General features: G+C 45.7%; 46 protein-coding genes (1 of these 46 cut by a window edge). 16 read left to right on the plus strand and 30 right to left on the minus strand.

What is annotated here, in order from left to right:
• The 8 genes from ATB78_RS02070 to ATB78_RS02105 all read right to left on the minus strand — a co-directional run.
• Positions 1-124: the 5' end (the start) of an HsdR family type I site-specific deoxyribonuclease gene (locus tag ATB78_RS02070; RefSeq protein ID WP_061007687.1), read on the minus strand. The gene continues 3,182 nt to the left of window position 1, outside the view; the window shows 124 of its 3,306 coding nt (coding positions 1-124); it begins with the start codon at positions 122-124; the stop codon falls past the left edge of the window.
• A gap of 42 nt (positions 125-166) precedes the next feature.
• Positions 167-1,003: a hypothetical protein gene (locus ATB78_RS02075; RefSeq protein ID WP_061007688.1), complete on the minus strand. Its 837-nt coding sequence runs from the start codon at positions 1,001-1,003 to the stop codon at positions 167-169.
• Between the two features lie 65 nt (positions 1,004-1,068).
• Entirely contained in the window at positions 1,069-2,220 is a 1,152-nt protein-coding gene (locus tag ATB78_RS02080) for a restriction endonuclease subunit S (RefSeq protein WP_061007689.1), read from the minus strand.
• A complete protein-coding gene (locus ATB78_RS02085) occupies positions 2,210-3,727 on the minus strand; it encodes a type I restriction-modification system subunit M (RefSeq protein WP_061007690.1) in 1,518 nt (505 codons plus the stop codon). Before ATB78_RS02085 ends, ATB78_RS02080 begins: the two co-directional genes overlap by 11 nt.
• A gap of 19 nt (positions 3,728-3,746) precedes the next feature.
• Positions 3,747-4,688, minus strand: a complete 942-nt coding sequence (locus tag ATB78_RS02090) for a nucleotidyl transferase AbiEii/AbiGii toxin family protein (RefSeq protein WP_061007691.1) — start codon at positions 4,686-4,688, stop codon at positions 3,747-3,749.
• 1 nt (position 4,689) lies between these two features.
• Entirely contained in the window at positions 4,690-5,094 is a 405-nt protein-coding gene (locus ATB78_RS02095; RefSeq protein ID WP_061007692.1) for a DUF6088 family protein, read from the minus strand.
• 188 nt (positions 5,095-5,282) lie between these two features.
• Positions 5,283-5,876, minus strand: coding sequence for a tyrosine-type recombinase/integrase (locus ATB78_RS02100; protein WP_061007693.1), 594 nt, complete (start codon positions 5,874-5,876; stop codon positions 5,283-5,285).
• A 279-nt stretch (positions 5,877-6,155) separates the two neighbouring features.
• Positions 6,156-6,398, minus strand: coding sequence for a helix-turn-helix domain-containing protein (locus ATB78_RS02105; protein WP_061007694.1), 243 nt, complete (start codon positions 6,396-6,398; stop codon positions 6,156-6,158).
• A 580-nt stretch (positions 6,399-6,978) separates the two neighbouring features.
• Between ATB78_RS02105 and ATB78_RS02110 the strand changes: the two genes are divergently transcribed.
• The 9 genes from ATB78_RS02110 to sstT all read left to right on the plus strand — a co-directional run bounded on the left by ATB78_RS02110 (position 6,979) and on the right by sstT (position 20,424).
• A complete protein-coding gene (locus tag ATB78_RS02110; RefSeq protein WP_021018079.1) occupies positions 6,979-7,431 on the plus strand; it encodes a hypothetical protein in 453 nt (150 codons plus the stop codon).
• A gap of 17 nt (positions 7,432-7,448) precedes the next feature.
• The gene (locus tag ATB78_RS02115) at positions 7,449-11,834 is read left to right on the plus strand and encodes a PAAR-like domain-containing protein (protein ID WP_061007695.1); all 4,386 of its coding nucleotides are present in this window, start codon (positions 7,449-7,451) and stop codon (positions 11,832-11,834) included.
• A complete protein-coding gene (locus tag ATB78_RS02120) occupies positions 11,835-12,845 on the plus strand; it encodes a hypothetical protein (RefSeq protein ID WP_061007696.1) in 1,011 nt (336 codons plus the stop codon). It begins immediately after the preceding gene.
• A 347-nt stretch (positions 12,846-13,192) separates the two neighbouring features.
• On the plus strand, positions 13,193-14,866 hold the full coding sequence (locus ATB78_RS02125) for a hypothetical protein (protein WP_240537357.1): 1,674 nt from the start codon (positions 13,193-13,195) through the stop codon (positions 14,864-14,866).
• Positions 14,863-16,809 (plus strand): hypothetical protein, encoded by a 1,947-nt coding sequence (locus tag ATB78_RS02130; RefSeq protein ID WP_061007697.1) that lies wholly within the window; start codon positions 14,863-14,865, stop codon positions 16,807-16,809. Before ATB78_RS02125 ends, ATB78_RS02130 begins: the two co-directional genes overlap by 4 nt.
• Before the next feature lie 29 nt (positions 16,810-16,838).
• On the plus strand, positions 16,839-17,063 hold the full coding sequence (locus ATB78_RS02135) for a hypothetical protein (protein ID WP_045410191.1): 225 nt from the start codon (positions 16,839-16,841) through the stop codon (positions 17,061-17,063).
• A complete protein-coding gene (locus tag ATB78_RS02140) occupies positions 17,047-17,448 on the plus strand; it encodes a hypothetical protein (protein WP_045410188.1) in 402 nt (133 codons plus the stop codon). The genes ATB78_RS02135 and ATB78_RS02140 overlap by 17 nt, the downstream gene beginning before the upstream one ends.
• 318 nt (positions 17,449-17,766) lie before the next feature.
• Positions 17,767-18,843 carry a ribosome small subunit-dependent GTPase A gene (rsgA, locus tag ATB78_RS02145; protein WP_061007698.1) on the plus strand — a complete coding sequence of 359 codons (1,077 nt, stop codon included), beginning with the start codon at positions 17,767-17,769 and terminating at the stop codon, positions 18,841-18,843.
• A 363-nt stretch (positions 18,844-19,206) separates the two neighbouring features.
• Positions 19,207-20,424 carry a serine/threonine transporter SstT gene (gene sstT / locus ATB78_RS02150; protein WP_038894685.1) on the plus strand — a complete coding sequence of 406 codons (1,218 nt, stop codon included), beginning with the start codon at positions 19,207-19,209 and terminating at the stop codon, positions 20,422-20,424.
• Between the two features lie 94 nt (positions 20,425-20,518).
• Here the strand turns inward: sstT and iolG are convergent, their stop codons facing one another.
• The 9 genes from iolG to iolE form a co-directional block, all read right to left on the minus strand.
• Positions 20,519-21,505, minus strand: coding sequence for an inositol 2-dehydrogenase (gene iolG, locus ATB78_RS02155; RefSeq protein ID WP_061007699.1), 987 nt, complete (start codon positions 21,503-21,505; stop codon positions 20,519-20,521).
• Between the two features lie 20 nt (positions 21,506-21,525).
• A complete protein-coding gene (locus ATB78_RS02160; protein WP_061007700.1) occupies positions 21,526-22,353 on the minus strand; it encodes a sugar phosphate isomerase/epimerase family protein in 828 nt (275 codons plus the stop codon).
• Between the two features lie 185 nt (positions 22,354-22,538).
• Positions 22,539-23,372 (minus strand): MurR/RpiR family transcriptional regulator, encoded by an 834-nt coding sequence (locus tag ATB78_RS02165; RefSeq protein ID WP_005437844.1) that lies wholly within the window; start codon positions 23,370-23,372, stop codon positions 22,539-22,541.
• Positions 23,373-23,444: 72 nt separating this feature from the next.
• Positions 23,445-24,272 (minus strand): class II fructose-bisphosphate aldolase, encoded by an 828-nt coding sequence (locus tag ATB78_RS02170; protein ID WP_005437843.1) that lies wholly within the window; start codon positions 24,270-24,272, stop codon positions 23,445-23,447.
• 10 nt (positions 24,273-24,282) lie between these two features.
• Entirely contained in the window at positions 24,283-25,152 is an 870-nt protein-coding gene (locus tag ATB78_RS02175) for a 5-deoxy-glucuronate isomerase (protein ID WP_038868950.1), read from the minus strand.
• Positions 25,153-25,332: 180 nt separating this feature from the next.
• Positions 25,333-26,319 (minus strand): 5-dehydro-2-deoxygluconokinase, encoded by a 987-nt coding sequence (gene iolC / locus ATB78_RS02180; protein ID WP_061007701.1) that lies wholly within the window; start codon positions 26,317-26,319, stop codon positions 25,333-25,335.
• Between the two features lie 12 nt (positions 26,320-26,331).
• On the minus strand, positions 26,332-27,507 hold the full coding sequence (locus ATB78_RS02185; protein ID WP_005437837.1) for a Gfo/Idh/MocA family oxidoreductase: 1,176 nt from the start codon (positions 27,505-27,507) through the stop codon (positions 26,332-26,334).
• Between the two features lie 99 nt (positions 27,508-27,606).
• Entirely contained in the window at positions 27,607-29,478 is a 1,872-nt protein-coding gene (gene iolD, locus ATB78_RS02190) for a 3D-(3,5/4)-trihydroxycyclohexane-1,2-dione acylhydrolase (decyclizing) (RefSeq protein WP_061007702.1), read from the minus strand.
• A 93-nt stretch (positions 29,479-29,571) separates the two neighbouring features.
• On the minus strand, positions 29,572-30,465 hold the full coding sequence (gene iolE, locus ATB78_RS02195; protein ID WP_005437833.1) for a myo-inosose-2 dehydratase: 894 nt from the start codon (positions 30,463-30,465) through the stop codon (positions 29,572-29,574).
• A gap of 538 nt (positions 30,466-31,003) precedes the next feature.
• Between iolE and ATB78_RS02200 the strand changes: the two genes are divergently transcribed.
• Together ATB78_RS02200 and ATB78_RS02205 are read left to right on the plus strand one after the other, a co-directional pair.
• On the plus strand, positions 31,004-32,446 hold the full coding sequence (locus ATB78_RS02200) for a sugar porter family MFS transporter (protein WP_005437831.1): 1,443 nt from the start codon (positions 31,004-31,006) through the stop codon (positions 32,444-32,446).
• A 70-nt stretch (positions 32,447-32,516) separates the two neighbouring features.
• Positions 32,517-33,407: a LysR family transcriptional regulator gene (locus ATB78_RS02205; RefSeq protein ID WP_061007703.1), complete on the plus strand. Its 891-nt coding sequence runs from the start codon at positions 32,517-32,519 to the stop codon at positions 33,405-33,407.
• 12 nt (positions 33,408-33,419) lie between these two features.
• Here ATB78_RS02205 and ATB78_RS02210 read toward each other — a convergent pair whose 3' ends face one another.
• Both ATB78_RS02210 and ATB78_RS02215 read right to left on the minus strand, forming a co-directional pair.
• Complete coding sequence (locus tag ATB78_RS02210; protein ID WP_061007704.1) at positions 33,420-34,169, minus strand: sulfite exporter TauE/SafE family protein; 750 nt, start codon at positions 34,167-34,169, stop codon at positions 33,420-33,422.
• Positions 34,170-34,200: 31 nt separating this feature from the next.
• The gene (locus ATB78_RS02215; RefSeq protein WP_061007705.1) at positions 34,201-35,088 is read right to left on the minus strand and encodes a TIM barrel protein; all 888 of its coding nucleotides are present in this window, start codon (positions 35,086-35,088) and stop codon (positions 34,201-34,203) included.
• 180 nt (positions 35,089-35,268) lie between these two features.
• On the opposite strand from ATB78_RS02215, the gene ATB78_RS02220 reads away from it, so the two are divergent.
• The 4 genes from ATB78_RS02220 to ATB78_RS02235 all read left to right on the plus strand — a co-directional run bounded on the left by ATB78_RS02220 (position 35,269) and on the right by ATB78_RS02235 (position 38,496).
• Entirely contained in the window at positions 35,269-36,474 is a 1,206-nt protein-coding gene (locus ATB78_RS02220; RefSeq protein WP_061007706.1) for an acetyl-CoA C-acetyltransferase, read from the plus strand.
• Positions 36,475-36,501: 27 nt separating this feature from the next.
• Positions 36,502-37,155: a CoA transferase subunit A gene (locus tag ATB78_RS02225; RefSeq protein ID WP_061007732.1), complete on the plus strand. Its 654-nt coding sequence runs from the start codon at positions 36,502-36,504 to the stop codon at positions 37,153-37,155.
• Entirely contained in the window at positions 37,155-37,832 is a 678-nt protein-coding gene (locus ATB78_RS02230; RefSeq protein ID WP_061007707.1) for a 3-oxoacid CoA-transferase subunit B, read from the plus strand. The genes ATB78_RS02225 and ATB78_RS02230 overlap by 1 nt, the downstream gene beginning before the upstream one ends.
• A 169-nt stretch (positions 37,833-38,001) precedes the next feature.
• A complete protein-coding gene (locus ATB78_RS02235) occupies positions 38,002-38,496 on the plus strand; it encodes a hypothetical protein (RefSeq protein WP_033005659.1) in 495 nt (164 codons plus the stop codon).
• An 83-nt stretch (positions 38,497-38,579) separates the two neighbouring features.
• Here ATB78_RS02235 and pdxY read toward each other — a convergent pair whose 3' ends face one another.
• From pdxY to ATB78_RS02265, 6 genes are all read right to left on the minus strand, one after another.
• A complete protein-coding gene (gene pdxY / locus ATB78_RS02240; protein ID WP_061007708.1) occupies positions 38,580-39,449 on the minus strand; it encodes a pyridoxal kinase PdxY in 870 nt (289 codons plus the stop codon).
• A 107-nt stretch (positions 39,450-39,556) separates the two neighbouring features.
• Positions 39,557-39,739: an AbrB/MazE/SpoVT family DNA-binding domain-containing protein gene (locus ATB78_RS02245; RefSeq protein WP_020195607.1), complete on the minus strand. Its 183-nt coding sequence runs from the start codon at positions 39,737-39,739 to the stop codon at positions 39,557-39,559.
• A 146-nt stretch (positions 39,740-39,885) separates the two neighbouring features.
• The gene (potE, locus tag ATB78_RS02250) at positions 39,886-41,196 is read right to left on the minus strand and encodes a putrescine-ornithine antiporter (protein WP_005447372.1); all 1,311 of its coding nucleotides are present in this window, start codon (positions 41,194-41,196) and stop codon (positions 39,886-39,888) included.
• Positions 41,197-41,261: 65 nt separating this feature from the next.
• On the minus strand, positions 41,262-43,442 hold the full coding sequence (speF, locus tag ATB78_RS02255) for an ornithine decarboxylase SpeF (RefSeq protein WP_005429232.1): 2,181 nt from the start codon (positions 43,440-43,442) through the stop codon (positions 41,262-41,264).
• Positions 43,443-43,887: 445 nt separating this feature from the next.
• Positions 43,888-44,334 (minus strand): helix-turn-helix transcriptional regulator, encoded by a 447-nt coding sequence (locus ATB78_RS02260; protein WP_009706527.1) that lies wholly within the window; start codon positions 44,332-44,334, stop codon positions 43,888-43,890.
• 473 nt (positions 44,335-44,807) lie between these two features.
• On the minus strand, positions 44,808-46,013 hold the full coding sequence (locus ATB78_RS02265) for an SEL1-like repeat protein (protein WP_061007709.1): 1,206 nt from the start codon (positions 46,011-46,013) through the stop codon (positions 44,808-44,810).
• Between the two features lie 516 nt (positions 46,014-46,529).
• Here ATB78_RS02265 and pulA point away from each other — a divergent pair.
• Complete coding sequence (gene pulA, locus ATB78_RS02270; protein WP_061007710.1) at positions 46,530-50,519, plus strand: pullulanase-type alpha-1,6-glucosidase; 3,990 nt, start codon at positions 46,530-46,532, stop codon at positions 50,517-50,519.
• A 304-nt stretch (positions 50,520-50,823) separates the two neighbouring features.
• Here the strand turns inward: pulA and ATB78_RS02275 are convergent, their stop codons facing one another.
• From ATB78_RS02275 to ATB78_RS02300, 5 genes are all read right to left on the minus strand, one after another.
• Positions 50,824-51,342, minus strand: a complete 519-nt coding sequence (locus tag ATB78_RS02275; protein WP_179946987.1) for a hypothetical protein — start codon at positions 51,340-51,342, stop codon at positions 50,824-50,826.
• 991 nt (positions 51,343-52,333) lie between these two features.
• Positions 52,334-53,953 (minus strand): endonuclease, encoded by a 1,620-nt coding sequence (locus ATB78_RS02285; protein WP_061007712.1) that lies wholly within the window; start codon positions 53,951-53,953, stop codon positions 52,334-52,336.
• 343 nt (positions 53,954-54,296) lie between these two features.
• On the minus strand, positions 54,297-55,919 hold the full coding sequence (locus ATB78_RS02290; RefSeq protein WP_061007713.1) for an alpha-amylase family glycosyl hydrolase: 1,623 nt from the start codon (positions 55,917-55,919) through the stop codon (positions 54,297-54,299).
• An 89-nt stretch (positions 55,920-56,008) separates the two neighbouring features.
• On the minus strand, positions 56,009-56,527 hold the full coding sequence (locus ATB78_RS02295; protein WP_240537358.1) for a glycosidase: 519 nt from the start codon (positions 56,525-56,527) through the stop codon (positions 56,009-56,011).
• A 163-nt stretch (positions 56,528-56,690) separates the two neighbouring features.
• Positions 56,691-57,521, minus strand: a complete 831-nt coding sequence (locus tag ATB78_RS02300) for a MalM family protein (RefSeq protein ID WP_061007714.1) — start codon at positions 57,519-57,521, stop codon at positions 56,691-56,693.
• Positions 57,522-57,671 lie beyond the last annotated feature (150 nt).

The following is a 57,671-nucleotide window of genomic DNA, read 5'->3' on the forward strand; positions in this document are numbered from 1 at the left end:
TGTTACCACGCATCACCATACATTCACTTGGTGGAATAAATTGGTAGCCAAGGTTTGTAAGCAAAGTTAGTGCAGGGATTTTTGCACTTTGCTCTTCACGGAAGTTGGGTAAGTTGCCTGACATTGCTATCTCTTAATTTGTCGATTCGTTCTAATTTTTTTGTATTTAATGGTGCTTACGACTTTTGGCCTGATTGAAATCGATAACGTTATTAGGAATGCTGCCAATTCCTTCGTAGTATTCATTCATCGCTTGGTTAAGTTCGGCATTCATCTCCTCCAGATAGCTGTCATCGGGAATCCCATGCTTAACCATTTCGGCGTGCATCATCTGTCGGCGTAGAGAACTAAATAACTGGCGGATCAGTTTGTCCTCGTTGTCGCCCAACTCACTATAAGTTTGCATCCAATCAATGAACATCTCTTCATCGGGATGAAAGTGATCTTTTTTCTGCTTGGTCGAGCGAATTAAACTGTTAATCCACTCATCAAAGCTTGCTGACTGCTCATGCCCTTCAGGTAGAGAACCCGCTTGGTAAACTTGGTCTTCAAACTGCCAAGCAACATCATTGATATGACTTTGTACGCTGCGGTCACCGCGTTGGCAAAAGTAAGGCTTAGGATGAAGTTTGATGAACTCATTGAACATCTCTTCAAAGCTCTCTTCATCGCACATCTCGAACTCTTCACCAAAGAACTGCATGTTGTTAAATAGTCTTTCAAGTAGTTGATTAGTGAACTCGAGCCAATCCCCTTTTTGAATGCTAACAAACACCATGGAATAACGAGTTTCAACGTGCATGGCAATCAGTACTTTCTTTCGTTGAACGTTTACCGCATGAACCAGCCAAGCACTCATCGGTGGTTGGGTGCTGAACGCATCTACTGGTTCAGAATTACTGATAGAATCCGTTGGCGGCGCTTCCAATGGAGAGACTTTTTTGCCATTACGTTTAACTGTGAAGAAGTCCGCAGCGGCTTTAGTACAGTTGAAAACTAACATTGTGTATTACCTAGCTTTTAGTAAACCTATGTGAGGCAGTGCATCACATAGGTTTAGAGAGTGGATTAAGCGACTTCGGTTTCCGCAACTCGCACGCGACGCTTACCCGTCAACAACTGCTGCATCAACGCCTTTTTCTCTTGCTTGAAGAGCACAAGCTTGGCTTCTAACAACTCGATTTCTTTATCGGCAGCGGTGAGAACTGAGGCAATTTTTTGCTGTTCTTCAATTTTAGGTACTCGCAACTTCATTACTTCAAGATCTTTAGGGTAAATATGCGGTTGTGCTCCGCCACTTTGCATAGAGTAAATGCGTATTTGGTTTAGTTGTAACCATTGAAAAATAAACCCAAGATAATTGGCAGGTTTTGCTGTTACGACTGAACAATCAGATGCCCATATTTTGTAAGGGTGGTATGACACATATCCAGCGTAAGCTCCACTTGCACTGACTGTAATAACATTTTCATGAGTAAAATCGACATGTGAATATGGACTACTTTTACCACCTGCAATAACAGGGTAACTACCAGCTACAAGGTTTTTAGCGCTTAGGGCTTTTCCTTTTTTAATCGAAGCGATATTTGAAAGATGAGTATTTTCCCACTCCCCCTCAAACGCTTTACCCGTTTCAGGATCAACCAAACGCTTTTTACCCGTCAACAACTGCTGCATTAAGGCTTTTTTCTGCTGCTTGCTGGCATCAATCAGCTTTTCAGTGGTTGCAATGCCGCGATCCCATGTCGAAAGGACTTGGGCGATTTTGCGTTGTTCTGGGAGTGGGGGGACAAGTATTGGTTGATTATCAATGTCTTTCTTTTGAACATGTAAAAGAGTGGCTTTAAAACCATGTGCTTGAGCTTCAATCTTATTGGTAACCCATCTCAATGATTCATAGAGCCAATCTTGATCAACTTGATCTTGTGCATAAACCTTATAAATATGTTGGTTCAACACACCACGTTCTTTTTTCCAGATGAATGGCCCGAAAGATACCCCTTTAGTGCCAGCCCATGAAAACAACAATTGTCCTGTTTCTACTAACCACTTTTCGTTTACTTCACCAGAGTAATAGTTGAAGTTTTCGCTACCATTCAAATTTTGGATACGAATGATTGGTAGGCCTTTCGTATCCCACTGATGCGGCTTAAAGCTATTTCCATTTTGAAGAGTACAAATGTCAGAAATCTGTTGCTTGCTCCAACCATTAGGCACCATAACCCAACTCCTCTAGGTAGCTCGCCATTTCTGCTTCTAGGTCAGCTAGTTTAGTTTGCAGCGCCAAACGCTCATTGCGCACTGCCATCAAATCGATTTCCGCTTCTTCTTCAAAGGTATCGACGTAACGAGGGATATTCAGGTTGTAGTCGTTCTCACGGATCTCATCAAGGGTTGCCACATACGCGTATTTATCCACGTTGTCGCCGCTGCGATAGGTCTTGACGATCTTGTCGATGTTTTCTGCCGTCAGAACGTTCTGGTTTTTGCCAGACTTAAACTCACGCGAAGCATCAATGAACATCACATCCTTGGTGTCTTTTTTCTTCTTGAAGATCAAGATTGCCGCTGGAATGCCTGTACCAAAGAACAGTTTTTCAGGTAAGCCAATCACAGCATCTAGCAAGTTTTCTTCAATCAATTGTTGGCGAATTTTGCCTTCACTCGATGCACGGAATAGCACGCCATGAGGCACAACCACGCCCATACGACCAGTCTCTGGTTTTAGAGTTTCAATCATATGCGAAATGAATGCGTAGTCACCTTTGGTTTTTGGTGGCACACCACGACGAAAACGACCAAAGTGATCACTTTCTGCGTCTTCATGTCCCCATTTATCTAACGAGAACGGCGGGTTTGCGGTTACTACGTCAAAGTGCAGTAAGCCACCGTTAGTATCTTGAAGCTTAGGGTTACGAATGGTGTCGCCCCATTCAATGCGGTGGTTGTCTTCGCCATGCAGGAACATGTTCATTTTTGCCAGTGACCATGTAGAGCCAATCGCTTCTTGACCAAACAGGGCATACTGCTTAGAGCCGCCAAAGTTCTTTTGAACTTGCTTACCACATTTCATCAATAGCGAGCCTGAACCACACGCTGGGTCACAAATACTGTCGCCTTGTTGTGGCTCTAGGATGATAGAAAGCAGATCCGATACCTCTGGTGGGGTGTAGAATTCACCTGCCGATTTTCCGCTACCTGCGGCAAAGTGTTTGATCAGGTATTCGTAAGCGTTACCAATCACATCCAGCGAACCAACACGGCTTGGACGTAGGTTTAGGGTTGGCTTACCAAAGTCTTCCAATAAATGGCGTAGTATGTCGTTCTTTTGCTTCTCATCACCCAGTTTATCGGTGTTGAAGCTGATGTCTTGGAATACGCCTTTTAATTTGGTGCCGTTGGCTTCTTCAATCGCGTGCAGCGCTTGGTCAATACGAGAGCCATTACCTGCTTCAAAACGGGCCTCGTACAAGTCCCAGAAAGTTGAACCTGCTGGAATTTTGAATGATTGGCTCGCCAGCATCGCTTCAACCATATCGGTGTTACCAGCGAACTGGGTAGTAAGTTCTTCTACTTTGTCTTGGCGTACATCTGAGATGTATTTTAAGAACAGCATGGTCAAGATGAAGTCTTTGTAGATGGATGGGTCTACGGTGCCACGGAACGTATCGCACGCCGACCAGACGGCTTTGTTGATTTCATCTTGGTTGATAGTAGAGTTTGGCATTAAGTTATCTCGAATAGCGTTAAATTTTTTCAATTAGCGATGCTGCAATGCGTTTAAATGAGGCAAAGCAGGTATCAAAATCATGGGGTTCGGTGTTAAACACCATTGGCGTGACAAAGTCCTGAAAGCGTTGGCGGAAAACTGGGTTCTCCTCAAGCTCTTTAAGGCCAAGTAGCAGTTCTTGTTTGGGGTTGGCAACAAACTCGGCATGTTGATTGCCAAAGCGGACAATATCTTCTTCCAATACCGCTTTGAATAGGCCGACAATCCCGTTGAGTTTAGGTATTGAGAGCTTTGTTATGCAGTGCACATCGTAGATATGGCGAACTAAAGCAACATCATCGGTTCGCTCCGTATTGCGTTTTACCGACATTGTACGGCGCAGCATTGAAATAATTTTTTCAACCAATGTGGCATGGATAGAGACGCAATCAAATGCACTCACTTCTTGTGGTTGTTGGTACAACTCTGCTACCAGAGATTGAATGCTGCGCGACTCCACATCCAGTAATGGAATGGTTTCGATTAACTCTAACTTGATGATGGGGCGCAGGCAGGGCGCTTGACTAAACTGCTGCGGGTATTTAAGTTCAAACTCGACGTAGCGGTACTCATCTCGCACAGAACGCTCTTCAACGGTAAATAGCTCTGACTGGGTGATCGCCTGTTCAATCTCATTAACACATGCCTTTCTCGCGGCTTTCTTTTTTGCTCGACTCAGTTCATCAAATGCTGGGTTGGGGATGAGTTTTATATCCACATCTTCCGACATTCTTAGAATTTTAACGTTTGATTTCGCCAACGCAGTGCCGCCAGAAAAGACCATTTGATGATGCTCAGGACAAACTTTCGCTAGCTCAGCCAGTAAAGCAACGACCCAGTAATCTTTTTCAATAATGGCTGGGTTTCCGAGCTCAAGCGCATCGGAAACCTCAAGGAACTGTTGTTTTAGTGTGTTCATACTAACTTGGTAAGTTCAGCACACGGCTACCGACCACCAGTTTGCGATTAAACTGTTTTGGGTCCCATGAATACTGAATAGAAGATGGAATTTGGGTGCTTGAACCTGAAAGACTTTGTAGCGATAGACTATCCATCTCAAAATCAACGCCTTTCATTTTAAGAATTTCTCGCATAAGGGCATCGGTACCACCTGGATTGGTGGGCATGGGCTTACCTGTGAGGCTATTGATTCTTGCTTTGGTATACAAACCATAACCAAGCTTCATTAGTTCCCCTTGCTGCACAAGCTGCCTAAGTGCCCGACCTATTTGGTCGTAACTTGCAAATCCATCAAAGTCTTTGCGTTCAAATACATAACGTCTTGAACGCTTTATCTTTTGACAAATGCGGTCTACTGCTGTCATTTGAACCTCCTTACGTACAATAACAGCAGTATAACTGACCGTGTACATTCAAGGAATAGATACGGCATGACAGAACGAAGAAAAACGGCATCGCCATACACCTAAAAACAAATAAGTTAATGTAAATAAATAACTTTAAGTGACGATATTCTAATTCAGCCATTGCCAATAGCAAATGCTGACCTAGTTCAAGAATCGGTATTCTCAGAGATCTTTAATGCATCTTCTATTTCAACACCAAGATAGCGAATGGTATTGTCGAGTTTTACGTGTCCGAGCAATAATTGAACCGCACGTATGTTCTTTGTCCGTGCATAAATGAGTGTTGCTTTCGTTCGACGCATTGAGTGAGTACCATACTGATATGAGTCGTAGCCAAGTTTTGCTGCCCAACGACGAATGATTTTAAGATAACGGCTATAGCTCATGGATTTACCCTGCTTTCTGGAACTAGGAAACACGTAATCTGACGCGGTAATTTGGCTTTTCATGATCCACTGTGCTAACGATTGTGCTGTACGGGAAGTGATCTCAAACTGCACCTCTCGCCCCGTTTTACTTTGACTGTAGAGCACACGGTCTTGAATAACACCGCCAGAGGATATGTCTCTCACTTTCATTCTAAGTAAATCGCATGATCGTAACTTGCAATCTATGGCGAGATTCAGCAAGGCGAGTTCCATGATGTTTTCTTCGATTTCGAGCCGAGTACGAATTCGCCATATGTCTTCAAGCTTGAAAGGCTTTTTCTGCCCAGTTAGATGACCTTTCTTCGTCCACATAATTGACCTCCAGTCTAAGTTTAGAAGTGGCCTTAGTAAGGTTAGTGGGTGGTATACAGAAGAAGTGGTGCTGGTAATTAAGAAGATGCTTGACGGTTGGTTGTGGCTACTCTAGTCTCGCTCCCCTTCTTGGTGCCTTTTTAAAATCCGTCCAAGACTTTCGATGAGGCACCTTGAGGAAGAATAGAGGACGTTTTGTTCTCTTTGGCGGCTTTTGTACCATTCTAATGCAGCGATTGGCAGGATTTGCAAAAGCCGCTTCTTGCTAATAGGTAGCATTCATCGTTTAAGGCTTTGTTTATATATCTTTCGCAATGTAGCACGATTCATTCCAAGCATTCGTGCGGCCTGAGCCTGATTGCCTCGGGTATGCAGCAAGAGCACTTCGACAATCGTGCACTTCACTTCTGGTAGTAATTGGCTGAGATCGGGCGCTGCATGCTTTTTATCTGCAATGCCTGTCAATTCAAGCTCTTGTTTCACACATTGAACCACCTCATCCTTCGTTATTAAGGTCGTCATACTTTTTCCTCTTACTTTTTTCTTCTTTGAACGATGTATAGCAATGTGCGACTAAGCGCCCTTGTTGGGTTTTGTAAGGCAAACCAGAATTACCAATGTTGATCCTTTTTCGCCAGACTACAAGTGCCTCTAATGAGCTCGCAGCGTTTATTTTTCGCTGTATTTTTTCGAAGTATCCGTCAAAGCTCATGAATTAAGCGCATCTGTATAGAAAATGAATAAGCTCGGAGTCCGAATTAACAGGAAAGTTCCCTAAATCTTTTGTTAATTGGGATGAGAGTAAGATCACAGCCTTTGTAGGCAGAGTGCTCATCCGTGCCATAGATTAAGATGATTTCTCTTACCGCGATAGCTAATAGCCTTATTGTTACCTGAGTCACACTTTTACAAGGTCTGACGTGCAAGGTTAAAATCACAAAATAACGAACCCTTCCTTCGCTTTAAAAGCCCTAAAAGTGCTTTGAAAAGGAAATATCGTGCAATTCACTACCGCGAATCACTTTTTCACCGCATAAAGAATAAGCGCCTTGATTCATTTCGATTGTTAAAATCCAAAGTTATTTGTTTTATGGAAACAGCAATGAAATCGTCGCAACCTGATGCTTCAAAAGAGGTCTATCCACGAATCGGTAAAGTCTATGAAGTTCACTCAGATAAATCTCGCGTTAAAGTCAATTTTCACGGGAATCCAATCGGTCAGCCTATATGGGCAGTCATAGGCCGAGCGTTTAAAGCTTCTGACATAGATCTCGCTATTGATAACCAATTGAACTGTCAAATCAACTTTATGGATGGCGATCTTAGCCTTCCTATCCTTGTTGACATCTTCACCTCTCTACTAGAGGAAGACCTATTGATACTCCGAGCCAAAAACATGGTTGTTCAAGGCGATGAAAGTGTCGTCCTACGCTCAGGGGAGACTCAAGTATCAATGACGGCGAAAAGTGGCACGGTTAAAACCACCGCCCAAAACATCAATACATCGGCAGATAAGCTACAAAAAATTCAAGCGACCAAAGTGCGCTTAAACTGATTGAAAAGGAAAAAATTATGGCATCAACCATCGGCGCTAATGGGCTGAGTATTGTACATAAAGGCTCAGGCGGTGAAGCGAATGCGTCTGTGCCGGACGTCTGTTTAACCAAAGTCGGAAAGCCTGTCGTTCCTATTCCGTACGGCAATAACGCTAAATCCGCCGATTTGGTGGACGGCTCAACCAGTGTTACTGCCGATGGTGGCAATAGTATTGCACTACAAGGCAGTAAGTTCTCAAAAAGTACAGGTGATGCCGCTGGCGATAAAAAAGGCGTGAGTTCAGGAACCATTGAAGGAGAAGCGCAGTTTGTGACGTCTTCTCCGAATGTTCTTATCGAAGGAAAAGGAGTGGCGCGCCAGAGTGATCAAATGACCATGAACAATGGCAATACCATGTGTTTTGGCGTACAGAACCCATCTTTCTCGGTCGAAGAAGATCTTGAAGAGACCTTTATCATGGACGTTTGCGTACGTCATCCAAATGGTCAAAGACTGGTGAATGCGCCATTTAAACTCAGTGATGAGCAAGGTTCGACGGTATATGAAGCCACTTTGGATGATAAAGGGCGCAGTGATGCCGACCCGCTCAAAGGTGGCAAGGTCAAACTGCTGGTCGAAGAGAGTCAAGACCCGTTTGTGGTGACTCCGGTTCGTCGCGATAACCCTCGCCATCTAGACAGCCAATCGGATGATGATTTTTTCAATATCGCTTCCAAAGGTCAACGCGGCTTTTGGCAGCCAACCAGAATTGAGACCGTTGGCACGGCTTGGGGCAGTATTGGGCAAACGTTGAGTAGCGATCGCTATTTCCAAGACATGGTCAGTGCCGAGGTCATTCAGCACTTTACCCATTATCACCCAGATACAACATTCGATGTATCAAAGACCTGTGATGCACTCATTGGCAACCTTGATCAACCCTTGCCGCATACCACCGAATCGCTGCTCGCTTACACCCTGCCTCAAGTTCTAGAAGAAGGAGAACTACTGTCGGTACTGCTGAGGTTAGCCCCGCATGAGACCACTGACCGAATGCTGGCGTACATGCGTGCGCGAGGTAAAGGCAACCCACAAACCTATTTGGCTGACTACGATTGGCAAGCAGCAGAAAAGAGCATCAATAGTGAACTCGACGCGCTGCTTAACAAGCTGAAAAGTCGGTTAACCTTCTTACGTGATGAAGCCAGCAAACTGCAATACGCATACCTGTCTGAGGATGTGTTCGATAAGCACATCGATACGTTAAGCTCGTACATGAAGCTACTACCCGACCTCATCTCAGGTGTGTTCAGTAAAATGCAAACCAAAGCCAGCGAGCTTCTGGCGAACACAGATAACGTAAAGGTCATCAAAGCGGCAGACGACTTGCACTCGATTGAGAGTGAATCGATTGAAGCCGTTGTCAACACCACGAAAACCATCGACACGGTCGAGCCATTCATGAACGAAGTGGCTGGTGTGATTGAGAATGTCATTCCGATTTATCCGGTGCGTTATGGCTACGCGAATTTCTTTGACGAATTGATGCCAGCGCAAGCTCCGCCGAGCATGTTAGAAATGAGCGGAGCTACCGGGCTGAAAGACACCGGCGGCTATCTGCTTCGCCTTCTACGCGAGGGCTGGTTGTACATCAAAGAAGAGAGCGAAGAAGAGACCGCGCCTTTTCACATCTTCAAATATGCGCAAACCCAAACCGCGACAGGCGTGATTGAAAAGTTTGAGAAATACTATTTCACCAATGAAGAAAACGCTCAAGAGGGATTAACACTCGATACCTCATCGGGTTCCACCTTCTATCCTTTTGCGTTTGTGACGCCAAAAGCGAAAAAGATTTCCATCGTTTACTCTGAGCACGAATGGTCTGCCGCCATCATTGATAACATGAACAACGATGAAGAGTTGCGCAAAAAAGCGATGCAGCAAGTGGATTTGACTGCGCAACAAACCGAATTTAGCCAAGCGGCTACACAAGATAACCTCAGCACCTTGGTGGAAGATTATCGCAATAACAATGAAAAGTGGTTGGCAGACAAAGACAGCGCGAAGCCGATGCCCCATGGCCTTGACTTGGCGACCTCCACACTAAGTTATCACCTTACGGCTGAAGGTATTGTAGAAACCATGCAAAAAAGCCATAGCGAGCATAAAGATGGCGCTTTGGTGGCTTTGTTTGACCCAGTTGGTCGTCAACGTGATATCTCAAAAGTTATCTCGAAAAATGTCGCTGAGCAACAAGCCTATGTCAATGTCAACAAATACCCTTTGACGATTGGTCAGTACGCACAGTCATGCCTTGAAAGCGATATTCCAGAAGTCAAGAAAGCAGCAGAGGAAAACCTTAATACGGAAAGGCTCCCAATATTTTTGAAAGCTTACCAAAGAGAAATCCATAATAAGAAGAAAGAACGTAAGACATTGCTCGCTCTAATGGACTATTTTGTTGCAGGTCAAGGCGCTGAAGATGAGGTTGGTTCGCTTACTTGTTATCTAAGACACTACTTTGATATTCGTCAGCAAGGCATTATCGATCCTGCTGCTGAGATGGGTAAATTGCTGCTCCTTCTTGGATCGCTTTTTGAAGGCGTGACCGCAAGTGAAGAAGGCATTGAAAACATGGATAGATGGGTTGGTGAAGCCTTTCATACAGAAGAACTCACCCCATTAGATAAGGTGTGGGGAATTTCTTTAAAGGCCGTTCAGATCGTATTTCTTCAGCCTCAAGATCAAATAAATTGGCATCATGCTGTTCCGCCAGTATTAACTTCGATAGGCAATTACTTGGCTCGTATACAAGCTGAGTTCACTTATGGCACTAAGTTACTGGGAAATTCTGGGTTAGAGTGCTTTTATAGAGCAACCTTACCATCATTATTTGATGCCTTATTAGGGGTTCGGTTTACGGGGAATCGACTCAACATGGCGCTCGATGACATCGAAAACTTAATCGATAAACAAACGGGTCAAAAAAGCTCAATCAAATCAAAAGTGCAATTTGGCGAAAAGCTGCTCAATTGGTCTGAAATGAAAGCAAACCAATCAGAGCAACGTATTTTCGAATTACTAGAAGCAGAGCCAACAGCATCAGCGCCTGAATGGCTCAAAAAGCTGGCCGATAGGCTTCCTACCAAAACACTTCTCCATTTCGCACAAGAAAGTGCAGGTTTAGGGCTGACCTATTGGTCGTATCAAGCAAATGTGAATACCATCAATGATCTTTTGGCTCAAACACAATTCGATACACTCGACCCCGTCAATGATGACAAAGAATATGCGTATCGTGCGGTGAAAATGTTGTCCACGCTCGCGGCGATCACCGCAGACAGTATTACTCTCAGTCAGTACAGTGCTAAGGGAGTAAATATTGCAGCACGTGAGGCTGAGAGGGCACTTCTTGCTCTTCAAAAGCAGTTACCGAATATGAGTAAGCAGTTAGCTGAAAAGCTCGGAGTGCGCAGTTTACAAGCTTACAGTCAGCGTTTAGATACGCGTCTATCGGCAGCGCCGATAAAAGGACTTGTTGTCGGTGCAAACGTGGCAATGTCATTTGTTTACTTCTGGGATGTTTTTACTAGTTATAGGTCAGGCAATAAACAAGCTTCTCTGGGCTATCTGACCGGTGGCGTCTCCAGTCTATTGGTTGCATTTTCGGCCATCGGGGGCCCTGTTGGAGCCGTATTGCTCGCCGTTGGTCTTACAGGACTTTTATTTAGTGCATATCAGATTGGCCGATATGGCAAAAATAGTTTCGAAAACTTGCTCTACAGCTCTTTCTGGGGAACAAGTGAGTATTATCCGTTTTGGAGTGATTTTAAAAAGCAAGAAGACATTAATACTATTCAAGAGAGGCTGGATGTTATCACCGCTGTGGCATCTAATAACAACAAGGCTGTGACATCTGATAACATTAAATACTTTGATGCGGCATTGAACATCGAGTCTCAGGAGTTTTTAAACTATTTTTACGCGCCCAAACTCACTATCGTGGACAGCAGTATTCGTCCATATGGCTCAGAGCCGTATCGATACAAGCTCAGTTACGTATTCGTCTTGCCGGATTTTAAAATGAACGTATCTCAACTGCATGGCTCGATTTATCGTGAATTGGATGATGCCAAATACGCGGCTTATTCAGTACCTGAGCCCGATAAGGCCATGACCGAAAATTTCAGGATCGCGTTGGCGGCGGCATTTGAAGATAGGACGTTATGTATCGCCAAAGAAGACGGTCTGCATGTCACGGTTAATGTCGAGTTTTCGCATCCGGCTCGTCTGATCTGGTGTTACGAACCGACACCAAACACAGTGGTGCCAAAACGCTATTTAACCAACAGCGGCTACATAAGCACGAGTCAAATAGGCATGCTTGATGAAAAACCAAACACTACACCTTGGGGAAAATAAATGAATCGCGGCTCTAAAGGAATATTCACAACAAAAGCGCAACCTTTTTCAAAGTGGTGGGCGCAATTTCGAGCAGAAGTGATCGTTGTTCCGATGGAAGACCCACTCGAACCTTTTATGAGGGTCAATGATAACCTGTTGACGTTAAGGACTGGCTATCATACTCGCCGTAATACCATTGTCGTGCCATGGATGCTGATGCTAACCGTGTTGACCCTGTATTTTATCTACGACTCTAGCTACCAATATGATTTTGAAGCTCACAAGGCTCAGGCAGGGCGTATGATCGAAAGTTATAGTGAAAACAAAGCCAGATACATAAGCTACCTTTCCGACGCTCAAAAGGAAGGGGATAAAGAAGAAGAGGATATTTTTCGGCGGGGGATAGCTCTCGCTGATAATGCCATTAAAGGCTACAGCATCTATTTTGAGCAAGACGGTGATGTGTCATTGTTTACACACATGAGAGCGCTTAAGCAACTTGGAGAGCTAGATCATTTCCTTTTCGGTATTGGCCTTTTTTCTTTCATGGGCGCTTTATCTTTAGGTATGTGGTTGCTTTTCTTGCTGAAACCTCAAGACGCGGAAGTTTACTTTGATCGAAACAGACAAATTGTCTACTCGTGGCGACATGGAAGGGTTGGCGCGGCGTCATTTGACAAAATGGGGATATTAGAAAATCACCTTGGTTTAAATATCGTATTGCAGTTTGAGAACAAAAACCTGACAGGCTACCGACCGATGGGAATCGTGGGCATTGATATCGGAAAGCTTTCTTTTCATCGAGAGAGTGATATGACTTACCCATTAGCTCAAATCTTAGCGTTTATGGAGCATGGCAAAGAAGCTGTGATTACAGGTGAGTCATTTACAAGGGAGCCAGCAAAATACTTCTTACGCAAGGATAAAAAGCCGGATAACTTTGAACAGCGTGTTGAAGCGGCCCTCGCAGCTCAAGATGATCTCGTATCCCACTACCAAACGAACCGAGTGAGAGGTCATGCGATTTGAGGTTTGAGAATAATCTCGTTAAGGTAAGTTAGTGCAGCAGGACTAACTTACCTTTATTTACCCTCCAGAATATATATTCGCAATACCTAAATATAAATTCACACTTAACATTATGGACATGTGTGGCGTGTATAGACAATAGCCACACGTGTCGTCATGTTCGAAAACAATAAAGGGGCAAAGGTGTTTTAGCTGACTTTCCCATCTGACTGTGACTTTCTCATCTGACTTGATACAGCCCAAAAGCGATCAAACGTTGTCCTCTGACAAAAACAAAAAAAGAAACTTGTAACAACATTCAAAGCAACCTATTGTGTATAAAGTTACAAAAATCAAAGGACACTATTGTGCCGAAGAAAAAATCACGCAAGATCGACCTAGATAAGTTCGTATTGCCGCACGTAAAGGAAGACACAATTCAGGGTACTGACAATCTAGAAGTTGTTCGACCCATCAGTGCGGTAGTGAATTTTCCTGCCTTGGGGTCGAAAGGTGGCAATGGGTATAGTTTCGACTTTGCACCCTTTTATGGTCAGGGGTTTGATGATCTGGTTAATCGTGCCTATTACACAACTAAAGCCTTGCTGGACTCTGCCATCTCAAGTGGAAGCTCTCAAAAGACTATTCTAGCTTATTCATATGATGGATTTAAGATTCTAGCAGGCTACCTTCCGCTTTATCGTCAGCATAAAGATCATGATTTATCTCAAGCAGATATATCAGTAGAGCTAATGGACAACTTTCGTATCCACTTAAAGACGCTTAAGAAAAAAAATGGCGATGGCAATCTATCCTACACTAGTCAAAAAAATCACTACACCTTGGTAAAATCACTTTTACATGCGATGAAAACCCAAGGGTATTGGGATGCCTCACCTGAGTACGTGAGAAGCTGTTTTAAACCCAACCCCTACCCAAAATCAAACCAACGTGGCGGTGGCGGCGCAAGTCCCTTCACTCAGCATGAGAGAAAACAACTTGTTATTACCTTAAAGCAAGCCATTCCACCTATCATCAATAAAGATCGAGAAGCGCCATTGACAGCGTATGAGTTGACGGTAGTGGTTTTGGCGATAGCGATGCAAACAGGGATTAATACCAGACCTCTTTTGGAAATGTCGGTGAACGCCTTGTCTGAGCACCCATTGAAGGCAAACAGACGATTGTTGACCGTCTTTAAACGTCGGGGGAGTTCAACTCAGTTACACAATTTACGCAAGAGTGAAGAAGTTGATATTATTCAGGGCGTTAAATTGGATGTGGCGCTGCTTATTGAAACCGTCACTAAACTCAATGCCTCAAGCAGAGAAGCGCTAAACACGGATTTATTGCTCACCTATACCTCTACTCGTAATCGTACCGCTGGAACAGCCACCTCACTGTCGGAAAATGTGCTTTATTACTACACAGAATCATTGATTAAGGAGTACAACCTAAAAGATGAAGATGGCAACCCAATCACGGTGAATGCAAGTCGCATCCGCAAAACCTTTGTGAATGGCATATACGAGCTGTCAGGCGAGGATTTAGTCGCGGCAGCACACGCTGCGAGGCATCAACACCAAAGTACCACAGACCATTACCTGCGAGCGCCAGAAGAGGCAAGAAAGAATCTTGGTCGTGCCGCTGAAATCAGAGTGGTCAATATCTTGAATGAGGACGAAGAAAAAACGCCAATGGGTACATGTAAGGACACCAAGTATGGTGATAGAGCGCCCAAGGATGGGAGAATATGTACTGATTTTTTGGCGTGCTTCCGCTGTAAATCTTTTGTTATCACGCTGGACGACCTTTGGAAACTCTACAGTTTCTACTGGGCGATTATTCGCAACAGGGATAGCTTTGGTCGCAAGAACTGGAAAAAGTATCTCAAAGACATTCTGAGAGTGATTGACGAGCATATAGAGCCGCGATGCATTGAATTAAATGCGCTGCCACAAGTTCAAACCATGAAAGAAAAAGCAAGAAAAACACCGCATCCCTACTGGAAAAACTTAGACATGTTGAGGGTTGGAAAATGATAAATGTCCAGAATACGCTAAGCGCAAAAGAGCTAGAAAAGCAAAAATGCCCCACGCTAGAAATGCTGGGCAACAACCCAACACAGGTACAAATTGAGGCGTTAACGGGCGTCGTTGCCTACACCACCCTCGAAGATGGTCAGTGCCTTGTGTACGCTCGATTTGAAGAAGATGAATGGGAGTTGACACCTGAAGAGTTCACTAAAAGTGCTAGGCTTAGTGAACATATCCTAAGGTTCAGCTCAATCCAAAGTCATACTCTGAAATCACTGGCGAAATGGGTGATGTGGTCGAAGCGCCAAATGGGGTTAAGAGGTAGTTCTTTGGCAGTGGCTTGCAAGCATGTTCGGTCATTTCTAACGTGGGTAGAGTCCGAGCCACTTCGCTCTCAGCGGGATTTTGATGCCTTTCTGGCTCAGGAATATGTTCAGTATGTCGATGGGGTAATGGTTAAACGTAAAGGCGAGTTGCAACCCCTAAAGCCAACTTCAAAAATGCCAAGGTATTTCTCACTGGAAGCGATATATCGCCACGGCAGAATGTTTGCTTGGGTTAAGGGGCATCCTTGGATAAGCTCAAGTGCTCATGAGCAAGCAGGAGCGCTTGGCGAAGGAGCCCCTCGAAAAACAGCAGAAGGTAAAACCCTAATCATCCCCGATGAGGTGCTAAAGCCACTGGCGACTTACACTAAGGGCTATCTAGACCGAGCAACGGAATTGTTAAACCTACGCGATAAACTTGACGCTTTTGAGCCAACAGCTAAAAGTGTGAGAGATCAACCGACACAAAAACGCGAATACCTGCAAAGTATTTCTGATGAATTTGATAAGCTAAATGATTTCAATGACGCCTTACTCTTACTCAGAGATAGCTGCATCTTCTGGCTTTTGTTTACTACAGGAATGCGTATCCACGAAGCCTTGAATATCAAGCGTTCACTGCGTGGGAAAGGTGGCAGAAACTACCGCACAGAAACGAAAGACGAGGAAACGTTTTACTACATTCAGTCTCGCTCGGATAAAACCCATACAGGCGAGACGGAATGGATAGCACCTAAAATAGCGATTGATGCGATTAAGATTTTAGAGCGCTATTCAAAGCCCTATCAAGCCAAGCTCGAAGCAGAATTGAAAGAAGCGAAAAGTCAGGGCAATTATAAGGAAATAGCGCGTCTAAGCGAGATTAATAATCACCTGATTTTAGCCAAGAGTCCTCGCAAGAAAGGCGCTCCAATTACCATACCATCAGGTACGACTATTACTGGACTTAGGCTAAAAAACCTCTGCGCAATGGCAGGCGTTGATTGGAACTTAACCGCCCACCAACTAAGGCGCACCTTTGCAAACTACGTTGTGCACAGCGAACTTGGTGATTTACGAGCGCTGAAAGAGCACTTTAAGCACTGGTCAATCACGATGACCGCCCTCTATGCTGCAAATGATGATTTAGACCAAGAACTGTTTGAAGAACTCCTACGTGAAAAGCTGTTCGTAGAAGAAGAAATATTTTCGGATTTTTTCAATTTAGACCATCCAATTACAGGCGGTGCAGTGGCAGAGAAAATCAAAGAGTTCAGGTCAAATGAGGAAAACATTAAAATCTATGGCAGCCATAAGGAAATGGCTCGTGCAATGAAGCTGCCAATTCGCTCAACAGGCATTGGTTGGTGTACCAATGACGATGATGGCTGTATGGGTGGAGGTTGTGATGAATGCGACCACGGGATCGTGGATGAACGAAACGTCAAACATTGGGAAGGTATGTTAATTCAACAGCTTGAACTTGTTGACCTCGATGACATTGGTGATGCTGGTAAGAAGGCTGCTCAGGACGGCTTAGTGCGTGTAGAGAAGGTTCTCACCGATTTGGGTTATGACTATGCAGCCATGAAAAATGAATTGAGTAACAATAATCAAATTAAGTCAATATCATCATTAGACTGAATGCTGTAACAACTTTCAAGCGGGATAAAATGGCAAAGAAAGCAACCAATAAAAATAAACTAAATCAGATGTCTATTGGTGACATCGATGGCGTTGAACTTAAGATGGGTCGAGGGGGCGCTCGCAAGGGCGCAGGGCGACCAAAAACAAAACCAGACACCAAGGTAATGCGGGTGCCAGTTGATCTTGTAGAAGAGGTTCAGCGCATAATTGATGACTACAGGGCGAGGTTAGAGAATGAGCAGCAAAAATGAATCACCTAGCCATAAAAAGGTGCGATTGGCTATCGTAGCCATTGAGAAGGGTAAGCCTAAAGACCCTAAAAACAAGAAGCTGACAATGTCTTCTGTTGCGCGAGAAGCTGGCGTTAGCCGAGCGTTAATTCAACGTGATATGCCTGATTTATACCAACGTGTGATGGGTAAGTCAGGCTCAGACCAAGCGAAGGACAGAATAGAAACCTTACGCGCAAAGCTCAAAGAAGAGGAGAACAAGCGCAAGGAGCGAGACGAGGAAATCGCTGAGTTGAGGGAAATGTTAGCTAATAATGCCTCGATAAATGCTACGCTTATGAGAGAAAATAAAGAGTTAAGGTCAAGATTGGGGTTAACGGATAATGTCACCTCATTATTTACATAAGAGTTTGATTTTAAATAATTAAAACCTTGTTGTTAGGGAGCTTTATGACACCGCATGGTGATAAAAAGTGTAACAAGAAAAAATATCATACAAATCAGTCACTCACTCACTGTTACATGAAACAAGGTATATTTAATTTGTGATTGTAATGAATAACACTAACTGGGCAGTGAAAGGGTAAACGTCCAACTTTTTTCTCGTGGCTAAGCCACAACTCATCCCTTCCTTGCCCGGTTTTCACCGGGGTCAGCTCTATGCGAATTAGACCCTAATGCGATTTGTATTAAGGCGCTTTGTTGCGTCTGGGATAATTCAACAATGAATAAAACACATTCTTTTTGTGAAACACTATTAACTCAACCTAACCCATTAAAGCTATTAGGTTGGAAACCCTTTTTTCAACAACAACTGACGTTAGACGATTCCGAGAACACGCTTTTCGCGCGAGTGATTGCTCACCATCGTAGTGGTTACGTTGTGGTTAGCGAACAAGGTGAAACCCACTTACCTATCCATACCTCGTTACCCAGCATGACCGTTGGTGACTGGGTGATACTCAACCACCAGCAGCAGTTTTCTCGTCTACTTGAGCGCCGCAGCTTATTCAGCCGTAAAGCCGCTGGCAGCAAGGTCGCTGAGCAACTTATTGCCGCCAACGTGGATACGGTCTTTATCGTTTGTTCACTCAATCACGACTTTAATCTCAGCCGCATTGAGCGCTACTTGGCACTCATCAATGAAGCCGATGTAGAACCTGTGATTGTACTGACGAAAGCAGACTTATGTGACGACGCTGACGAGCTCAAAGCTCAGGTACAAAAGCTCGATCCACTGCTTATGGTAGAGAGCGTTAACGGCTTGGACGAGTCAGACGTTGCCAAGTTGATGGGTTGGTGTGGTGAAGGTCAAACCGTCGCCTTCATCGGCTCTTCTGGGGTAGGAAAATCGACCTTAGTCAACACCTTACTTGGCGAGCAAGAACAAGCAACTGGCGGAATTCGTGAAGATGACAGCAAAGGTCGACATACGACGACCTCGCGCTCAATCCATCGATTGCCTTCTGGTGGGATCTTAATGGACACACCGGGAATGCGAGAGATCCAATTGGCAGATTGCGAAGCAGGTGTAAGTGAAACGTTCGCTGATGTTGAAGCGTTAGCAGAAAACTGTCGATTCAGCGATTGTCAGCATCAAACGGAGCCGGGTTGCGCGGTTCAAGCCGCAATTGAAGATGGCACATTAGAGATGCGCCGCTTTACTAATTACCAAAAGTTACTGCGAGAACAAGCCCACAACGGCGCGACTCTCGCAGAGCAACGAGCTCAGAGTAAACAGTTCGGAAAAATGGTACGCAGTATCGTTGGCGAAAAGCGCAAACACCAACGAGGTTATTAACTTGTTGCATTTGCGTAATCAATAGAACAAAGGAGGCTAACGCCTCCTTTTTTAATAACTTAGTGAAAAACCATCATTCATACTTGGCGACACAAATCAACATAAAAGACTAATAACGGCAACATTGTGCAAACATTTAAACTAAGAACAAACTAAAACTAGACACAAAATATTACCAAGCTAAGATATGTGATATTCAGCAAGAAAATAGCTGGATTTATAAAAACAGGATAATTGATAATCAGGACGTCTTAGCAACACAACAACAAGGTTCAGCCCCTTCATTCGAGGGAACATTACGCCGTGTAATGACTGAAACTTGCGCTGCTGCTGAGGCAAAAATTGCAGGAATGATGTATGCAAATGCAACACAACAGTCTCGTTGCCCGATACGCTCGCGGTAACCTCGTTCTCCAGATCCTCGTCGGTATTGTTTTGGGTATTCTGCTTGCGACTATCTCACCAAGCCACGCTGAAAGCGTTGGTATGCTGGGTAGTCTGTTTGTCGGTGCTCTTAAAGCGATTGCTCCTATCTTGGTATTCATTTTGGTTGCGGCTTCTATCGCCAACCAAAAGAAAAACCAACACACTTACATGCGTCCAATCGTAATTCTTTACCTAGCGGGTACCTTCTTTGCGGCGCTAACCGCAGTAGTACTAAGTTTCCTTTTCCCGACCAATTTAACGCTAGTAACGGGCGCTGAAGGTGCAACGCCACCACAAGGCATTGCAGAAGTTATCCAAACCTTGCTGTTCAAGCTGGTTGATAACCCAGTAAACGCACTAGTAGAAGCAAACTACATCGGTATTCTTGCTTGGGGTGTGGGTCTTGGTCTTGCACTTCACCACGCATCAGCAACGACAAAAGCGGTATTCGAAGATCTAAGCCACAGTGTTTCTCACATTGTTCGCTTTATCATTCGTCTTGCGCCTTTCGGTATCTTCGGTTTGGTTGCATCTACATTTGCAACAACTGGTTTTGGCGCACTAGCGAGCTACGCTCACCTTCTAGCGGTACTACTGGGCTCAATGTTTATCATTGCGCTAGTGGTTAACCCAGCGATCGTGTACTTCAAAACAAAAGAAAACCCATACCCATTGGTGTTCCAATGTCTACGTGAAAGTGGCGTAACGGCATTCTTTACGCGTTCAAGTGCTGCGAACATTCCAGTGAACATGAACCTATGTAAGAAGCTAGACCTAGACGAAGATACGTACTCAGTGTCTATCCCACTAGGTGCGACCATCAACATGGCGGGTGCAGCAATCACTATCACAACCCTAACGCTAGCAGCGGTACACACTATGGGTATCGACGTTGACCTAATGACAGCGGTACTACTAAGTATTGTTGCAGCAGTATCAGCGTGTGGTGCATCAGGTGTTGCAGGTGGTTCTCTACTACTTATCCCACTTGCGTGTGGTCTGTTTGGTATCTCAAACGACGTAGCAATGCAGGTTGTAGCGGTTGGCTTCATCATCGGTGTGATTCAAGACTCGGCTGAAACAGCGCTAAACAGCTCAACAGACGTTATCTTCACAGCGGCAGTTTGCAAATCAGAACAGAAGAAAGCTCAGTAACGCTTAAGTATCTGTAAGATATACGTATCTTTGATGTGAGAAATAGAAAGGGGAGCCAACGTGGCTCCCCTTTTTGTTTCCTGCTAAGGATAACTTACAAACGAACCGTTTTCCCAGTTCGCATGGATTCTAACGCGGCGTCCGCTAACGTCAGAGCAATCTCGCCATCTATGCCAGAGCAGCATGGCGCTTCTCCTTTCAGCACTTCAACAAAGTGTTGCCATTCGGCCACGTAAGCACGCTCATAACGCTCTAAGAAGAAGTACTTCGGAGTTGCGCCTGCTTGCCCTGTTTCTGTACTGCGGCTGACTAGATTTTCGGTCTGATTCGCCACTTGCAGCATACCTTTCTCGCCATGCACTTCGAGACGCTGGTCGTATCCGTAGCCAGAGCGACGACTGTTATGAATCGTCGCCATCGCACCAGAAGGGAATGTAAGCGTCACCACACTGGTATCGATATCTCCCGCTTCACCGATGGCAGGATCTACCTTGCAACTGCCATGTGCAGTAACTGCGATTGGATTTTCCCCTAAGATAAACCGCGCCATATCGAGGTCGTGAATCGTCATATCACGGAACATGCCACCCGACGACTTGCTGTATTGTGCTGGCGGTGGCGCAGGATCACGAGAGGTGATAATTACGCTTGCTGGTTCCCCAATTTGACCGTCATCCAACGCTTTCTTAAGACTTAGGAAATGCGGGTCAAAGCGGCGATTGAAGCCTAATAAGAAAGGCACTTTATGCTGGTTTACTACGCCTAAGCAATCACGTACTCGCCCCAAATCAAGGTCGATTGGCTTCTCACAAAAGATAGCTTTACCTACTTTTGCTGCTCGCTCAATCAAATCCGCATGAGTATCGGTTGAAGAGCAAATGCACACCGCATGAACGTTGTCATCGGCCATCGCCTCTTCTACGGTTTGGCGCTTTGTCTGCGGATACTGTGCACAAAACTGATCCGCATAGACCTCATAAGGTTCGATTAGCGAATAAATCGTGGTTTCTGGTGAACGTTCGATATTGACCGCATGGACTTGACCAATTCGACCCGCTCCAAATAAAGCAATATTAAACATAGGAAATCCTTCTGTGCCGCTTAGTCGAATTGACGCTTCATGCCCGCCAACATATCTGCGGCTATGTCGTAGTAATCCCCTTCCCACAGTTGGTCATTGAGGAACTCACCAGAATAGAAGCCGTCGTAACCTGTTTGGCGAATCGCATCGACCCATTCTTTTAATGGTACTTCACCTTGGCCTAACAAATATCCACGTAGAGCGCGCTCATCTGGCCAAGCCTCGCCCAGGGCAGGACGCTTGCCGTCAGACAAGTGCACGTTGTAAATCAGCTCAGCATCGATATTTGCCACTTGCTCCAACGTTGCCCCGCGACATGCCCACAAGTGCCATGTATCCAGAACAAAACCAAAGTTGTCGCGGCCGACGGCGTCGTAAAGGCGGAAGTAATCTTCCAGCTTGGCGATTGGAGTCCAAGCCGCGCCTTCATATTGGAAACGGATGCCATAGCTCTTACCAATGTCGACAATCTGGCGAATGTTCTGCGCCGTGAGTTCGATGTTTTGCTCTTTGGATAAGCCATTTAATGCCTCAAAAGCATTGAGCTGGATGGTAGGTGCACCCACGGCTTGCGCAAAACGGCACAGCGTCTCTGAATCTCGGAACAGTTGGCGTTGGCCGGCTTTATCTGTCACTTCAACCGCGCCAATGATGTCTATCGCCGTTGGAACAATGCCAAACTCATCCATGCGCTGTTTAAGCTGCTCAGCGGTGAAGCCAGCCTGAATGTAACGCCAGAGTTTTTCGGTGTGGATTTCGAGCCCTTGATAGCCAGTTTCTTTGGCGAGTCGGACATCAGATAGGATATTGCTGTGCAGAGAGCACATGCCATGTAGAGCAAAACGCATCAGATTTACCTCTTCTCACTGCCCTGTACATTGCAGGACATAAGCCGAATTCAGCTCGAGCAAACCCGCAGCACAACCGCTAAGTTGCACCTAATCAGTGGACAAAGGTATGGAAAAGTCTGCGCGCTTTACTGCTTATTCGCTCGCAGGATAGCGTCCCTATTCGAGATTACTGAGCGATGAAATTACTTAACTTCTCGACAAATCAGACTCACCGCAATCGCCTGCGCCAAATACATGGAGCTGCTGAGCGAACGGAAGCCCATCAATTCGCCTTCTTGCACTTCAAAACAGACATCCATTTTGCTGCCATGAGGCGTCATTTGGTTATCAGTAATGCAGACAATTGGCACGTTCTTTTTGCAAGCATCATCAATCAGCTGGCTGGTTTCTTCCGCGTATGGATTGAAGGTGATAGCAAACAGAACGTCTTTATCGTTCATTCGTCGAGTTAACGGAGACAACATGCCACCGTGATCATCCAAGAGCACGACACTCTTGTCAGATTTCATGAGGGCGTACCAAAGATAGAAAGCCACTGGGTAAGCACGGCGAGTACCCTGAATGTAGATGGTTTCTGCACCATCCATCAGAGCCACTGCACGTTCCAGCTTTTGAGGAGAGACCGACATTTGAAGCTGTTCTAATGCTTCAATGTTTGCGTGTCCGAAATCTTGGAAGATGGCTTGAGGCGAGTCATGCGGGACGTCCTCCATCTCACGAGCTTTACGAACGCGTTCTTTGTAATCTCTCGGGCGATTCAAATATTGATCGCGAAACAGTACTTGCATAGAAGTGAAGCCATCAAAGCCCATCGCATTAGAGAATCGGCTCAAGGTCGACAGAGGTACGTTGGCTTGCTTGGCAATGGTCGCCATGGTTTCTACCGCCACCAGCATCGGCTGGTCGGTTACGAAATCCGCGACTTGCTGCAAACGCCCGCTCAAACTGTCGTAACGCTTTGCGATTAACTCTTTTAGTGTGTCTAAATCTGCAGGTGCTTTCACTTCAACATCCATAGTTATACTGCTCTCCTATCAATGAACGCTTGGAGATAGAGGCCCCTTATAGTAACAAAAGGGGCCGCTATTTTAAGATAATAATTCAAAGTTTCGTACCGCTTCTTCTTTCACATAAGGCATCGCCTTTTGCATGAAGTAAATACGGTCAAACTTTTGTGGTTCCTGATTCATGTAATCGCGAAGATTATGACCCAGAGCCTGACGCAAACAGGTGCCAATATTGAACTTGGACACGCGGCTTTGCTTGAGCTTGAGCATGTCTTCATCGCGGATACCACTCGAACCATGAATCACCAACGGCACAGCCACAGCATTTGCGATACGGTCTAAGCGACCAAAATCGATAGTACAAGTTGGCTCGGTTAAGCGGTGAACGTTGCCGACAGAAATTGCGACACAATCAACGCCACTTTCTTCTGCAAAGCGCGCCGCATCTTCCGGTTCTGTGTAGATAGATTTTATGTGGTCGCGACCTTCTTCGTAAGGCACCGAACCAATTTCACCCTCTACCGATGCTCCTAATGCATGCGCCACTTCCACGACTTTCTTGGTGCGAGCAATGTTCTCGTCCAACGTCAGTTGCGAGCCATCAAACATCACGGAACTAAACCCAGCTTTAAGCGCGCGAAAGACGATGTCTTCTTCGTAAGTGTGGTCAAGGTGAAGCACAACAGGCACTGTGCTCTTGTGCGCTAGATTTAGGAACATCGCCGCAGCGGTTTCGACGCCATAAAAATCCACCACGTCTTTGTTACAAGCCAGAATTACAGGTTTGTTCACTTGCTCTGCCGCTTCAACAACAGCACGTGCATCTTCAAAGCCGAACACATTAAAGCAAGGGACAGCGTAGTTAGATGCCGCAGCCTCTGGCAATAGATCATTCAAATTTACCAACATGATGATTCCCCTACTTAAATTTCGCGATCATGTCTTTGATGCCAGGGATCGTTTCCACTTGGTATTCGTGGTGCGGATCAAAGTGCTGAATCAAAGATTTCTCTGTTTTGCCAACGATGATGGTGAAGTAATACATTTCGTAGCCCGGCGCCGCCACACTTGGGTGATAGCCTTTGTCGATGGCAATCACAGAGCCCGTGCGCACGTGGTAAACCGGACCAAAGTCGTCTTCGTGCTCGTATAGGAACTGCGCACCAAAGCCGAAATCTGGGTTGAAACGGAATTGGTACACTTCTTCGTAAAGGGTTTCTTTGCTGCCGTCAGGCTTAACACGATCTTCATCGTGCTTGTGTGGAGGGAAGCCAGACCAACCGCCTGCCCCAACGGTGAATAGTTCACTCACCAATAAGCGACCACGTTTATCTGCGTTGGATTGACCAAGCACGTGTTTGATCTTACGGTGAGTTTTGGTGTCATCTGAACCGTATTGCACCATGTCTACGTTCTCTTCGCGGACACAGAAAGGCTCCAGTGACGCTTCAAACTTACCACCTGCAATCATGACGTCAGCCTTGTCGCTCACACATTGAATGGTCGCGCGGTAGCCAAGTGGTACGTAAACCGCTTCTGGGTTGCCGTCCCAAACTGATTTACGCTTACCAATGTTGTCGAACGTTTCGCTCTCGCCGTCTTTCGTTACGGTGATGCTGCAAGTACCGCCAGCCAATACGATGACAGACTCATACCCTTCGATGACATGGTCAAAAGTTTCATTCTGATTCAAGAACACTTGGTTGAAGTAACATAGCGGCGTTACTTCGTCGTTCGCACCAATAATTGGTTCATTCTTGTTATCAAATGGTGGAATGTGTTTTCCCATTTTTCTTTTCTCCTCACAGTTCGTTTGATAACGAGACTGTCCTATCCTTCTGAAAGTGGCTTAACAAAAAAGCCGGGCCACGATGGTGTGTACGCGCACTGTTTGGTTACCCTCAAGTGACATACCGGCCCGGGAGACCAAACGCGCAGCAATGTGGTGCCCGAAAGCACCAAACCGTGCTTAACTTCGCGTCTCAATAAAATCGAATAGTTGTTCCTTGGTTGGCATGGCTTCTGTGCAGCTGTGACCGCTGACATTAATCGCTGCTGCTGCCGTGCCGTTGCGTACGCCCTCTTCTAACGACCCGCCAGTAACTAGCGTCCAAATCAGACCGCCCGCAAACGAATCACCAGAGCCAAATGGTTTATTAGCTTCCACTCGGAAAATGCCTTGCTCGAACTTATGACCAGCACGGTCGTACACTTTCGAGCCATGCTCACCGGCTTTCACCACCACCACTTGAGTGTTCTCTGTTAAGAAACGAGCCGCCGTTTGGTCATCATCGGTGTTGCCCGGAGCAATGACGGTTTCCATCATGTCGAACTCTTCACGGTTACCAATAACGATGTCTGAAAGACCCGCGGCAATGCCGTAGTAAATCGAAGCATCGGTATCCGTGCGCCAAGAGTAAGGACGATAATCGACATCCAGCACCACTAAGGTATTGCTGCGGCGGGCATGCTGCATCGCAATCAAAGTGGCTTCACGGCTTGGGCTTTCCGACAATGCCGTTCCCGTGACCACTAAGACTTTTGAGCTAGCGATGTAAGCGGGGTCAATCTCTTCTGGTTTGATGGTCAAATCCGATGCGTTGTTACGGTAGATAAGCACGGTGCAATCTTTTGGCTTCATCTCTGTGAATGCCACCGAAGTGCGCGAACCAGTATCATCGGTTCTCATTCCGTCAAGGTTTATGCCTTGCTCCGTCATGTAACCTTTGACGTAACCACCGAATGCATCGTCAGCCACGCAGCCAATAAAGCCGACCTTACCGCCTAACTTGGCAATGCCCACCGCAATGTTTGCTGCTGAGCCACCAACGAATTTGTTGAAGCCGGAAATGTCCGCCATGTCGGTTTTAGCTTCGCGAGCGTAGAGATCTACGCCCGCACGTCCTAAAACGATGGCATCCAATGGTCGATTTGTTTCAAGTGCAATGTTTGTCATCGTCTGTTCCTATTATTTGTATTCAACCCAAGCGGCGTTCTGGTCTGCCGATTCCACACACTTCTCGCATAGGCGTACGCCTTCGATGCCAGCGTCGATACCCGGGAACCAAATTTCAGACAGCGCTTGCTGGTCATCACGGTCAGCCGCATCGAATGCCAACGCGAAACGGTGGTACAAGTTCGCCCATGATTCGAAGTAACCTTCTGCATGACCACCACCAACACGGTTAGAAGCCACACCCGGAGCATCTTGGTATAGGTAGCCCATGCCACGCTCTAGAATGCGTGGTGCTTCGCCTTGCACTTCAAAACGAAGTTGGTTTGGTTGCTCATCCCACCATTCGATGGACGCTTTCGAACCGACGATACGGATTTTTTGTTGGTGCATCGAACCTGCATTCACTGCCGACGCCCAAAGCGTACCCACTGCACCATCTTTGAATTGCATCATGATGTGAGCGTTATCTTCGAGCGGAGCACGTGACTTGATGAAGCTTTGACGCATGCAAGACAAACGGTCGATTTCAAGACCTGTCATCACTTCACACAGGTAGAAAGCGTGCGTACCCACATCACCCAGAACATAAGTTGGACCTGAGACTTCCGGGCTGACGCGCCATTTCAAACCTGGATCGTTTTTCTCGTATTCTTCGTTGTGGAAGCCGTGAGCAAATTGCATGTTCACCACACGAATCTCACCCAGATCACCACGCTTCACCATTTCACGCGCTTGCTGAACCATTGGGAAACCGCTGTAACCGTACATCACGCCAATCACGCGATTGCGCTCTGCTGCGATCTGTTTGAGCTCTTCCGCTTCTTCCGTCGTGAAGGTGATTGGTTTTTCACACACCACGTGCAAGTTAGCTTCTAGTGCTGCTTTACAAATTTCGTAGTGAGTTGAGTTTGGCGTTGCGACTGAAACAGCTTGAATGCCATCTTCGCGTTGCGCTTCTTTCTCAAACATCTCTTTGTAATTTGCGTAGCAACGGTCGCCATCTAGACCTAAGTTCTCACCGAAATCACGGCAACGATCCGCATCCAAATCGAATGCACCAGCGACCAATTTGAACAAACCATCGCGCTGCGCCGCATTGCGGTGCGAGTAACCGATTTGACTGCCACGACCACCGCCGACCATTGCCCAACGGATTGGTTGCTCAAAATGACGTTCTTCATTAAACATGTTTGACTCCTTGATAGGCTCTTGCTTAAGAACCTATAAATCGAATTGTTGAAATCTGTTTTTAAAGCTGGATGTTTTGATACATAAATCGGTTTGGGCTTAAACGCCGGCACGTTGAGCTGCTCTGCCTTCTTCCCATGCCGCCACTTTCTCTGCGGTGTCGTCATTGCGTGTCACTTGAGGAAGACCCACTTCCCACCAGCAATCACACTTAGACCAAGCCATTGGCGATACCGGGTCGATGTCGACCACAATCACGTAAGTACGGTCGGCTTCTTTAGCGCGTTGGAATGCGTCATCAAATTGGTCGATTGAGGTCAATTTCTCGCTGATTGCGCCTTGCGCTTCGGCATGCTTAGCAAAGTCCACGCGAGCTACCTCGCCATCAGGACGGCGACAGTCTTTCAATAGGTTGTTAAACGACTCGTTACCCGTATTGTTTTGCAGCTTGTTGATCACCGCGAAACCACCGTTATCGCATACCACGACAATCATCTTGTGACCCGTCAGAACTGACGAGTAGATGTCTGAGTTTTGAATCAGGTAAGAGCCATCGCCGACAAGCACAACCACATCGTTATCTGGGTTCGCGACTTTCGCGCCCCAGCCACCTGCGATTTCATAACCCATGCAAGAGAAGCCGAATTCAATGTCGAACTTACCAATTTGGTAGTTCTGCCAGTTCATCGCGAGCTCTGCTGGTAAGCCACCCGCTGCCGTAAGTACGGTGTCGCCCGGCTGCATAGATTTGTTGAGCTTGCCAATCACTTCTGCATAAGAAGACGTACCGTCGAGTAGGTCGCCAGGTTGAGGGTGAGTACGACGATGCACCACGGCTTTCCATTCATCCGCTTGCGCTTTCGCCGTTGCCGCCCATTCGTCACTGCTACGGAAATCGCCCAGTAGGTTGGACAGCTCAACTAAGCCACGTTTTGCGTCTGCTTTAACTGGAATAGCGCGATGTTTAATGGCATCAAAGCGTGCGGTATTGATGGTAACCAGCTTCATATCTGGGTTCTTAAACACCGACCAAGAGCCTGTTGTGAAATCTTGTAAGCGAGTCCCCACAGCCAACACCACATCCGCATGCGCTGCCATGTAGTTTGCAGAGTCTGAACCTGTCACACCGATTGGGCCTGCGTTCAGAGGATTGTCTTGCAGCATCGTGGCGCGACCAGCAATAGTCTCAACCACAGGGATGTTGTGTTTTTTCGCAAAGGCAGCCAACTCGTCCGTTGCTAGTGAGTAATGCACGCCACCGCCAGAGATAACCAAAGGTTGTTTCGCGCTAAGCAGCGCCGCTTTTGCATCTTCTAGATCTGCCACTTCTGGCTCTGGACGACGAATGCGGTGTACTTTTTCTTGGAAGAAGACTTCAGGGAAATCGTAAGCCACGCCCTGAATATCTTGTGGTAAGCCGATAAACGCTGGACCACAGGTCTCTGGGTCAAGCATGGTGTCAATTGCCTGAGGCAATGAGTGCATCAATTGCGTTGGCGAGATAATGCGGTCCCAGTAACGTGTTAGCGGTTTGAACGCATCGTTACAAGTGATCGAAGGATCGTAGAAATTCTCTGGCTGCTGAAGCACAGGATCTGGCAGACGGCTAACGTAAGCATCACCAGAAATCAAAAGCACTGGTAAACGGTTTGTGTGCGCGATACCTGCTGCGGTAACCATATTGGTTGCACCCGGACCAATTGAACTGGTCGCGATGCCGATGCGACGACGTAAGTTCGCTTTGGCATACGCGATTGCCGCTGTCGCCATCGACTGCTCATTTTGACCACGCCAAGTCGGAATTTTGTCTTCGATATTTTTTAGCTGTTGACCAAAACACGTCACGTTACCGTGACCAAAGATGGCAAACGCCGCACCAAACAGCTGTTCTTTTTTACCATCAATTTCAATCATTTGTGCGGCTAGGTACTGAGCTAGCGCTTCTGCAACAGTTAGGCGTACAGTTTTCATTGTCTTCCCCGGTAGTATCAGTCATTTTTGTAGCCACGTTGTCTCCGCGGCTTGATACAGGGGAGACGAATCTCCCCTTCCTTGCTTGTGCTCTTACAGGCCGTATTTCTTCGCGTAGCCTGTGATGTTCTCGTAAGCGGTTTTCGCGTACGTCAATGGGTGCGCTTTCGCTGGGTCTTGCTCTGCTTCAACCAGCAACCAGCCTTGGTAGTTGCGCTCTTTCAGTGCTGCGAATACATCGTCGTAATCCACGTCACCTGTACCAGGAACAGTGAATACACCATCAAGTACTGCGTTTAGGAATGACTTGTCTGCATCACGCGCAGCTTTCATTACTTCTAGACGAAGGTCTTTAAAGTGCATGTGGCCAATACGATGACCCCAACGCTTGATCATGGTCACTGGGTTACCACCACCGTAAGTGATGTGACCCGTATCTAGAGTCAGGTAAACGGCTTCGCCAGTGAATTCCATCATGATGTTGATGTCGTCTTCGGTTTCACAGATCGTGCCGACGTGATGGTGGAAAGACAGCTTGATATCGTGCTCGTTTAGAAGGTATTCCGCAACTTGAGTTAACTTCGCGCAGTAGGTTTTCCACTCATCCATAGTAAGGATCACGCGTTGAGAAAGTGGCGTGTTGATGTCGCCGTGAACCGTGTTGCTCACTTCACCGAACACCATTGCTTTGCAGCCAGCAGCCTTTAGCAATTTGATGTGCTCTTGCATCGCTGCGATTTCTTCTTCCGCGGTCAGCTTCATTAGATTGCCGCTGTACCAGCCAGAAGCGAGCACTAGGCCATGTTTTTCTAGTAGAGGGATTAGAACTTCTGGCTCACGTGGGTACTTAGTACCTAGCTCTGTACCAGTGAAACCAGCTTCTGCCATTTCACTTAGACACGTTTCCAATGGGATATCGCCGCCTAATTCAGGCATGTCATCGTTGGTCCAAGTCAGTGGGCTAATTCCATATTGCACGTTGCTCATTTTTATTCTCCGACAATGTTTGCGTTATTTAATAAATGTCGTGAAGTAAAAGCGTGGTTTTTATAGATGCTTTTCTTTCACCGATTTCGTTTCACTGGAAATTACATTAGCGAAAAAAAATTTAAATGAAAAATATTTTTCACCAGATGAAATCGATGTCATCAAATTGTTAAATCATGAAAAATCTCAGCAACCACGTGCCTTTCAAGCAAGTTTGAGCTAGATCTCATTTTATTTTTATCTTTAATTTTCAACAATTTAAACATAAAAACCAAAATGAAAAATGTTTTTCATTTTTTGATTTGGGTAACACTTTAGGATAAAAAACGAACAGACAGCTAGTCGAATGACAAAAGACTAAATATGATAAACGCAACCGACAAATGAAAAATAATTTTCATACATATAATAAACATTAAAAGTCGGCAATATAGATACCCAATACTCGTACCCTACAAAACAGAGTATTGGCCGCTACCCAACTTGATCTTATTCGATGGTTAAAGGAAAGCTTGGGGATCTAATAAAGGAAAAAACAATGGAAGCTACATCCAAGGCCGAAGCTCGAAAGCACAATCTTGCCTACATCGTTAGGATTTGTTGTATCGCTGCGCTCGGAGGCATCTTATTAGGTTACGACACTGCAGTTATCTCTGGCGCAATTGGTCCAATCCGCGAATACTTTGGATTGTCACCAGCTCAAACTGGCTGGGCTGTATCCAGCGTAGTATTAGGTAGTATCATCGGTGCGGTCAGCGCAGGCTGGGCAGCCCTTAAATACGGCCGACGCAACACCCTCTTTATCGCCGCCATCCTCTTCATTATTTCCGCTATAGGCTCCGCCCTCGCAACCGACTTCACCTTCTACACTGTTCTACGCATCGTCGGCGGGGTCGCCGTTGGCCTTGCTTGTGTAGTATCGCCAATGTACATGTCAGAAGTGGCGCCAAAAGATTATCGAGGTCGCGCAGTGAGCATGTTCCAGCAATCGGCAGTTATTGGCCAGACTGGTGTGTTCTACGTTAACTACCTCATCGCAAAAGGCATGTCAGAAGCTTGGCTAGTAGACATGGGCTGGCGTTGGATGCTCGGCTCTGAAGTAATTCCTGCCGCGCTTTTCGCAATGTTGTTGTTCCTCATCCCAGAATCACCACGTTGGTTGGTACTAAAAGGCAAAGTCGCCGAAGCAAAAGCGACACTCTCTCGAATTTCTAACCCGAAACACGCGGATCGTTTGATCAAAGAGATCCAAGAATCGTTAGTGGAAAGTCATGGTGCGAAGAAGAACAAGGTCAGCCTGCGCTCGCCATTGTTGTTCGCAATCTTGGTTATCGGTACGTTTGTCGCGGCAGCTCAACAGCTAACCGGTATCAACGTGATCATGTACTACACTCCGGAGATCTTAAAACCAATCACAGGCTCTACTGAAAACGCGCTATTCCAAACGACGTTCGTGGGTATCGTATTTATCGGTGGTAACGCCTTGGGTATGTACCTGATCGATAAAGTCGGCCGCTTGCCACTGATGAAATACGGCACCATTGGCTGTGCATTCGGTATGTTCATTGTTGGCTACGTGCTTTACCAGCAAACAGAAGGTTACGCGGCGCTATTCGCACTGTGTCTTTACGTGGTGTCTTACGCGACCTCTTGGGGTTGTGCATGTTGGACCATGATTTCCGAAATCTTCCCGAACAGTATCCGCTCTCGTGCCATGGCTATCGCGGTCGGTGCACAATGGTTTACTGGCTTTATCGTGACGCAGTCTTTCCCAATGCTCAATGAAAACGCCTACCTACAAGAAAACTTCAACGGTGCCTTTGCCTTCTGGTTGTTCGGTGTTTTGTCGCTGATTTGTATGTTCGTGGTCGTCAAGTATGTGCCTGAAACCAAAGGTGTCAGCTTGGAGAAAATGGAAGAAGCAATGGCGAAAAAACTGGGTAAAAAAGTATCTGGAACTGCGACTGAAGCACGTGCATAAGATAACTTAATGTTTTACAAAGGGAACAGGTGTTAGCACTTGTTCCCTTTTGCTTTTGGAGGCAAACCTCATGCTCGATAAAATGGCGTTCTTTGTCTATGTGATCCGCTCTGGGTCTATCTCCTCCGCCGCGCGTAAATTCAATATTTCGGTCTCCACCGGAAGCCGCTGGCTGCAAGAGTTGGAACAACACTTCGGTACTACCCTATGCCGCCGCTCAAACCGATTATTGGAGGCCACTCAAGCAGGCCAAACCTTATATGAAGAGTTCTCTCCTTTAGTCGACAGTGCCGAGCGTATCAGCCGCAAATTAGAAGACTTCCAAGACAGCGAAAAAGGTCATATCAATATTGCGTGCACGCCCGTGTATGCCAATCACTACCTGATGGACAAAATCGCGGAGTATTCCAAGCTCAACCCAAAGGTGACCTTCAACATCAACGTCACACCTTGGGCATTGGATCATGCCAGTACTTGTGACCTGATGATCAGCGCTAATGCTAGCTTCCAAGGCTACCGTGAAAAAGATTTATTACTGGTGAAACGCGAGCTGATGCAGTGCCCGTTTATCGTTGTGGCTTCCCCGCAATACCTAGAAAAGCATGGTTTGCCAACGCATCCAGAAGCACTACGAGACCACGCTTGCTTGATTGCAACCACACTGACGGGCAGCAATGATTGGATCTTCCGTCAAGGAATGGAAAACATGGTGCTGAAAGTGCCAAAAACTATTGAAGTGAATGACAGTGACCTGTTGCTCAGTGGCACTTTAAAGGGGGCAGGTGTCGCGTACTTACCGCAATTTGTCACCACAGAAGCGGTAGAAAGAGGCGAGTTAGTACCGCTATTGGAAGAGTATGAGACCAGTATTTGGAGTTTGAATCTGTACTACCATTCCCCAAAAACCGCCTCTCCCGTAGCGATAAAATTCAAAGAGTTCTTATTGGAAAAGCCTTGTTAGGACGGATTGGAGTTAAAACCATAAACTGCTGACGCCATCGTAAGTCAGCTTGGCGCCTGAAAGAAACAAGAACAGATAACAAAGCTGATAAATTCTTTCCTGACTGACTCGATGCAAAAGATACACCCCCATCTTAACGCCAACGGGCGCGAGTGGAATCAACACCAACGCAGTCATTAAGTTGGTCGAATCAAACTCACCAAGCCAAATATAAGGCACGAGTTTCGCTACATTCACTATGCCGAACAGCACCGCCATGGTCGCTATCAGGTTGATTTTAGGTAGTTTCAATGGGAGTAAATAAATACTCGCGGGGCCGCCACCAGCATGAATTGCAGTACTGGAAAAACCGCTCAGAGTACTCCAAATCCAAGCACCTAGCTTCCCTGATTGAGAGGGTGTGTCACCACTTAACCAATACTGAAAACAGAACAGCAAAGACAGCACGCCAACGGTGATCTTCAACCCCGACTCTGGCGTGATACTCAGAAATAAGCCCGCTAATACCACCCCAAGCAAAGCCCCAGGCAGCATGGTTTTAAGCACTCGAACATCGACATTTCGATAATGATGACGCACCGCAAAGGCATCCATCACCAACAGAATGGGCAATAAAATCGCGGCGGCTTGTGTTGGCGGCACCACCAGCGCCATCATAGGAACGGCCAAAATGCCCAGTGCCCCACCGAGCCCACCTTTACCAATGCCATAGATTAACACCGCAGGAATCGCCAAAAGATAGAACCAAGGATCGCTGAGCATCATCGTCACCTTTTTAGAATCGAATATCGAACTACGCCACAATCTGAGCGAGATAGTCGCGACTGCGTTTTAAATCTCGGGAGACCTGACTCACGTCTGCGGTGCCGTGCTCATGCTCGACCACGATCCAACCTTGATAGTCGGCTGCTTTAAGTGCACTCATCACTTGTTGCAGCTTGATATCGCCATCCCCAAGTGGCGTAATCAGCCCTTTGCTGTACGCATCGACCCACTCCAACTTATCGCGAATAGCTAACCTCAATTTGTCCGTCGAGACATCTTTGACATGAATATGCTCGATGCGCGTTCCGTACTGACGGATAAGCCCCAGCGGATCCATCCCGTCTAAAAATGCATGCCCGATATCGATGCAAAGTCCGAGCTTGTTCGCTGGGATCTGGCTCATCACAAAATCGATCTCGTCTTTATAACTGATGTAACCGCCGATGCCCGGATGAAGCAAACAGCGCAAACCATATTGGCTAGCCACGTTAATGATGCGTTCAAGGTTGCCAATCATGGTTCGTTTACTTTCCATTTTCAAACGCGGCGCAGTGACGCTTTGTCCGATATAGCCATAGCGCTCTGCATGAATGCCTTCCATCACCAGCAAGTTCTTTACACTCAATGCATCCAAACGCTGACAAACGGTTTCGACTTCTTCCAAAATGGCAGGCATGTTTGCAGAATCGCAAAATGGCACTTGTACCTTGCCTGCGCACACCTGCAATCCACGTACACGAAACGCACTTTTCAGCAGTTCAGGATCTTCTGGGAAAAAGCCATCTGGCCCCAACTCGATACCACGAAAGCCACTGTCACTCGCATCCATTAACACCTTTCCCCAGCTTGGGTTGGTCGCATGAGATGCCTCCTCCACTCCCCAGCAGCATGGGGCGCAAGCAATACGATCAAGCATGTGTTTTTCTCCTAAGTTGATTTCCTTTCACCTTAAGATTGGTAGGGGTAAAAGTTCGTGATTTGCGCCTCGTTTGTACTTTGCATTTTCGCAAAGCGGCTTTGAATTCCTAGCTATATCGCGAGCACATCGCACTCCCTACACTGGTTGTGACAGAACGATTACGGAGTAAACAGCGGTATGGAACGAATCTTTATTGTGGCGGCAAAGCGCACCCCAATTGGCAGCTTTAATGGCTCGTTAGCGTCATTGTCTGGTGTGGAATTAGGCGCTCATGCCATCAAGGCAGCCTTGGAGCAAGTGGACATTGCCCCAGAACAAATCGATGAAGTGATTGTGGGCAACGTACTGACTGGAGGCGCAGGCATGGGGCCGGGTCGCCAAGCCGCAATGAAGGCAGGCATTCCAGAATCCGTTCCCGCTTACACCCTCAATATGATTTGCGGCAGTGGCATGAAAGTCATCATGGACGGTGCAAGCCACATCCGAGCGGGCGATGCTGAGTTAGTGCTTACTTGCGGCATGGAGAGCATGTCCAACGCACCTTATGTCTCTTCTGGCCAGATTCGTCGCGGCTACCGCATGGGTCATCAACTCCAAGAAGACAGCATAATCAAAGATGGTCTGACGGATGCCTTCCACAACTACCACATGGGTGTTACGGCAGAAAACATCGCCAAGCAATTCCAAATCAGCCGAGAAGATCAGGATGCCTTTGCCTTACAAAGCCAACGTAAAGCAGTCAGCGCGATAGAAAATGGTCATTTTGAAGCGGAAATTGCGCCAATTACGATAGTGGATCGCAAACGCCAATTCGAAGTAAAGAACGATGAATATCCGAAAGCCGACAGCACCTTTGAAGGTCTACAAGCGCTGCGCCCTGCATTCGATAAAGAAGGCAGCGTTACCGCAGGCAATGCATCCGGTATTAATGATGGTGCATCCGCAATTTTGCTCGCTTCAGAAAGTGCAGTGAAACGCCACAACCTCAAGCCACTGGCAGAACTCGTCGAATACGGACAAGGTGCTATCGCCCCAGAGATGATGGGCTTAGGTCCGGTGTCTGCGATTGCCAATACCTTATCCAAAGCCGAAATGGCGATTGAAGATATCGACGTTTTTGAGCTTAACGAAGCCTTTGCAGCGCAAGCACTTGGCGTGGTTCGCTCCCTTACCGAGCAACACAATATCGATGAAGCATGGCTGCTAGAACGCAGTAACTTAAGTGGCGGTGCCATTGCACTGGGTCACCCAATCGGCGCATCCGGTAACCGCATTGTGACCACCTTGGTTTACCAACTACAACGCACTCGCCGCGATTACGGTTTGGCATCACTATGCATCGGCGGCGGCATGGGCACGGCGTTGATTTTAAAACGTTGCTAGAAGGAATCTCTCATGGACACGAAAAACATGAAAAAAGCAGCCACTACAGCGCAAATTGAAGACTTACTACACGACGGCATGACCATCATGATTGGTGGCTTTATGGCGACGGGAGCCCCAGAGCGCTTGATTGATTTGCTGATCAAAAAGGACATCAAAGACATTACCTTAATCAGTACCGACACAGGTTCACCGGGTCGTGGCTCTAGTCGACTTATTGCAGAAAAACGGGTGAAGAAACTGTATGCCTCACACATCGGCACCAACCCCGAAACGGGCAAACAAATGAACGAAGGCACACTTGAAGTGGAGCTTGTTCCTCAAGGTACGTTGGCAGAGCGTATTCGCAGTGCTGGCGCGGGTTTGGGTGGCGTACTAACACCAACTGGGCTTGGCACCATAGTCGCAGAGAACAAACGCGTGATTGAAGTTGATGGCAAACAATATCTCTTGGAAGTGCCACTTAAGGCCGATTTAGCGCTGATTCGTGGCTCTAAAGTTGACCGTCGAGGCAACGTTTTCTACAGCAAAACCACCCAGAACTTTAACCCTTTAATGGCAACTGCGGCAGAAACCGTAGTGGTGGAACCAGAGCAGATTGTAGAACTGGGCGAGATTGAACCCGAAGCCGTGCATACCCCAAGTTTGTACGTCGATTACATCTTAGTGGAGGACAACTAATGACTGCACAATTAGATAAAGAAGTCGTTCGCCGCCGCATTGCATGGCGCGTTGCTCAAGAGATGCAAGATGGCGACATCGTTAACCTAGGGATCGGCCTACCAACGCTGGTTGCCAATGAAGTAGACAAAGACGTCGAGCTATTACTGCAAGCGGAAAATGGCTTAATTGGCATTGATAAACTCGCATCAGAGGAAGAAATCGACCCGGATCTGGTCAACGCTGGCGGGCAGAACATCACAGCAATCGCGGGATCATGCTATTTCAACAGCGCCGACTCTTTTGCCATCATTCGTGGTGGTCACGTGGATTCAACCGTACTTGGTGCGCTGCAAGTCGATGAGCGTGGTAACCTCGCCAACTGGATCATTCCGGGAAAAATGGTTCCAGGAATGGGCGGTGCGATGGATCTTGTGGTTGGCGCAAAGAAAGTGATTGTCGCCATGGAGCACACAGTGAAAGGCAATCCGAAACTGCTTAAACATTGCACTTTACCGCTGACCGCCGTGGGTCAGGTGGATTTGATTGTTACCGAGATGGGCGTATTCGAAATCACCGATAAAGGCATGATGTTAACCGAACTCGCGCCGGAGTTTTCCGTTGAAGAGGTACAAGCAGCGACGGAAGCTCAACTGATTGTATCGCCTAACCTTATTCCAATGCCGACACCAAATTAACTCTAAATGCAAGAGGAGCAATATGCTCCTCTCTTCATAATTTGATCGTTCTTCAAGTTTGTGTCAGGTTTTTCTGAAACACGCAGTTTGCCCTTAAAATTCCCTCAAACCATGCGTAGAATCCCGCCCTGTTATGCGCATGGTTGAGTTGTATTTAGGGTAAAAACCAATGAGATTGTTGTCTGGATTCTCGTCAAAAGAGTGGCTGCTAACGGCTGTCGTGCTCGGAGGCTTAACTGCGTATGCCGTTTATCATTCCAACCAACGAACTTCTGATGCCCGCACAGCCGCCATTCAAGTGATCTTCGCCGACATGCAGTATCACGTTTCTATTCTCAATCAGAATGCGAAAGCCTTTAAGCAAGACCAAGGGGCCGACCAGTGCGTCTTAACCGCCGCTGGGTATCAAGAGTTTTACAATGGCTACCCAGAAACCCAAAGTGAGTGCGGTGAGCAAGTCAGCTTCTTCGATAACCTAACCATCACCGATGAGATGAAACAGACAGATTTAGTCTTCATCGAGAACAACCAATACTCCATGGTTGGGTATGGCAATGACGAATCACCAGAAGCGCTGATGGCAGGCAAATGCTACGCCTACTACCGAATGGATGGCAAAGGCGCGGATGGACACAGCTTTAAGGTTGATACCTCTCGCTGTTAGGGCAGATTTAACGCTGTATAGAACAGGGTATAGAAATCAAAAAGGGAGCGAAGTGCTCCCTTTTTACGGCTTACAGCCTGAATTTACGCTTGGCTGAGTGTTACTTCTTCCAATGGGAAGTGCGCGCTAGGCTCAACGAACTCTTGCTGTGCTGCGATGGTTTGCAGTTCCCATTCGCCCGCTTGGTAAGTCGCGTTAAGTACGCCATAGCAAGCGTCGTGGCAGTGTTGGAACGCTTGTTTTGGCGTCCAACCTTTCAATAAACCAGCGGTGAAAATCGCCGAAATCAAATCGCCAGCGCCTACGGGTGCTTTAGCAAACTCAAAATGTGGACGCTTCGCTAGGTAAGTGCCTTCTGACGTCGCAAGTAGCATGTTGAAGCTGTCATCTGACAGGCAGTAGAGGTGCTTCACCAACACTACTTTAGGGCCTTTTGCTAGCGCACGCTGACAAGCGTTGATTGCGTCATCCAACGTGTGAATTTCCATCTCTGCAAATTGGCTTAGCTCGAACTGGTTAGGCACGATCACATCCGCCATTGGCATTAGACGATTCAACAAGTTTTCTGCGATACCCGGCGCCACAATACAGCCTTTGTCTGGCGCGCCCATCACTGGGTCACACACGTAAAGCGCTTCTGGATTCGCTTTTTTAACTTTAGTAACCGTATCTTCTACTGCCAGACATTGCTCAGCACTGCCTTGGTAGCCAGTCAGAACGGCTTGGCACTTCTCTAGCGCGCCAATGTTACCAAGACCACGAACTAATTCGCTGATGTCATCAGCCGAAAACGCACGACCCGTCCAGCCTTCTTGATACTGGGTGTGGTTAGAAAATTGAACCGTGTGAATAGGCCACACTTCGAAACCCATGCGTTGCATTGGGAAAACGGCACTGCTGTTACCAGCGTGACCAAAAGAAACATGAGATTGTATAGAGAGGATACCTTGCATAGTACCAGACCTCTTCTTGTTGTTATCAATAGTTCAAAGACAGCGGCGAGCGCCAGATTTGCGAAACCAGTAGTGTATCCGACAAACCAAGATTCTCTAACTCAATTCTAGCCTTCTTCGCTGGAATCGTTTGGAGAGCTGGTTTTCAGAACCATTTTCTTAATTTCCATTTTGTCTTTATTGAGCGCAATTTCGAGGGTGTCCCCTTCCCTTATCCCGAGCTCGCTCAGGATCACGCTTGGAATGACTACGACGGTATCGTCACCGATCTTAACAGGTTGGCTAATCATCTTTCGTCCCCCAATTGTCGAAAATGAGTTTTCACGTTGCGAGTGGTGTTGTGTCCTCAACTTACCTAGTGTTTCAAATCAAAAGGTTATGGATAAAAGCAAAAGAGCCCTCCACACCGCGTATGGGAAGGCTCGATTGAAAAAACTTAGTTCACGAGAGGTTCGTGTTTAGAAGCGATCAGACCGTACGCACTCCAACCTAGGAAGGTAACGATAGAGCCCCACATCATGGCTTCGTAGCCAGAACCGTACAACGCATAGAAGCTGTACAGAGAACCAATCAGAGCGATGATGTTCGTTGTCTTCATCTCGCGCTCAGGCACGTGCGCCACTTGCTGCATGATGAAGATTGCGCCCATACATAGGATATAAGGAATAACGTTTGTCACTACCGCTAGGTTAACCAGTGCTTCAAATTGCTCGTTCAATGTTGGCGAGATAGTCATTAAAGAAAGCACCGATTGGATAACCGTGATGGCCACCATACCTTTGATTGGTGTGCCGCGTTTATCAACTTGTGAGAACAGTTTCGGGAAGAAGCCTGCATCTGAAGATGATTTGAATACTGACGCGATAGTGAACTGCCAACCCAGTAGTGAACCTGCACAAGCAAGAACTGCCATGCCTGCAACCACTTTACCAGCCGTAGAACCTAGCATCACTGTCCATACTGTTGAGAATGGCGCTGTAGATGCAGCAAGCTCAGAGTTCGCTACGATACCAGAACAGATGTTGGTTGAAACAATGTAAACCACTGCCGCAATCAGCGTACCGCCCAATACTGCGATTGGTACATTCTTTTCTGGGTTCTCTACCGCTTCTGAGTTCGCACAAGCCGATTCAAGACCTAGGAACGCCCACAGTGTCATTGCGATCGACGCACTAACCGCTTCACCAAATGGTAGGTGGTGTGGGTTCCACGCTTCTACGTACATGGTTGGGCTAAAGTAGAACCAACCAACAATACCCAAAGAACACACAGGAAGGATAACGCCCCAAACCGTAAACGAGCCGATTTGACCGGTGATCTTCGCACCACCAAAGTTAGCGAAGGTACAAATCCAAAGGATAGCGATGGTGTACAGACAGGTTTCGACTGGCGACAAAGTCACTTCGAAGAAAGCCGAGCCATAACCGACACAAGTAATCGCAATCGCAATGTTGGCAATCAACAATGACAAGCCGTAGGTCCAACCCGCCATAAACGCACCCGATTTACCAAACGCGTACGACGCATAACCGTTCATACCACCGTCACGTTTGCTAAAGCGACCACATTTTGCAAATACATAGGCAAGAGCCAATGAACCCGCCGCAGTAATCAGCCAAGATAGAATCGAAATCGTGCCCACTTGCGCCAACTTACTTGGCAGCATAATGATGCCCGAGCCAGCCATGTTAATGAATGTCAGAATGGTTAGCTGCACCACCGACATTTTTTTGGTTTCAGTACTCATAAATTATTCTCCACGAATAAACGGTTCGCACCGCGACAACCAAGTCACGATGCGAACGGGGTAGATTAATCTTTAAGGGCGTAGCAATGGGCGGTGGTGCGACCATTGACGTCTTCTAGGTATACACCTTGAATCTCTGGTGCGAAGCCTGGGAATCGGTTGATACCTTCTTCTAGAGATAAGAAGTAATCGACTACTTGTTGAGTCCAGATTTCGCCCGTGATCACACAGATAATGCCTGGAGGGTAAGGAAGCGCACCTTCTGCAGCGACACGACCTACCGCTTCTTTCAGAGGCAAGTAATCACACTCGCCGCGGAAGTATTTGCGTGTTGCCACATCTGGTTTGTGCACCATAGTTGGGAAGTATTCGCTACGGAACATCGCTTTTTGTAGCTGTTTCACGTTCAGCTCTTTGTACATGTCATGCATTTCCTGACATAGCTGACGGATGGTGTAGCCGCGGTAACGTTCTTTGTTCGCTTCGTAAACACGAGGAAGCACGATGTTTAGCGGCGCATCATCACGAATGAATTTCTCGAAGCGGTTAATTTGCGCCACAAGATGACGGATCTTACCCATGTCCTCTGCTGGAGTGAGAAGGAACAAGATAGAGTTCAAGTCACACTTCTCAGGGATGATGCCGTTCTCACGTAGGAAGTTAGCCAATAACGTTGCAGGAATACCAAAGTCTGCATAGCTACCATCTTCAGCAATACCTGCGGTAGTGAGTAGCAATTTACATGGGTCAACGAAGTACTGACCTTCGCCGTAACCTTCAAATTTATGCCAGCTTGCGTCTGGCTCGAACATGAAGAACTTCTTATTGGTTGCGATAAGATCGGTGTCGTAACTGCCCCATGGTTGACCATCCACTTGGTCAGGAATGAACGGACGAATCAGCTCACAACTTTTCAGGATTTCTTTACGTGCTTCGATACCCGTCTTAACCGCATCACGCCATAGGCGTAGACCCGCTTCACCATCGTGGATCTTCGCGTTCACATCCAATGCAGAGAACAGCGCGTAGAATGGTGAAGTTGACGCGTGCATCATAAACGCGTTGTTGAAGCGTTTGTGGTTACAGTAGCGAGCCTGACCTTTGATATGGTGGTCTTTTTTGTGGATTTGCGAGGTTTGAGAGAAGCCTGCTTGTTGCTTGTGAACAGACTGAGTCACGATCACACCCGCATCTTCTGGTTTCAGATCCAGTAGCAGTGGAGAACAGTCTTTCATCATAGGAATGAACTGCTCGTAGCCCACCCATGCCGAGTCAAATAGGATGTAGTCACAGAGATGACCAATCTTATCCATCACGTAACGTGCGTTGTAGATGGTACCGTCGTAAGTACCTAATTGGATGATCGCAAGACGGAAAGGACGTTCATCACGAGCACGCTCTGGTGACACTTTTGCGATTTGAGCACGGATGTATTCTTCATCAAAACAGTGCTCATCCATACCACCGATAAAGCCCCAAGGGTTACGTGCCGTTTCTAGGTAAACTGGCATACCGCCCGCTTGGATCAATGCACCGTGGTGGTTTGATTTGTGGTTGTTACGGTCAAACATCACCAAGTCACCTTCGGTCACTAACGCGTTACACACCACTTTGTTTGAAGCCGAAGTACCGTTGAGGACGAAGTAGGTTTTGTCTGAGTTGAACACTTTTGCTGCGTGGGCTTGAGCTTGGTGAGCAGAACCTTCGTGGATCAGCAAGTCACCTAAATCAACGTCCGCGTTACACAAGTCACTACGGAATAGGTTTTCACCGAAGAAATCGTAGAACTGTTTACCCGCTGGGTGTTTTTTGAAGAACTGACCGCCTTGGTGTCCTGGACAGTCGAATGCAGAGTTGCCCATTTCCACGTAGTGAGTCAATTGTTTGAAGAAAGGTGGAAGTAGGCGACATTCGTATTTGGTGACAGCCTCATTGATTTGGCGACCGTAGTATTCAATTGACTGTCTTTCCAAATCGATAACGCCGGTTAACCATACGTAATCTTCTGCTGAAACTGGGTTTTCATCTGTTACTAAGAAAACCGGAATGCCATAACCCGTTTCAGAAATAATTTTGTGTAGACCAGCCTTAATATCTGCAGAAGTAATAATTGCAGCGCCAACGTCAGTTAATTCGACGTGCTCAAGTGGTTTTAAAGTTCGGTTAAATTGCTCATCCAAAGATTCAGATAATAAACTGAAGTCTTCTGGCATGTAATTACTAACACCGATAATTAAACGTTTCATTTGAAATATCTCTTATTTGTTCTGTAAAGACGACAAGCACAGATATTACAATTGAAATTAATATTTAAAATTCAAAAAACAAATTTCGTGATTATTCGTTCATAATTAAAACTCTTATTTTCTCGAAATAAAATTTCGCGATCTTTATCACTTTCCTTTCGATAAGCCAATGATATTGAATTTTGGTTTAAATTGAATTCAGGTGAAGAATTATGTGACCTCACCAGTTATTATTAAAAAAGGAATCAAAAGAAAATAAAATTTTGCGATTTTCATCACTCTATATTTAACTAGATTGATTTATTAGCAATAATAAACACAATAAATACGCTTATATTTAACAATTTATAAACCATAAACAAAAAGCCATCAACATTTCTGCTGATGGCTTTTTACGTTATTGTTTGTTCTTTGGTGCTTTCTTCGACAAACGTAGAGATCAAGTCTAATCGAACAAATGGCTATCGAGTTTAACGCCGTTATTCGACCACAATTGATACCGTTTCACCGCGTTACCTGACGAATACATGGTGTGCTTGCAGTCCATACATTCGACAAAGTACAGGCCACTCATGCCAGCCATCACATGTAGCCTTCGGCTGTCACAGCGCTTACACGATAAGCGTTGCACCTTACTGTTTACATCGACACGGCGAGCAAAGTTAAGCGTTTCATGGGAGCACAGGGCATCCATCGCACTGTCTTTAAACGGGTGCTCACTGAGCAAGTGATTGATGGCGTAATCGTACACCGGGGGAATCGATGTTTTGCCGTTCTCTATATTGGTTATCTTAGCAACGGAAACACCCAACAAAGATGCAAATTCCACTTTGCTGTATTCCAAGATAAACCTTGAAGAGATGAACTTATCTGCACTAATGATTCTCAACATACACAAATCTCTAATGGACATAAAAAGAGCATGACGTTGCCCCTTTATGTTGAAAAGGATAATAACAGGTTGCTTCTTACTGTATTTATACGCAGAGTGTGCGCTATTTTTATTTTTGGGTATATTGCGCTTAATTTAGTTAAAGATCAACAGACACAAATTGAAACCAAAAATAGAAATTAAGATTTAGTAATATAAAACTTAATACCAAATATTAGTTAAAGTAATGAGTGTCATTAGAAAAACACAATTTAAGCTAACAAATTATTTTCATAGCTATAGTACGAGCTAATCAATAATAACGGATTGGAGCTTAATTCATGTATTTGCAGCAAGGGGGGATTTCCCTCTATTTATCGATTTATATAGGAATAGATTGGTGGCAAGTAAAATTCTGTTGAAGCTTTGCATAAAGATCACTCAGCAATTATGCAAACGATAGAACAAAGAAGAATTTGAGTGATAAAAAAGCCTCACGAATGAGGCTTGTTGAGATTCTGTGGCTGTAAAAAGTTTTGCGTAAAATCGAGCACTTCTTTGGAAGGTTGTTTTGGTGGAGGAGCAAACTCTTGTTGAACAGGCATCTCCGTTTCAAAGTTCAACTCTGGAGTGTCACCGAGGAGGCTTGCTTCGTCATGATGTTCCTCACTGAGCAGCTCGTTTAGCTCCTCTTCACCAGGGAAGTAAACTTCACGTTTGTAGACCTTGTTCAATGCACGAATGATGGAATGCTTCTTCACAACACCTGACGCTAACTTTCTTTGTAGCGGCTTAGCAATTGATTGTAAGCCAACCACCACATCTACACCGATGTTGCTGGCAACTTCATCACGCACAACTTTCGCGGGCTCATACCCCATGTTCGCAGACAGGAACAACCAAACGTAAGCAATCGCATTACCTGTTTTGCCCGTGTCTTTCCAAGCTTCACCGGCATGATACATGGCCTCTGCACTGCCACATTCTGCTGCTCGTTCTAACCAGTAGCAGCCTTTTACCATGCTCTTTTCAGTACCAATGCCATTGAGGTAACAAAGGCCAACTTGGATTTTACCATCCGCACTGTCTTGTTCTGCAGCTTTCATAAACCAAAATAAGGCGTCTGCTCGCTGACCTGATGTATTTTCTGGTGACAGTTGCCACTCACCCATATACAGCATGGCTGGAATACAGCCTTCATCAGCAGCTTCTTCGATTAATTGGTGACCTTTGGGAATGTTTTTCTCTGTACCACGCCCAAATACGAGCGCTTTACCAGTGGCAAACTTCGCCTCAACATCCCCTTCTAAGCCCGCAATCGCCGTGCGCCAAAAGTTGGCTTGCTCTCTTAAGATTACGTCTTCACGCATGCGCTCTGCCAAACGAACGACACCGTACATACCGGTAACGTTATCCAGTTTGGCGGCTTTGTCGTACCAATACAGTGCTTGCTTGATGTTTTCTCGTTCTGCTTCTTTTGCTAAATAAAGAATGGTCGGCACATGACCCGTTTCCGCCTTAAACGCACGTTCTTTACGTTCTTGCTCTCGCGCTTTTTGCATCGCCTTGCGATACGCCGCCTCGCGCGCTTTCCTCTCTGCCTCGAGACGTTGCTTTCGCATCGACAACGAGATCATCCAAACAAATATCAGGATGAGTGAAAGGCCAGTTGCTGCAATAGCAATGCCCATACTACTCATAAACCGCCTCTTTTAAATCGGGCCCATAAGGATTTCCCCTTCGATAGGAAAATCTTGTAAATTCTAATTTGGGTGTCAATACGCTCACGCAATGAAGCGCACACCGTCTCTATTATATAACGACCGTGTAAGTAAAATCTGAAGTTTACAAGTCATGAATAACGTCTTTTTATTCAATATCAACCAAACTTATTTTTAGTCGATAAATATCTCCCTTATTTTTATAGAAATAAGTCACAGTTTTGGGGCTTAGACATTCTCATCCCCTATCATCCCCCCTTTCTCCTCCTATAAAAATTTACATCATTAGGCTGTGCTCGATATCTCACTATGCGACCGATTTATTATTTAATTTGTGAACAAAATCTACTGTGATAGAAAATTTTCACTTGTAAAAAACTTAACGGCCTGCTCTCACATTTTGCTGATAGTTCAGTGTATTAGCATCTAGTTGAACATTTCCTTTTCGGCATTTTGCCAATCTATTATCAATTCAATAACAATGGATTTGTAAACGTGGACAATAAAACATTTAAATTATCAGCGATCGCCAAAACCGTTCTGCCTTTGATTTCCGTAGCGGTTATCAGCGGTTGTGGCAGTGATAGCTCTAGCGATGACACAACGAACCCGGGCTCTGGCCTACACCCTGCGGGAGAGAACGAAGTTGTCATCTATTACAAACGTGACGTAGCATCAGCTTCAACAGCAAGCGACTATGATGGTTGGGGTCTGCACCTTTGGAATGGTGAAGGCTGTACCAGTACTGACCTAGAAGCAATGGGGATTGCTGACGGTGGTACAGACTGGGCATCACCACTTCCATTCGATGGCATCAGCGACACTTACGGTGCGTACTACGTGCTTAAAGTCGATCCAGATGCATCTGACCCGCACAACTGTATGAACTTCATCCTGCACAAAGGCGACGAAAAAGCCTTCGGCAGCGCAAACTCTAAAGTGGAACTGACCAAGCTGGGTGAATCACAAGGTCTATTCGGCTTCCACGGCAGCAGCGAGCTTTACTACGAGCCAATCGAAGAACGTCCAGTAGACATCGATGGCCAAAAAGCCCATTGGTTAGACGCTGAAACCATCGCTTGGGAAGCGGCAGGTAGTGCTGACTCAATGAAGCTTTACTACAGCTTGACCAATGACATCAAGATGGATGAAGACAAGCAAATCACTGGCGGTACAGCGGTTGAGCTGACAAAAGCTGGCGACTTGTCTGATGAACTAAAAGAGCGTTTCCGTCACCTTGCTAGTCTTCAAGCGGCGGGTATCGACGTGAATGCCGAGACACTACGTACGATTTTGAAATCACAAATCGTAATGGTTGCTTACAATGCCGATGGCGATGTGACTTCAGCTACTGAAGTACAAAAACCAGGCGTGCTTGATGCCGTATTTGCAGATGAAGATGCGGGTAATGCAATCAGTGAAGAGTTGGGCGCAATTGTTGAAGGTAGCGCGGCAACATTCAAACTTTGGGCACCAACAGCGCAAGACGTTGACCTAATCATCTACGATGCGGACTTTGCGGAAGAAGCAACAGTTGCAATGACTGAGAACCCAGAAACAGGTATCTGGGAATCAGAAGCGCAAGGCAACGTACTGAACAAGTTCTACCGTTACCAAGTGAAGGTTTACCACCCGACGACTGGTGTTGTTGAAACTCGTCTAGTGACTGACCCTTACTCGCTAAGCTTGTCGCAAAACTCAATGTACTCACAAGTTGTCGATCTAGACAGCGCTGCGTTGAAACCAGCAGAGTGGGATAACTACGACCGCCCAACGGTTGCAAAAGATGAAGACCACGTTCTTTACGAATCACATCTTCGTGACTTCAGCTTTAGCGATACGAAAGGCACGCAATCGCTAAACGGTAAGTACCTAGCACTGACAGAAGCAGAGCGTGAGTCGGTTACTCACCTTCAAGCACTGAAAGACGCAGGTCTAACCACGCTTCACATTCTGCCAGCGTTCGATATTGCAACGGTTGATGAAAACGCAGAAAACCGCGTAGATATCACCGATACCGTAGGCAAGCTATGTGGCATCAAACCAGCGGCTTCAATCTGTGAAACAGAAGACGACGCTAAAATCATTGAAGATGTACTAAACAGCTACGATCCAGCAACGGGGGCTGCACAAGCACTGATGAACGATCTACGCATGCTAGACAGCTTCAACTGGGGTTACGACCCATTCCACTACACTGTGCCAGAAGGCAGCTACGCGACCGATCCAAACGGTTCTAAACGTATCCTTGAATTCCGTGAAATGGTTCAAGCGACACACAAAATGGATCTGAAGCTGGTTATGGACGTGGTGTACAACCACACTAACGCATCGGGCGTAAACGAAAAATCTGTCCTAGATAAGATCGTCCCAGGATACTACCACCGTCTGAATGTGAACACGGGTGGCGTTGAGAACTCAACTTGTTGTGACAACACAGCCACTGAGAACTTGATGATGGGTAAACTGATGGTTGACTCATTGCTTGTGTGGGCGGATGACTACAAAGTTGACGGCTTCCGTTTTGACTTGATGGCACACCAACCAAAAGACTTGATGGAATACGCTCTGGAGCGCGTTAAACAAGTCGATAAAAACACGCTATTCTACGGTGAAGGTTGGGACTTCGGTGAAGTAGCAAACAACGCTCGCTTCGACCAAGCAACACAAATCAACATGGCTGGCACTGGCATCGGTACCTTCTCTGACCGTCTACGTGACGCGGTTCGTGGTGGTAGCCCATTCGATGGCGGTGTGGACTCTGAAGGTAAGCACCCACTTCGCTTTAACCAAGGTTTTGGTAACGCAGGTTACCCGAACGAAGAAACGAAGACAGATGCAGAAGCGGTAAACGGTCGTCTACACAACCAAGACTTAGTACGTCTGGGTATGGCAGGTAACCTAGCAGAATTCGTTCTTCTAGACTTCGAAGGTGAAACTAAACTTGGTAAGAACGTAGACTACAACGGTGCGCCAGCGGGTTACACTAAGATCCCTTCTGAGAACATCTCTTACGTATCTAAGCACGATAACCAAACGCTATGGGACAACAACGCGTACAAGATCGCGACTGGCACTTCATCTGCTGACCGCGCACGTATGCAAACCGTGTCTCTATCTACGGTAATGCTTGGTCAAGGTATCCCGTTCATCCACATGGGTTCTGAGCTACTGCGTTCGAAATCAATGCAGCGTGACTCTTACGATTCAGGTGACTGGTTCAACCGCGTTTACTTCGACGGTAGCGACAACAACTGGAACGTCGGTCTACCTCGTGAAGACAAAGACGGCGCAAACTGGGAGCTGATCAAAACTATCGTTGCTGACAGCACTGCGATGCCAAACACTGACGATATCGAGCTAACTAAGCAACAATTCCTAGAACTACTGACTATTCGTAGCTCAAGCGAACTGTTCCGTTTAGATACTGCTCAAGAAGTCATGAACCGCGTTGACTTCCGCAACGTAGGCAAAGACCAAGTGGAAGGCTTGATCGTCATGTCTATTGATGACGGTGTATCAGCAGGTAAAGATCTCGACGCGAACTACGATGCAATCGTGGCTGTAGTGAACTCAACATCAGAAACGAAATCGTTCAAAGTTGAAGGTGCAACTGGCTTCGAACTGCATGAAGTTCAAAAAGACTCTGCAGATAGCCGTGTGAAAGGCGCAAGCTTCTCAGGCGAGACCTTTACGGTTCCAGCACTAACAACAGCGGTATTTGTTCAACCACAAAACGGCGCTCAAGGTGCAGGTCTACCAGTAAACACTGACAACAAAGACGTATCGAGCATTCCTCCTTACGGTGAAACAGTCGTTTACGTTAAAGGCACAATGAACGATTGGTCTGACAACAGCGATTGGGCAATGAGCTTCATCGGCAACGGCATGTACTCTGTAACTGGCGTTCTTGAAGCTGGTGAGCACGAGTTCAAATTTGCGGACTCTGGCTGGGCAAATCCAAACATCGGTTGTGGTGCTGCGGATCTAGCTTCTGGTTCACTAGATTTAGGCTCAGACGATAACTGTAAGTTGTCAGTTGCTGAAACAGGTAAGTACAACTTTACTCTGAACGCACTACATGTTCAGGATGAAAGCGTTGCAAAACCAGTAGTTTCAGTGACTAAGTCAGCAGACGCGCCAACGTTCGGTGAAACTTCACTGTTCCTACGCGGCACAATCACGACTTGGGATACTCCAGCTGAGACCTCAAGTGCGAAATTCACTTACGTTGCAGCAGATGTTTACTCGCTAGATATCGACCTAGCAGCAGGCAGCTACGAAATGAAGATCGCAAGTGCAGATTGGGCTGATGCAACCAACTTTGGTGGCGAAGGCAGTGTTGAGCTAGACACCGCCGTTACTATGGATGCAGGCGGTTCAAGTGCAAACCTTAAAATCACGATTGCAGAAGCAGGAAACTACAACTTCCACTTCAACGCAGCAGATAAAGCAGCACCAATCGTGACAGTGACTAAGAACTAAAAACAGTAGGCGCAATCATGTGCTAGCTTGGGGAGGGTAAAACCTCCCCTTTTTTGTTCTGAGTGAGGCTAAAACGCCCCTTTGGCTTCCAAAAGAACAAAAAAAACCACCTCAATCCAATGAGGTGGTCAAACTACTATATGGTATAGTCAAGAGAAGGGAATTAAGTTAATTGAGTGGAAGCTTAATATCTCTCTTCTTCGACCTATGATACATAATCAATAAAAATACTAAACATCGATAACAAACTATGACGATTCCTGCACGTTATTAGTTACTTATCTTTTCGATAGCTCTTTCAATGTTAAGTAACGTCAACATTTAATTTAGGTTTCTTCGTAGCTGCTATTTTTTCCGAGTTTACATCACGTTCAATTCCTAACACCTTCCAAATATCAAATAAACGATGGCCTTGTTTTTGTAGATACATCACCATCGTAGATTGATGATCTGCGTCTTTAGGAGAGCCGGCACCAAATCGCGCTTCTTTACAAAGCCTAGCTTGCTCCACATGACGAAAGTTATTTGAAAGCAACAAAAGTGCCTTTTCAACTTGAATGTAATTATAGTCAGAACTAGAAATCGTTTGAGCAATAACTCTCATCCCAAGATGCATATCCATCATCTTATTTAAGATAAAATCAATCTCTGCGCTATCATTTATCTTACCTTGTTCATAAAACGGAGCTAAATGGGAGTATAAGTGACGGGTATTGACCACTTTCATAAGACGTCGACGCACTTCTCTGGAGGAAGCCCCAGGGTGATTATTTAAGATTCGTTCTATGCGTTCCTTTAATTTTTTATCACTCATCTTAGACATTCACCACCCTCTTTATTTTATAAATTAAATTAATATTGCCATATTTTACCTAGGGTTAGCGGCGAATTTTTTGAGATGCGTCGTATATTTACCGTGCAATTAAAATCAAAGATATAAATAAAAAGCAACATACGACTTCTGTCTGTCAATCGAGTGGAATCAAAAAGGCCCACTCGATTAGAAGTGGGCAATCTGCTTTTGTAGGAGTGATAAGGGTGACAAACAGAGGATAGACACCCACGTACTGAGTCTGCTATGCCTTACAATAATTTTTAATAGCATATTGAACATTCAATTTCACTACTTTGCTTTATACGACTAGGCAAATAGTCTGGCAGTATTTTTTAAATGCACAATATATTCATTAATTTATCGTTACATTAAGCCTTGCAAGCATAGCAAATGATTTTCTACTCATATTTTTGACCACTTCCGTTACTGGAAGTGGTTTTTTTTTGGAAAAAAGTTGTATTCGATGCTGTCCATTAAGAAAATCCGTTACAACTACAGAGGTATTAAAATGTCAATAGACCAACACCGTAAATCAAAAAACGTAATATTAGAGCTGTTAGTCGACAAAGGTTTAACGAAAGAATTTAGGCGCATAACGTGTAAACCGTCAAAAATCGATTCAATAAAATATAAACATGATAAAATCGCTTCAAGAGTTATAGGTTCACAAGTTGTTTCAAATATTTTCAAAGAAAAAGAGCATATTAATAATTGTTAATATTAGAATGATAACTATTATTTAAAACCGTTAAGTAGTATACCCCATCTGGGCAAAAGCTCAGACACTCCATGATGGTGTTAGTCACATAGCGCCTTTTCCACTATGTGGTCCCCAAACCACATAGTGGAACTTTTTATCTCAATCTAATTTATTTCTAATCTTAAATTAAACTTTCCTCAACATATTTTTTCAATAACTTTGAACAGTACAAACTTAAGCAGCCCCAACTACTTGATGAGTTTTTCACTTTAAGACAATTTAGTTACCCCAAACCATCTCTACAAACTCAGGGTGATCCACAAACGGGTTGCGGTTACCTTGGAATTCAAACACCGCTTGGTTACGGCTGATCTCTTTCGCGCTGACTGGATCGTTTTTGTGCCAACGTTTCAACATGTTCAGCATCCATGGTTCAAAGACGGTCGTTTTCGTGCCATTCAATACCGCGTCAGAATTGCTAGAGTTGCTTTCCCAGTTGCCGATGACGTTTTCATAGCGCGTCGCCATGTAGAAATACGCACGAGCAAAATCACCTTTGAACTCATCAATAGGCTCAAATACCGTTCCTGAATAGCCCAAAGTAGAGCTTGCTGAACCAACTTTTGAGCCATTACTTGATACGTAAGTGCTGTTACCCACTTCACCAAATGGCCAGTTGCTGCGCTTCGCATTCACATAGCCATCGGTTGCAAACAAGTGGTGACCATCCGAGTTCATCGGCTCAACCTTGCCACCAAACCAGCTCTTAGGGAATGAGTGTTCACGGTTGTAGCAATCGCCTTCCGTTTTGTATTGGCCACATTGGTCAGTGACTTTGGTAAAACTCACCGTATCGCTGCCAGATGGTTTTTCAGAATACATATCGAGAATGGAGCCATCTTTATCGTAATAGTTGTCTATGTCCGCGTCTTTCACTAAGGTCCAAATCGCTGAGTAACCGCGTCCTGTGTGATCTTTGATGATGTTAAACAGCGCTGTTTTCAACTCAAAACCTGTTTTGCCTTCTGCGGCTTTATAGTACTCACCCACAACAGGCGGAGGTGTCGTTGAACCACCAAGAGTAAAGCTTGTGGTTTGAGATTTCGTGAATTCACCACCAGACGCTAATGTGGTTTGGCCAAACATTAAGGCGTATGAGCCACTGCCGTTCCCGCAACAAATGCCATCACCATAACTGTCACTGATCGTAAACTGGTAATCGCCGTTCGCTAGGCACATGGTTTTTTCGTAAGTTTTCGAAGATTCAAAACCTTGGCCAGAAAACAACACTTGTGACTGGCTATCCTTTAGTTCCCAGCTGGTTTCTGAGCCATAGCTATCGGTGTTCAATGTAAGTAACACTTCGTTGTCATTACAGCTTTCTACCGGTGGCTGAGTACCACCATTTTGGTTTGGCTGAAAGTTATCGACATAAACGACTTCAGAGCCGTCAAAGCCCGATTCATCATAAAAGCGTAACCCGACATTGATCGTTTTGTTTGATGATGCAGTGTAACTGTGCGTGAGTTGTTGCCACTGATTGGTTTGCTGAGGATTAGAGTAGCTGTGGTATCCATCAACCACCAAACGCGCTTTAACATTACCTTCCGTATGATAAACCGCGACAGAAAATGGGTAGGTTTTCCCTTGCTCCACATTAATGGTTTGCAAAAAGTCGGTGTTGCTTTGGGTACCTGTATTTACGATAACTTGAGCCGCAAGACCACCAGATTGATGCGGGTCACTGGTCGGTGAAACAGCAATGCCGGAATCAATCACAGACCACTGCGTTGGTGCATTGCCATTCCACTGTTCAAAGTCTCCATTCAAGACCTCAGCATAGGCGATCGGAGAGCAAATGAGAGGTAAGAGACAGAGGGGTTTCGTTATGGATTTCATTATAATCTTCCATTAGTTATATAAATCACCAAAAAGATAAACATAACAATTACACATGAGTAAGTCATAAATCACAGTTTGACGTTGCATGAATGTGAATATTCTCATTATCGTGCAGCACATCTCACAAACTGCGTACTGTTTCTTCCACTTGTTCAACGGCGGTTGTGCGATAAAAACAAAGAGATGCAAAGAAACAAGGCGGGAGCTCAAAGTGGAATATCGCTACCTATGACTAAAATGAGCGGCATCTTAGACAAAGCGATAAAAAAAGCCAAGTGCGTTTCTATGGGGGTAGAGAACAACACTTGGCTTGGTATGGATTATCTTGATTGAGAATGACTTATTGAGTGTTTGCCGTCACTTTGAAGAAGCGTCCTTGTAATGATGACATCGGTATCTGGTATTGCCCGTTACTTGGTGTGATTTGTTGGTTAGTGATTAAATCCACCAGCGCTTGATTACTACCGACTTGCGCTTCTGTCAGCACAATATTGCGGGCACTCTCAAGGGTATTCAAAGCAAATAAGACTTGGTCATCGCCAGATACTTTCAAGTCCACATAACTGCCATTGCTTGCTACCAAGTTAGTGCGACTGCCTTGATACAAAGCAGGATGATCAGCGCGCATCGTCATCAATGACTTAACATAGTTTTTAAGGTCAACTTGGTTAGCATCTAGGGTTGCCGTTACGCCTTCGATCTTGGCGCTGCTGCGAGCGACATGGTCATCACACACGCCACGAACCGCACACGTATTGTTGTCTTCTTTTGCGGCAAAACCATCTACTTGGTCACCAATTTCATCTCCATAATAGAGAGTGATTGGTCCGGTGTAAGCCGCTTGGAATGCAAACGCGGCTTTATGGCGTTGCCAGTATTCAGCATCGTTCACATCCGCTAATCCGCCTCGTTGCAACAAATCACCAAAGCGAACCAAATCGTGGTTGCCAATCATCAAGTTTGGCTGAGCATGAGACGGGTATTGGTTGTGTGTTTGGTAGCCATTGTCTAGCCAATCCACACCACGACCGCCGACACCGCTCTCATTGACAGCCAGAGTTTCCACCACGCGATAGCGCATTGGGAAATCAAATGCCGAGCACAGCGCAGGATCGTCAGCCGCGCCATATGCATCACTCGCGATTTCTGACTCGCCTTTCCAGATCTCAGCAACCATGTAACCCAGGGGATTCACTTGATCACCATCCGCGTTGGTGTAAGTCACACTCTGTGAGGCTTCATCCACCGCTTTGCGGATTTGTGTCCATGCGTCGGTTGGGACTTGGTACGCTTGGTCTAAACGCCAACCATCAATTTTTAGCTCTTTGACCCAGTAAGTCGCGACTTCTTTGTAGAAATCCAAACTTGCTGGGTAGTCGACCGGATTGCTCGAACCAGAAGGTAATAAACCCGATGGAGACGGCTTAATCAACCCTTCTTTGTGATGACCAAACACGCCATCAAAGAAAACATACAAACCGCGTTTGTGTGCTTCATCAACTAAGGTTCTCGCCGTTTCTAAATCGCCAAAGCGAGGATCAATCTTAAAATAATCCGTGGCAAAGTAGCCCGTTGCATCCAAACGATCGGCCCAATGATCCTGCCCATCAATGGCTTCCGATTCAAAAACTGGCGTCAACCAAATTGCATTCATGCCCAAGTCTTGGATGTAATCGAGCGAATCGATAATCCCTTGAAGATCACCGTTATGATGGCTAGTGCCGTAACCTGTGCCATGGCCGATACTCGAATCGCCATCAACAAAGCTCTCAACCATGATTTGATAGGTGCGAAGTTGGTTGCTTTTCTCCATTACATTCGCTTGGCAAGCATAACTTGCATCAGGAAGTGGCGTGCTGCCATTATCATTTCCGCCAGAGGAATTACACGCGGATAAAACACCAACCACACTCAAGGCTAAAAGCGATTGGCCAAATAGTTTTTTATATCGTACGTTGCGCATTAAACTCTCCCAAATAAAATTAACCCCAACATGTTTCCCATGCAGGGGTTAATAAATAAAAAATAAATTTTAAATAACTGAATGGAATATTATTGGCACTTATTTACCATAATTGAATAAGGTGAGCCATCATCTTTAAATTCTAAACTCCAAAGATATTTACCAGGCTCTTTAATTTCTAGTTTTGTATCTGTACCGTAACCACCGTAAGTCAGTTCATTTAATTGTCCGACCGATAGTTTTTTACCTTTGGCAGTAAACTGGGGTTTCCATTGTTCAGCGGCATACTGCATTTTGTAATTACCTGAAACCTCATCGGTAATCACTTGATAGACATTATTCCCCTTATAGGTCAGCTTGCGCTCGGTAGTGTGCTTCCAATCTGCATTTGGGAAACTACCTACAACAAAAATGTCTTTAGACAATGGGCCTGATTCTGCTGAATCCGGCAAACTACAATTTGTCATCATATCAATCTGAGTGCTCGTAAATGCAACCGTATTATTTACTTCATCTTGGGTTGTATTTTCTGATGATGTGGACGAGCAAGCAGACAAGATAGACACAGCAGCTAAAGTACATGCTGTATTTATAATTAATTTTTTCACGTTATATCCTTATTTTTATTAGACTAAGTACTAATTAAATTAGAACATATATATTATGACTCTAAATAAAATAAACTTTAAATAGAAATAATATAATATGTGAAAAAGATAACTAAATGCGCAATAAAAAAGCCGACTATCTCAGCCGGCTTTTTGAAATTACCTATTTGCTATTCACTGCTTTTACAAATACTTCTTGCGCACCTTCAATTCCTAACGCTTTTGCTTCATCAAGTAAGCTCAGAGCTTTAGGGATATCATCTGCTTTTACCGCCGCTTTAATTGCGTTGTGGTAGTAAGTTTGTGTTTCAGGCTGTACTGATTCGACCGCTTTAACCGCAACTGGAGCCGCTATTGGTTCACTACTTGATGTTCCGATTGAGAAGAAACTCACACGGTCAATCGAGACTTCAATCTTACCCGTATCACCATTTGGTACTGGAATATCTTTTACTTCTGGTAAGTAGTTACCTCGAGCTTCGGCATCCAACCGCGCAGGGTGAATCACATCCGTAAATCCACCCAGATCCGATTGATCAGTGTAAACAATTAGGTAAACAGAATCTAAACCCACTGGTGGGAAGAAGTCTTTTTCAGCGACTAGACGGTTTCCAAGATGAAGACGAGGTTTTGTGTACTCAAACTCCGCTTTGCCGTAGTTTTCAATTTCTTTACCGTTTTTATCTACGATAATCGCTCTTGGTACGAAAGCAGTGTCTTCGATCAAACTAGTGATTTTAATGGCGAACTCGCCACGGTCAGCAGGCAACTCAAACACCGCAACACGACTGTCGATATCTTTATATTTCAGCACTTGGCTCTGAGTATTGATATCTACAATTGCAGAACTAGGAAGCTTCATTTTTACAGCTTGAAGCTCAGAGATAACATCAACTTGCTGTGCTTGAGCAACTTGAACTTGTTCGATTACTTCAGTGGATTGACAGCCAGCAAGCGCGACACATCCACTTAACATGAGGGCACGGAAGTACATACTTTTTCCTTCTAGTTATTTTTCTAAAGGTTTTTTGCACTAAAGCATCTTAGAGTGACTTTGGTGAAACGTCTAACTTTTCGAAAACCCTTAGAAAAATAGCCGACAGATGTCGGCTATTTGACTAGGACAGCTAGATAACTAAGAGAT

Origin of the sequence: Vibrio sp. CUB2 (assembly GCF_001557945.1) — a bacterium.
In the GTDB taxonomy this organism is placed as follows: domain Bacteria; phylum Pseudomonadota; class Gammaproteobacteria; order Enterobacterales; family Vibrionaceae; genus Vibrio; species Vibrio owensii.

Excerpts from the sequence above, each read along its gene's own strand:
- ATB78_RS02075 (WP_061007688.1), bottom strand. The coding sequence starts at position 1,003 with ATGTTAGTTTTCAACTGTACTAAAGCCGCTGCGGACTTCTTCACAGTT.
- ATB78_RS02080 (WP_061007689.1), bottom strand. The coding sequence starts at position 2,220 with ATGGTGCCTAATGGTTGGAGCAAGCAACAGATTTCTGACATTTGTACT.
- ATB78_RS02085 (WP_061007690.1), bottom strand. The coding sequence starts at position 3,727 with ATGCCAAACTCTACTATCAACCAAGATGAAATCAACAAAGCCGTCTGG.
- ATB78_RS02090 (WP_061007691.1), bottom strand. The coding sequence starts at position 4,688 with ATGAACACACTAAAACAACAGTTCCTTGAGGTTTCCGATGCGCTTGAG.
- ATB78_RS02095 (WP_061007692.1), bottom strand. The coding sequence starts at position 5,094 with ATGACAGCAGTAGACCGCATTTGTCAAAAGATAAAGCGTTCAAGACGT.
- ATB78_RS02100 (WP_061007693.1), bottom strand. The coding sequence starts at position 5,876 with ATGTGGACGAAGAAAGGTCATCTAACTGGGCAGAAAAAGCCTTTCAAG.
- ATB78_RS02105 (WP_061007694.1), bottom strand. The coding sequence starts at position 6,398 with ATGACGACCTTAATAACGAAGGATGAGGTGGTTCAATGTGTGAAACAA.
- ATB78_RS02110 (WP_021018079.1), top strand. The coding sequence starts at position 6,979 with ATGAAATCGTCGCAACCTGATGCTTCAAAAGAGGTCTATCCACGAATC.
- ATB78_RS02115 (WP_061007695.1), top strand. The coding sequence starts at position 7,449 with ATGGCATCAACCATCGGCGCTAATGGGCTGAGTATTGTACATAAAGGC.
- ATB78_RS02120 (WP_061007696.1), top strand. The coding sequence starts at position 11,835 with ATGAATCGCGGCTCTAAAGGAATATTCACAACAAAAGCGCAACCTTTT.
- ATB78_RS02130 (WP_061007697.1), top strand. The coding sequence starts at position 14,863 with ATGATAAATGTCCAGAATACGCTAAGCGCAAAAGAGCTAGAAAAGCAA.
- ATB78_RS02135 (WP_045410191.1), top strand. The coding sequence starts at position 16,839 with ATGGCAAAGAAAGCAACCAATAAAAATAAACTAAATCAGATGTCTATT.
- ATB78_RS02140 (WP_045410188.1), top strand. The coding sequence starts at position 17,047 with ATGAGCAGCAAAAATGAATCACCTAGCCATAAAAAGGTGCGATTGGCT.
- rsgA (WP_061007698.1), top strand. The coding sequence starts at position 17,767 with ATGAATAAAACACATTCTTTTTGTGAAACACTATTAACTCAACCTAAC.
- sstT (WP_038894685.1), top strand. The coding sequence starts at position 19,207 with ATGCAACACAACAGTCTCGTTGCCCGATACGCTCGCGGTAACCTCGTT.
- iolG (WP_061007699.1), bottom strand. The coding sequence starts at position 21,505 with ATGTTTAATATTGCTTTATTTGGAGCGGGTCGAATTGGTCAAGTCCAT.
- ATB78_RS02160 (WP_061007700.1), bottom strand. The coding sequence starts at position 22,353 with ATGCGTTTTGCTCTACATGGCATGTGCTCTCTGCACAGCAATATCCTA.
- ATB78_RS02165 (WP_005437844.1), bottom strand. The coding sequence starts at position 23,372 with ATGGATGTTGAAGTGAAAGCACCTGCAGATTTAGACACACTAAAAGAG.
- ATB78_RS02170 (WP_005437843.1), bottom strand. The coding sequence starts at position 24,272 with ATGTTGGTAAATTTGAATGATCTATTGCCAGAGGCTGCGGCATCTAAC.
- ATB78_RS02175 (WP_038868950.1), bottom strand. The coding sequence starts at position 25,152 with ATGGGAAAACACATTCCACCATTTGATAACAAGAATGAACCAATTATT.
- iolC (WP_061007701.1), bottom strand. The coding sequence starts at position 26,319 with ATGACAAACATTGCACTTGAAACAAATCGACCATTGGATGCCATCGTT.
- ATB78_RS02185 (WP_005437837.1), bottom strand. The coding sequence starts at position 27,507 with ATGTTTAATGAAGAACGTCATTTTGAGCAACCAATCCGTTGGGCAATG.
- iolD (WP_061007702.1), bottom strand. The coding sequence starts at position 29,478 with ATGAAAACTGTACGCCTAACTGTTGCAGAAGCGCTAGCTCAGTACCTA.
- iolE (WP_005437833.1), bottom strand. The coding sequence starts at position 30,465 with ATGAGCAACGTGCAATATGGAATTAGCCCACTGACTTGGACCAACGAT.
- ATB78_RS02200 (WP_005437831.1), top strand. The coding sequence starts at position 31,004 with ATGGAAGCTACATCCAAGGCCGAAGCTCGAAAGCACAATCTTGCCTAC.
- ATB78_RS02205 (WP_061007703.1), top strand. The coding sequence starts at position 32,517 with ATGCTCGATAAAATGGCGTTCTTTGTCTATGTGATCCGCTCTGGGTCT.
- ATB78_RS02210 (WP_061007704.1), bottom strand. The coding sequence starts at position 34,169 with ATGCTCAGCGATCCTTGGTTCTATCTTTTGGCGATTCCTGCGGTGTTA.
- ATB78_RS02215 (WP_061007705.1), bottom strand. The coding sequence starts at position 35,088 with ATGCTTGATCGTATTGCTTGCGCCCCATGCTGCTGGGGAGTGGAGGAG.
- ATB78_RS02220 (WP_061007706.1), top strand. The coding sequence starts at position 35,269 with ATGGAACGAATCTTTATTGTGGCGGCAAAGCGCACCCCAATTGGCAGC.
- ATB78_RS02225 (WP_061007732.1), top strand. The coding sequence starts at position 36,502 with ATGAAAAAAGCAGCCACTACAGCGCAAATTGAAGACTTACTACACGAC.
- ATB78_RS02230 (WP_061007707.1), top strand. The coding sequence starts at position 37,155 with ATGACTGCACAATTAGATAAAGAAGTCGTTCGCCGCCGCATTGCATGG.
- ATB78_RS02235 (WP_033005659.1), top strand. The coding sequence starts at position 38,002 with ATGAGATTGTTGTCTGGATTCTCGTCAAAAGAGTGGCTGCTAACGGCT.
- pdxY (WP_061007708.1), bottom strand. The coding sequence starts at position 39,449 with ATGCAAGGTATCCTCTCTATACAATCTCATGTTTCTTTTGGTCACGCT.
- ATB78_RS02245 (WP_020195607.1), bottom strand. The coding sequence starts at position 39,739 with ATGATTAGCCAACCTGTTAAGATCGGTGACGATACCGTCGTAGTCATT.
- potE (WP_005447372.1), bottom strand. The coding sequence starts at position 41,196 with ATGAGTACTGAAACCAAAAAAATGTCGGTGGTGCAGCTAACCATTCTG.
- speF (WP_005429232.1), bottom strand. The coding sequence starts at position 43,442 with ATGAAACGTTTAATTATCGGTGTTAGTAATTACATGCCAGAAGACTTC.
- ATB78_RS02260 (WP_009706527.1), bottom strand. The coding sequence starts at position 44,334 with ATGTTGAGAATCATTAGTGCAGATAAGTTCATCTCTTCAAGGTTTATC.
- ATB78_RS02265 (WP_061007709.1), bottom strand. The coding sequence starts at position 46,013 with ATGAGTAGTATGGGCATTGCTATTGCAGCAACTGGCCTTTCACTCATC.
- ATB78_RS02275 (WP_179946987.1), bottom strand. The coding sequence starts at position 51,342 with ATGTCTAAGATGAGTGATAAAAAATTAAAGGAACGCATAGAACGAATC.
- ATB78_RS02285 (WP_061007712.1), bottom strand. The coding sequence starts at position 53,953 with ATGAAATCCATAACGAAACCCCTCTGTCTCTTACCTCTCATTTGCTCT.
- ATB78_RS02290 (WP_061007713.1), bottom strand. The coding sequence starts at position 55,919 with ATGCGCAACGTACGATATAAAAAACTATTTGGCCAATCGCTTTTAGCC.
- ATB78_RS02300 (WP_061007714.1), bottom strand. The coding sequence starts at position 57,521 with ATGTACTTCCGTGCCCTCATGTTAAGTGGATGTGTCGCGCTTGCTGGC.